Below are 54,730 nucleotides of genomic sequence, written 5' to 3'. Positions count from 1 at the left end.
ACCATACCTCCATCGGCGTGCCGATCTGCGCCGCGCGGCCCTCATGCATCACGACCAGCCGGTCGCCCAGCGTCATCGCCTCGACCTGGTCATGCGTGACGAACAGCGAGGTAACGGAGAGCCGCTTCTGCAGCCGGCGGATCTCGGCGCGCATCTGCACGCGGAGCTTGGCGTCCAGGTTGGACAGCGGCTCGTCGAACAGGAACAGCTTGGGGTGGCGCACGATGGCGCGGCCCATGGCGACGCGCTGGCGCTGGCCGCCGGAGAGCTGGCGCGGCTTGCGGTCGAGGAGTTGGCCGATGGAGAGCAGGTCGGCGGCTTCCTGGACGCGGCGGCGGATCTCATCCTTCGGCAGGCCGCGGATCTTCAGGCCATAGGCCATGTTGTCGAAGACCGACATGTGCGGATAGAGCGCATAGGTCTGGAAGACCATGGCGATGTCGCGGTCGGCCGGTTCCAGCGGCGTGACGTTGACGCCGTCGATCAGCACGGCGCCGCCGGTCGGGCTCTCGAGGCCGGCGACGATGCGCAGCAGCGTTGACTTGCCGCAGCCGGAGGCGCCGACGATCACCACCATCTCGCCGTCGCGGATGGCGAGGTCGATGCCATGCAGGACCTTGGTTGCGCCAAAGGACTTCGTCACGCCCTCGATGTCGAGACTGGCCACGCGCTATTTCTCCGTCTCGGTCAGGCCCTTGATGAACCAGCGCTGCATCAGCACCACCACGGCGACCGGCGGCAGCAGGGCGAAGACCGCCGTGGTCATGATCAGGTTCCACTCATTCTGCGTGTCGCCGATGCCGATCATCTTGGTCAGCCCGACGATGACGGTCTCGAGGTCCCGGTCCGAGACCATCAGCAGCGGCCAGAGATACTGATTCCAACCGTAGATGAACTGGATGACGAACAGCGCCGCCATGCTGGTGACCGACAGCGGCAGCACGACATCCTTGAAGAACCGCATGGGGCCGGCGCCGTCGACCTTGGCGGCTTCCACATACTCGTCCGGAATGGTCAGGAAGAATTGGCGGAACAGCAGAGTCGCGGTGGCCGACGCGATCAGCGGCAGGGTCAGGCCCGTCATCGTGTCGATCAGCGACAGATCGGTCATCACCTGGAAGGTGGGGATGATGCGCACCTCGACCGGCAGCATCAGGGTGATGAAGATCATCCAGAAGAAGAACATTCGCAGCGGGAAGGAGAAGAATACCACGGCGAAGGCCGACAGCAGGGAGATCGCGATCTTTCCGACGGCGATCACCAGCGCCATGATCAGGCTGTTCCACAACATGGTGGAGGCCGGCACGGCGAAGGTGTTGCGCCCGCCGCCGCCCTGCGCCCAGGCATGGGCGTAGTTGTTCAGTGCCTCGGTCCCCGGCAGCAGCGGCACGTCGCCGCGCCCGATCGTGTCGGTGTCGTGGGTGGACCCGACGAGGGTGATCCAGATCGGCAGGGCGAAGACGATCACGCCGAGGGTCAGGGCGAGATAGGTGAAGAAGCGGTCCCGTGCCTTGCGTCGGCGGGCCGCCGCGGCGAGGCGTTCGACATCGATGGCCGTACCCGACATCAGTAGTGCACCCGGCGTTCGATGAAGCGGAACTGGATGGCCGTCAGGCCGATCACGATGACCATCAGGATCACCGATTGCGCGGCGGAAGACCCGAAGTTCAGGTTCTGCACGCCGTCCACATAGACCTTGTAGATCAGCGTCTCCGTCGCGTTGCCGGGCCCGCCGCGCGTCAGTGCGTGGATCACGCCAAAGGTGTCGAAGAAGGCGTAGACCAGGTTCACCACCAGCAGGAAGAAGGCGGTGGGTGACAACAGCGGGAAGATCACCGTCCAGAAGCGGCGCATCGGCCGCGCGCCGTCGATCGCCGCGGCTTCCAGCACCGAGGTCGGGATCGACTGCAGCCCCGCCAGGAAGAAGATGAAGTTGTAGGACACCTGCTTCCACGCCGCCGCGATGATGACCATGGTCATCGCCTGCCCGCCATTCACCCGGTAGTCCCAGTTGATGCCGATGGCGGCGAAGCCCCGTCCCACCAGCCCGATCGACGGGTGGAAGATGAACAGCCAAAGCACGGCGGCAAGCGCGGGTGCCACGGCATAGGGCCAGATCAGCAGCGTCTTGTAGAGGCCCGCCGCGCGGATCTGCTTGTCCGCCTGCACCGCTAGGAACAGCGCCGCGCCGAGCGCAAGCGCGGCGACCGCGGTCGAGAAGACCGCCGTGTTCCACGCCGCGTTCAGGTAGATCGGGTCGCGGAACAGGTCGGTGAAATTCTCCAGCGCGACGAATTCGGAGCTGAGCCCGAAGGCGTCCTCGCGCTGGGTGGACTGCCAGACCGCCATCCCCGCCGGCCAGAAGAAGAAGACCGCGGTGATGAGAAGCTGCGGCAGCAGCAGCAGATAGGGCAGCGCGACGCCGCGGAAGATGACCTTCTTTCTCATGCCATCCCCCGCGGCGACGGATGCGTCATCAGCCGCGATTCGCGCGTTCGAAGTTGCGCAGCACCTGGTTGCCGCGCGTCGTGGCGTTGGCGAGTGCCTGCTGGGCCGTCTGCTGGCCCTGGAAGGCGCGCTCCATCTCCTCCTCCATGATGGTGCGGATCTCGACGAAGCCGCCCAGGCGGATGCCGCGGCTGTTGTCGGTCAGCGTGCCGCCGCCGCGCAGCAGCTGCTCGATCGGCACGTCGGCGCCGGGGTTGTCGCGGTAGAAGCCCTTCTCCCGCGCGATGGCGTAGGAGGCGCGGCGCACCGGGACATAGCCGGTGTCCATGTGCCACTGCGCATCGACCTCGGGGTTCGACAGGTACTTGAAGAACTCCGCCACGCCCTGGAACTCGTCGCGCGAGCGTCCGCCGCCGGCGGCGGGCCCCTTGTTCATCACCCAGAGGCTCGCACCGCCGATGATCGAGTTGATCGGCGCGCGCGGCGTGCCCTCGTAATAGGGCAGCATCGCCACGCCCCAGTTGAAGCGGGCCTCACGCTGCACGCGGGCGCGGAAGCCGGAGGAGGTGAACATGATCGCCGCCTCCCCGTTCGGGAAGGCGGGCTCGCCGGCGTTGTTGCGGCCGCCGTAACGGAACAGGCTGTCCTTCTGCCACTGGACCAGGTTCGCCATGTGGCGCTGCACCAGCGGGTTGTTGATCTGCAGCTCGGTGCCGAGGCCGCCGAAGCCGTTCGCCAGCGTGGCGAGCGGGATGTCGTGGATCGCCGAGAAGTTCTCGACATGCGCCCAGGTCAGCCAAGCGGTGCTCATCGGCACCTGCGTGCCGGCGGCGCCCTTCAGCTTCGGCAGCATCTCCGCGACCTGCTGCCAGTGCTCGGGGAACTTGTCGGGGTCGAGCCCGGCGGCGCGGAAGGCGTCCTTGTTGTACCAGACGATGGTGGTCGAGCTGTTGAACGGCATCGACATCATCCGACCGTCCGACAGGCTGTAGTAGCCGCGCACGCCGGGCAGGTAGTCGTCGAAGTCGATCTGCACGCCGGTTTCGGCCAGCAGCTCATGCACCGGCTTCACCGCGCGGCCGGCGTTCATCATCGTACCGGTGCCGACCTCGAACATCTGGACGATGTGCGGGGCATTGTTGGCGCGGAAGGCGGCGATCGCGGCGACCATCGTCTCCGGGTAGGAGCCGCGAAAGGTGGGCACGATCTTGAAGCGCTGCTGCGTCGCGTTGAAATCCGTGGCGCGCTTTTCCAGCATGCCGCCAAGCGGCTGGGCGAGGCCGTGCCAGAACTGGATCTCGGTCGGCTGGGTCTGGCCCAGCGCGGGCGCGGCGACACCCAGGGACATCGCCCCGGTCAGCAATGTACGGCGGTGCATAGCGTCGTCCTCTCCCAGTGGCGATGCGGCGGCTTAGCCGCGCCATTTTGCGGAGAGATTACAGATCGATGTCAATCCGATGAAGGGGCGTGACCGACAAGGCGCGCATAAACCTCGGGGTCGGTCGCGCCCTCGGTGCCGAACAGCACGATGCGGCTGTCGGATTCGAGGCCCAATGCTGCGCGTGCGAATGGTTCGCCGGCAGCAAGCAGCAGCCCGGCGAGACCGGCGACTGCACTCTCCCCCGCCACGACGACCGGCGTCCGGGCATCCAGTACCTTCATGCAGTCCACCGCGGACTCGTCCGGCACAGCCATGAAGGCGAAGGCGGCGCGTTCCAGTTCCTGCCAGGCGAGCAGCGAGGGCTCGCCGCAGGCGAGACCGGCCATCAGCGTGTCGAGGTCGCCGGGCACCGAGACGGGCTCCCCGGCCTCGGCGCTGGCGAGAAGGCATGCCGCCTTCTCGGGCTCGACGACGACGATGCGCACGCCGGTGCCGAAGCGCGCGCGCATCTGCGCCGAGACGGCGGCCGCGACGCCGCCGACGCCGCCCTGGATGAAGACATGCGTCGGCGCGGCGCCGAACTGCGTCGCCGCCTCCTCCGCCATGACGCGGTAGCCCTGCATCACGTCGCGCGGCACCTCGGTATAGCCCGGATAGGAGGTATCGGAGACGACGAACCACTTGTTCGCGTCGGCCTGCTTCTGCGCCTCACGCACCGCATCATCGTAGTTGCCGGGGACGACGCGAATCTCGGCGCCATACTTCGCGATGGCGTCGCGACGGCCCTGGCTGACATGTTCGTGCACGAAGATGACGCAGGCGGCGCCGAACAGCTTCGCGCCCCAGGCGACCGAGCGGCCGTGATTGCCGTCGGTCGCACAGCAGACGGTGATCGCCTTCGTCGCGTCCTTGTACTTGCCCTCCATCAGCTCGGCCGCGGTCGCGGCGTTCGCCACGCCGCGCTTCGCGAGCTCGGCCTGCAGCAGCCGCATCACGGCGTAGGCACCGCCGAGCGCCTTGAAGGACCCGAGACCGAAGCGCGTTGCCTCATGCTTGTAGGCCACGGCGCCGACCCTTGCCGCGACGGCGACATCGGGCAGTTCGACCAGCGGCGTCTGCGCATGGCCCGGCCAGGAGGCGATCTCCTCCTGCGCGCGGCGGAAGCCCGAATCGGGAAGCACCACGACGCCCGGCGTGCCGTGGCGACGGTTCATCATGAAGCGGAATGGACGGGTCGGGATCATACCCCGGCCATGCGCCCGCGCCGGGGGCGCGGTCAAGCCTTGGGCGGGGCTTGGCGCCTTGGCCGCGGCGGCGCAACGTGACCGGCTCAGGGACGGGAGCGACCATGCGCATCACCATTCTCGGCGGCGGCGGTTTCCTCGGGAAGAAGCTGGCCGCGCGGCTCGCCAGGGACGGCACGCTTGGCGGGAAGCCGATCACAGGGCTGACGCTGTTCGACCTGGCCGCGCCCGCCGCGATCGATGCGCCCTTCCCCGTCACTTGCCTTGGCGGCGATGTCGCCGATACGGCCGCCGTGGCCGCGGCGATCCCGGCCGGGACACAGGTGGTCTTCCACCTGGCCGCCGTGGTCAGCGCGGCGGCGGAGGCGGATTTCGATCTCGGGCTGAAGGTAAACCTGCACGGGACGCTGGCGGTGCTTGCCGCCTGCCGCGCGCTGGGCACGAAGCCGCGGGTGATCTTCACCTCCTCCGTCGCCTCCTTCGGGGGCGGGCAGGATGCGGTGGTGCCGGATGACGGGCGGCAGGTGCCGACGAATTCCTATGGCGCGCAGAAGGCGATCGGCGAATTGCTGCTGCAGGATGCGACGCGCAAGGGCTTCCTCGATGCCGTCAACATCCGCCTGCCGACGGTGATGGTGCGGCCCGGGCGGCCGAACAAGGCGGCATCGTCCTTCGTCTCGGCCGTGGTGCGTGAGCCGCTGCTGGGGCTGTCGACCGACTGCCCCGTCCCGCCGGAATTCGCCGTGTGGATCTGCTCGCCGCGCAGCGCGATGGAATGGTTCCTGCACGCGGCGACGATGGACACGGTGCCGCTCGGCGCCGATCGCGGCATCAACCCGCCAGGCCGCAGCGCGACGGTCGCGAAGATGCTGGAAGCGCTGGAGGCAGTGGCCGGCACGGAAGCACGGGAGAAGGTGGGTTTCGCCTTCGACCGGGAAGTCTACGACATCGTCGTCGGCTGGCCCGCGGCCTTCGACCCGGCTCGCGCCCGGCGCGTCGGCTTCGTCGAGCAGGAGTCGCTGGAGGATCTGGTGCAGGCGTTCATCGAGGACGACCTGGCCGCGACGAAGACGGAACGGGGGATCGGGTGATCAGGAGGGGCTCTGCCCCTCCCGAACCCTCCCCGCCAAAGGCCGAAGGGCCTTTGGAAACCTGGACTTGGCGCCGGGCACGACGGGGGCGCCTGGAAAAACGGTGGCGCCGTGCCCGTGAGCGGTACCGTTCGCGCAAAACCGCGCACTCCGACGGGCGTACAACGCCACCTCACCCTGTCCGATGAACTGACCTGCCCAACGCCGGATTGAGGTTTGCAAAGGCCCTTCGGCCTTTGCTGGGGAGAGGTCCGGAGAGGGGCAAAGCCCCTTTCCGGCCACCCGCCGCGCGGTCGGTCACCGCCCCTGGAATGCCGGCTTCCGCTTTTCCATGAACGCCTTGCGGCCTTCCTGGTAGTCCGCGCTGTCGAAGCACGCGGCCATCGCCGCGTTGATCGCTGCGATGTCGCGGTCCGCCCGGTCCTGCAGCACCGCCTGCACCGTGCGCTTGTTCGCGTAGAGCGACAGCGGCGCATTCACCGCGAGCGTCGCGGTCAGCTTCGCGATCTCGGCGGTCAGGGCATCGGCCGGCACCACCTTGTTGATCAGGCCGACGCGCTGGGCTTCCTCGGCCGGGAAGCGTTCGCCGGTCATCAGGATCATGTTGGCATGCGCCGGGCCGACGAGCGCGACCAGGTGCCGCACCATGTCGAAGCCGTAGGCGATGCCGAGCCTCGCGGCCGGGATGCCGAACTGGCTGCCCTCGGCGGCGATGCGGATGTCGCAGGACATGGCGATGCCAAGCCCGCCGCCCATGCAGAAGCCGCGGATCTCCGCGATGACCGGCTTGGGGAAGGTGGCGAGCTTAAGCCGCCCGCCCGCCGTCTGCCGGCTGTATTCGCGCTGCGCATCGGCATCCGAGCGCAGCTTGTCGAACTGGCTGATGTCGGCGCCGGAGACGAAGGCCTTGTCCCCGGCACCGGTCAGCACCACGCAGCGGACGGAAGCATCGGCCTCGAACAGGTCGAGCGCCTCGCCCATGCCGGCCCACATCGTGACCGACATGGCGTTGCGCTTCTCGGGCTGGTTGAAGGTGATGCGCCCGACGCCGTCCTTGATCTCGGCGAGGATCTTGCCGTCCGCGAACTCCATCGTGCTCAGGCCCCGCTGATCACGCCGAGGCCGCGCAGGCGGGCCACGTCGTCGTCGCTGTAGCCATGTTCCTTCAGGATCTCGGCCGAATGCTCGCCGAGCTTCGGCGGGATGCGCCGCACCTGGCTGTCATGGCCTTCGATGTTGATGGCGGTGGAGACGAGGTTCGTGTCGCCGCGGCCGGGGATGGTGATCGGCATCGCCATCTTCAGGTGCTGCACCTGCGGGTCGGCGAAGACCTGATCGACCTTGTTGATCGGGCCGCAAGGGATGCCGATGCGCTCCAGCAGGTCGATCCAGTGCTCGGACGGCTGCGTCTTGAAGACCGCGGTAATGGCGGCGTTGAGGTTGGCGCGGTCGTCGCTGCGGCCCTTGGCGGTCTTCCACTGCTCGACCTCGAGCCATTCCTTGTGGCCCACCGCCTCGGCGAACTGCGCCCACATCTTCGGCGAGGAGGCGGCGATGTTCACCGGCTTGTCGGCCGTGTCGAAGGCGCCCATCGGGATGTTCACCGGATGGTCGTTGCCGGCCTGGCCGGGCACCTCGCCATCCATCAGGTAGCGTGCCGCCTGCAGGTCGAGCATGAACACCATGGCTTCGAGCAGCGAGGTGTGCACCCAGCGGCCCTTGCCGGTCTTCTCACGCTCCCACAGCGCCATCATCACGGCGAGCGCAAGGAGGTTGCCCGCGGTGAGATCGACGAAGGGGATGCCCGCGCGCATCGGGCCGCGGCCCTTCTCGCCGGTGATGGTCATCATGCCGCCCATGCCCTGGGCGATCTGGTCGACGCCGGCGCGCTCGCTGTACGGACCGGTCTGGCCGAAGCCGGAGATCGAGGCGTAGACGAGGCGCGGATTCACCGCGTGCACCTGCTCGGGCGCGATGCCGAGGCGGTGCTTCACGCGCACGCGCATGTTCTCGACCAGCACGTCGGCGGTCTTCGCCAGCTCGAAGAAGGCCTTCTTGCCGTCCTCGGTCTTCAGGTCGAGCGCGATCGACCGCTTGTTGCGGTGCAGGTTCTGGAAGTCGTAGCCGTCGCGGGACCCGCCGAGGCCATCGTTGAAGGAGGGCGGCTCGACGCGGATCACCTCGGCGCCCCAGTCGGCCAGGTGGCGCACGCAGGTCGGGCCGGCGCGGGCCAGAGTAAGGTCCAGCACGCGGATGCCGGCGAGCGGCAGCGTGGCCTCCTGGGCGAGCTTGGTGTCGATATGGCTTTCCGGCATCGTCGGTCCTCCGTCCCTCGGCAGACTAGGGCGGAGCGTCGGAGGTGCCTAGAGCAGGCGGCGCTCGCTTGCGGCATCTGCTCAGCCAGCGCTCCTGCGACCACCGTCGCGAGCCCAGGGGATTCCATCCGAACGCGACGTGTTCGAGGGTGGCGGGAACGACTCTATCGCAGGGTCGCGAAGATCTCTTCCTCCGCCTCGATCTGCGCGCGCTCCAGCGCCCGGAAGTCGCTGCGCAGCACGAGGGCGACGACGCGGCCGCGCTCGATCACCGGCACGTGACGGAAGCCGCCATCATGCATCAGGTGCAGTGCATCAATCGCCCGGTCGCGCGGGCCCAGCGCCTCGACCTTCGCCGTCATCACCGTAGCGAGCGTCGTCACGGCGGAGTCGTGGCCCTCCGCCAGCATGCGGCAGATCGCGTCGCGCCCCGTGAAGATGCCGAGCAGGCGGCCGGCGTCATCTGTGACCAGCACGGCCGAGACGCCGGCCTCCCGCATCCGCGCGCAGGCTTGCTGCACGGTGGTGTCAGGTGGCAGGCACATCGTGTCGCGGTGCGGCGCGACGTCGATCAGGGGGCGATCCTTCATGGGCGACCTCCGGCAATACGGGTGGGCGCGGCACGCGGCGGTGCGCGTACCACTCGGGATTATAGCGCCTCGGCCGATCACGGGTTGCGGATTTCACCGGGCCGCCCCGCCAGCCGGGTCGCACGGGCGGCGCAAGGCGTGGCAGTCTCACCCGATCGGCATGGAGGAAGCGCCAGATGATGCCCGACCCTGGAATGACCCGGCGCGGAGCGTTGGCGGCAGGCGCGGCGGTGCTCGCCACGCCTTCCCTCGCCCAGTCGCGGCCGATCGTCGTCGCCAGCAAGATCGACACGGAAGGCGGCCTGTTGGGGCAAATGATCGCGCTGGTACTGGAAACCAACGGCATGCGGGTGGAGAATCGCGTGCCGCTCGGCCCGACCCGCATCGTGCGCACGGCGATCCTGGCTGGCGAGATAGACGTCTACCCCGAATACACCGGCAACGGCGCCTTCTTCTTCCAGATGGAGGCGGACCCCGCATGGAAGGATGCGCGCGCGGGCTACGAGAAGGTCCGGGATCTCGACGCGCAGCGCAACGACATCGCCTGGCTGCGGCCGGCGCCGGCGAACAACACCTGGGCCATCGCGGTACGCGCCGACCTCGCGCGCTCCGCCAATCTGCGCACGCTCGACAACCTCGCGCCGCATATCGCGGCAGGACGGCCATTCAAGCTCGCCGCGTCGGCGGAGTTCGTGGAAAGCCCCGCGGCGCTGCCGGCTTTTCAGCAGGCCTACGGCTTCACCCTGCCCCCCGACCGGCTGCTGGTGCTGCCCGGCGGCGACACGGCGGTGACGATGCGCGCTGCGGCGCAGCAATTGAACGGCGTGAACGCGGCGATGGTCTACGGAACCGATGGCGGCATCCCCGCGCTCGACCTCGCGGTGCTCGAGGACACCAAACACGTCCAGCCGGTCTACAATCCGGCGCCGACGATCCGGGGCGCCGTGCTGCGCGCCAATCCCCGGATCGAGGAACTGCTGGCCCCGGCCTTCGCCAGCCTGGAACTGACCGTGCTGCAACGGCTGAACGCCCGCATCGCCGTCGAAGGGCAACCGGCCCGGGAGGTGGCGCGCGCGCATCTCGCCTCCGCCGGGCTGCTCCGCTGACTCACGCGCGCCGCGCGGGGCCGATCGAGGCGGCGCTGCTGCTGGCCGCCGTCGCTGCCCCGCTGCTGCTGGGCCTCGCCGTCCTGGCGCCGAACCGGATCGTGCCGCCCCGGCTGATCGGGCCCGGCGAGGCGGAGGCACTGGCGTTTCTCATCCCCGCCGCGCTGGCCGCTCTCGCGGCGACAGCGCTGCCTGCCCGGCTCGCGGTGCTCGCCTGCGCCGGCGCCCTGTGCGCGCTGCTGGGCGCGCTCGGTGACGCCGCTGCCAGACTGGCCGGTTCGTCGGAAGCGGCCCGGCTTGGCCCGGCGGCCGGTGGCTGGATCGCGATCGGCGCGCTGCTCCTCGCCGCGCGCCTCGCGACGGGCCGCGCAGCGATGGGCGCGCGCGGCCGCGCGGTTGTTGCCATCGGCATCGCCGCGGCGCTGGGTGCCATGCTGGCTCTTGGCCTGCTCGACAACCTGGGCCTGGTGCGGGAGGCCGCCGCGCGCGGGCCCGAACTGCGCGTCGCCTTTGCCGGCCATCTGCAACTCGTGGCGGCGGCCCTGCTGCCGGCGCTCGCGGTGGGCGCGGCCTGCGGCGCCATCGCCTTCGCCGCGCCACGCGCCGGGACGAGCGTGATGGGACTGCTCGCCGCCCTGCAGGTCATCCCGGCCATGGCATTGTTCGCCCTGCTGATCGAACCGCTCGCCGCGCTCGGCCGCGCGGTACCACTGCTGCGCGAGGCCGGGCTGCGCGGCATCGGCGCGGCGCCCGCGGTCATCGGCGTGTTCCTCTACCTCCTGCTGCCGATCGCGGCGGCGATGCGCGCGGCGCTGGGCGCGGCGCCGGGGGCGGCCGTGGACGCCGCGCGCGGGCTCGGCTTCGCGCCGGCGCAGGTGCTCTGGCGCGTGCGGCTGCCGCTGGGTGCGCCGGTGTTGCTGGGCGGGCTGCGCGTAGCGGCGGTGCAGGCGGTCGGGCTCGTCACGCTCGGCGCGCTGGTCGGCGCGGGTGGGTTCGGCGTCCTGATGTTCCAGGGGCTCGGGCAATTCGCGCCCGATCTCATTTTGCTCGGCGCCCTGCCGGTCGCGGCCCTGGCCCTGATGCTGGATGCGGTGCTGCGCGGGCTGGAAGACGGCCTGTCGCCGACGCCGGAGGCCGCCCGGTGATCCGCTTCGAAGGCGTCAGCAAGGCCTTCGGCGCGACGCCCGCACTGGATGGTCTCGACCTCACGGTGCCCGAAGCCGCCTTCGCGGTGCTGCTGGGCGGCTCCGGTGCCGGCAAGTCCACCGCGCTGCGCACCATCAACCGGCTGGTCGAACCCGATGCGGGGCGCGTGCTGCTGCGCGAGCGCGACGTGGCGTCGGAACCCGCGCCCGCCCTGCGGCGGCGCATCGGTTACGTCATCCAGGGGATCGGGCTGTTCCCGCATTGGACGGTCGCTCGCAACATCGGCGCGGTGCCCCGCCTGCTCGGCTGGCCCGCGGCGCGCATCGCGGCGCGGGTGGATGAATTGCTCGCGCTGTTGCGGCTCGATCCCGACGCCTATCGTGACCGGCTGCCGGCGCAGCTCTCGGGCGGTCAGGCGCAGCGCGTCGGCGTGGCGCGGGCGCTCGCCGCCGATCCCGACATCCTGCTGATGGACGAGCCCTTCGGCGCGCTCGACGCCGTCACCCGCCAGGCCCTCCAGCAGGAAATGGCGCGGCTGCACGCGGCGACGGGCAAGACCATCCTGCTGGTGACGCATGACGTGGAGGAGGCCTTCGCCCTCGCCACGCGCATCGCGGTCATGGCGGATGGTCGGCTGTTGCAGGAAGGCCCGCCGCGCGAGCTGCTCGACGCCCCGGCCGATCCGCGCGTGCGCGACCTGCTGGACGGCGGTGCGATCGGGATGCGGCGGCTGGCACTGTCGCAGGCAGCAACGCTCGCCTCGCCCGGCGGCGAAGCGCCCCCGTCGCTGCCGCGCATCCCCCGCACCGCCACGGCGCGGGACGCCCTCGAGGCCATGCTTGCCGCACGGGCAGAGGCGGTGCTGCTGCTCGACGAATCCGGCGCGCCCGCAGGCGTCGTCGCCCTGCGCGACCTGTTGCGCGCATGAGGCTCGCGGCACTGCTGCCGGTGCTGCTCTTCGCCGCGGCGCTGGCCGTCCTGCCGCTGACGGCGCCGGTCTTCGCGGCGCTGTTCCCCGATGTCGCCGAGCCGCTCTATCGCCGCGAATCCTTCCTCAGCCTCACGCTCAGCCACGGCGGGCTGGTCCTGGTCTCGCTGCTGCCGGCGGCGGCGATCGGCATTGGCCTCGGCATCGCCGCGACACGCCCCGGCGCGCGGGAGGTCCGCGAGGTCGCCGACGGGCTGGTCGGCTTCGCCCAGGCCGTGCCGCCCGTCGCCGTCATTGCGATCGCGGTGCCCGCGGTCGGCTTCGGCGCCGCGCCGGCGCTGCTCGCCCTGGTCTGCTACGCGACGCTGCCGGTGCTGCGGGCAACGACGGCGGCGCTCGCCACCGTCCCGCCCGACGTGTTGGACGCCGCACGCGGCGCCGGGATGACGCCGCGCCAGGTGCTGGTGCAGGTGGAACTGCCGCTGGCCGCGCCGCCCATCCTCGCCGGGCTGCGTGTCGCCGCGGTGCTCGCCGTGGCGACGGCGGCAGTCGGGGCCGTGGCTGGCGCGACCTGCCTCGGCACGCCGATCATCGCCGGGCTGGTCAACGGCAATCCTGCCTGGGTGGTGCAGGGTGCGGTGCTGACCGGCCTCATGGCCTTCGCGGTGGACGGGCTGCTGGCGGCGCTGGCGCCGCGCGATCAGGCGGGGCCCGTCTCCATCGGCAGCGCGGCATCGCGGCCCCATTCGTCCAGGCTGCCGTCATAGACCGCGAGGTCACGCCAGCCCGCCCGCTTCAGATTGAAGACGAGGTTCGAGGCGGCGATGCCGCCGCCGCAATAGGCGATGACCCGGTCCTCCCTGCCGATGCCGGCCTGCGCGGCCAGCGCCGCGACAGCCTCCGGCGGCAGCGTGGCGTCGGCCAGCAGCGGTGCGGGCAGGTTTCGCGTTCCCGCGATCCGGCCCGGCCGATGATAAGTGAGCCCGCCGCGCCCCTCATGCTGCTCGGCCGAGAGTGCGTTGACCACCGCCACCCCTGGCACGCCGAGGGCGGCCAGCACCTCCTCCCGATCAGCAATGGCGGCGGCACGCAGGCGCGGTGCGAAGGGCTTCGCGGCCGGCACCGGCGCGGGCGCCGGCCCGCTTTCCACCGGCAGCCCGGCCGCCTTCCAGGCGGCAAGCCCGCCCTCCAGCACCCGCACATCGTCAAAGCCGAGCCAGTGCAGCGTCCAGAAGGTTCGCGCCGCCCAGTTGCCGCCGACGCGGTCATACAGAACGACGCGGCTGCCCTCCCCCACCCCATGGGCGGCGAATGCGGCCGCCGCGGCTTCCGGCGAGGGCAGCGCGAAGCGGAAGGGCCGCGAGCGGTCCCACAGCCAGTCGATCGCATCGAGATGTATCGAGCCCGGGATGCGCGACTTCTCGAAGGATGCGCGCGCCGTTTCCGACAGCATCGTCGCATTGTCGGGGGACGGGCGCTGGAAGACGCTGCCGTCCAGTACGAGGAGGCCTGGCGTGCCGAGTTCGGCCGCCAGCGCGGCGGGGGTGACGGTGAGCATCATTCGGGCTGGAAATTCGCGATACGCAGCAGCTCGGCATTGCGCGCCACGTCCTCGGCGATGAAGCGCTCCAGCTCGGGCACCGTCTCGGCCACCGGTTCGAAGCCGAGGCCGGTCAGGCGTTCCACCACCGCGGGTTCGCGCATCGCATCCACGATGGCCCGGTTCATCCGGTCTACGATCTCACGTGGCGTCGTACGGGCGGCCCAGACGCCGTACCAGGAATAGAATTCGAAGCCCGGCAGGCCGGATTCTGCCATGGTCGGCAGGTCGGGCGCGAGCGGCGTGCGCTGTGCCGTCGCGATGCCGAGGCCGCGCAGCTGCCCGCCGCGGATCATCGGCAGCGTCGCCAGCACCGGGTCGAACATCAGCTGCGCATTGCCCGCCGCGACATCCGTGAGCGCGGGGGCGGAGCCGCGATAGCCGACGATCTCGATGTTCGCGCCGGTCATGCGGTTGAACTCGATCGACCCGAGATGCCCCGCGGAGCCCAGCGAGGAGGTCGCGAAGGTCCATTTGGCCGGCTCGGCCTTCGCGGCTGCCACCACCTGCGGGATCGCCGCCGCCGGCAGGCGCGGGTTCATGACCAGCACCAGCGGCCCGCGCGCGGTGCGTGCCACCGGGATGAAATCCGTGACCGGATCATAGGGCGCGGCCTTCATCACATACCGCGCCATCGGGTGGATCGAGGCCGAGCCCATGATCGTGTAGCCGTCGGCCGGCGCCTGGAGCACCGCCTGGCTGCCGATCGCGCCATTGGCGCCCGGGCGGTTCTCGACCACCACGGTCACGCCGAGCTTTTCCTGCAGCTTCAGCGCGGCGAGCCGTGCCATCGCGTCCGTCGCCGCGCCGGGCGTATAGGGAACGATCATGCGGATGGGGCGGTTCGGCCAGCCCCCCTGCGCCAGGCCCGGGCGCGCCAGAATGAGGCCCGCGCCGGCGGCGAGCAGGGATCTCCGGAACATCGAGCAGTCTCCCCAGCGGGTCGGTTGTGTCATCGATATGACCGCGGCCGGGCGTGCGGCCAACGGTCTGCCGTGCGAAAATCAGCCATGGAGAAGGTCGATCTCGCCCTGTGCCTCGCCGTGGATGCCTCTTCCTCGGTGGACTATGACGAGTTCGCTCTCATGCTCGGGGGTTATGCGGCCGCGCTGCGCGACGACTCGGTGCAGGGGGCGATCGTGGCCGGGCCGCGCCGCGCCGTCGCGATCGGGCTGCTGATGTGGTCCGGACGCGGCGCCCAGGCGGCGGCGGTGCCCTGGACGCGGATCGACGGAGCCGAGGCGGCGGCGGCCCTCGCCGACGCGGTCGCGAATGCCCCGCGGCTCGTCCCCGCCGGCGCGACGGCGCTCGGGGAGGGCATGGCCGCCGGCCTCGCCTTGCTGGGGAGGCTGCCGACCGAGGCGACGCGGCTGGTGCTGGACGTCTCCGGCGACGGGCGCAACAACCAGGGCCGGCCGCCGGGGCCGGTGCGCGACATCGGCGTTGCGGCCGGCGTCACGATCAACGCGCTGGCCGTGCTGAACGAGGAACCTGACCTGCTCGACCACTACCGCGCGGAGGTGATCGGTGGGCCGGGGTCCTTCGCCATGCACACGCCCGACTATGCCGCCTTCACCGAGGCGATCCGGCAGAAGCTGCTGCGGGAGATCATCGGGCAGCAACTGGTCGCCTGAGTCGCTCGGCCGTCATCCCTCGGCCACCGCGCCGTCCCGCTCCGCCATCAGGCGCCGCATCGGGTCCGCGATCTCCGCCTTCAGCCCCGTGGCGTTGTCCACCACGACGCACAGCGCGCGCGCCGAGCACAGCACCCCATCGCGCCACATCGCGTACTGATGGACGAAGGAGGTACGGCGGAAGGAGACGGTGCGCGCGGTGAGCAGAACGCGGTCCTGGAACTTCCCCGGGCGGTGGTACTTCACCTCCAGCGAGCCCACCACCGGCCCTGGCGCGGTCGCCGAGAAGCCGCCACCCGCGCCGAGCCACCAGTCGATGCGCATGTCCTCGAACAGCGTCAGGTACGCGGCGTGGTTGACGTGGGCGTAGATGTCGCATTCCGCCCAGCGGATCGTGTGTTCCTTCGAGAGAGCCCAGTCGCCCTCCACGCCGAAGCGTTCGCGCAGCGCAGCATCCATGGTGTCGTCCCGTTTCCTTCACCGGCGATTGTGCGGCGGTCGGGGCCTCGCGGAAAGTCTCCCCTTGATTGCGCGATCCGGCGCGACGAGGCTGCGGGCAAAGACCAATGCAGGGAAACGCCATGATCGCTCGCCGTCACCTCCCGCTTGCCGCGCTGGGCCTGTCGCTGCCCATGATCCGCCCTGCCCGGGCGGCTTGGCCGGCCGACCGGCCGATCGAAGTCATCATCCCCTTCCCGCCCGGCGGCGGCGTGGATGCGGTGGGGCGTTTCGCGACGCACCAGATCACGTCCCGCCTGCCCGGCGTGCGCTTCGTCGCGACCAACCGGGCCGGTGCCTCGGGCCAGCTCGGCATGGAGCTGATCTTCAACGCCGCGCCGGATGGCTACACGATCGGCGCGATCGGCAGCCTCAACGTTTCGACCCTGCCGCTGGAACGGCCGGTGCGCTGGAAGGCGGAGGAATTCACCTATATCGCCAACATCGTGGACGATGCCTGCGGGTTGTGGGTGCTCGCGAATTCGCGGTTGCGCAGCCTGGGTGACCTTGTGGGCGCGCTGAAGGAGCGGCCGGAGAGCATGTCGGTCGGCTCGGCGGCCGGCGTCGGCTCCGATGACCACCTCGTGCTGCTCGGGCTGGAGGAGAAGGCGGATGTCCGCGCGCTGCACGCACCCTTCAACGGGACAGCGCAGGTGCAGCGGGACCTTCTGGGTGGCTCGGTCGACGTCGCGTCCTTCAACATGAGCGAAGGCATCGTGCTGATGCGGGAAGGCAAGATCCGCTGCCTCGGCCAGGCATCGCCGGCGCGCTGGTCCGCCGCGGCGGATGTGCCGACCTTCCGCGAGCAGGGGTACGACGTCGTCATCGGCTCGGCCCGCGGCATCGTCGCACCGCCGGGCTTCCCGGCTGAGGCCGCGCGCGCCATGGAAGCCGCCTTTGCCGCTGCCTTCGCCGACCCGAAATTCACCGAGGAAGCGAACCGTATTTCCCTGCCGCTGCGCCCGCTGGTCGGCACGGCCTATCGCGAGATGGTGCTTTCGGAAGGGGCGATGGTGCGGGCGATGTTCGAACGTCGGCCCTGGCGGCGCTGATTTCCTTGCGGCGGCAGTCAGCGAGCCCCTAGCCTCCTGCCCAATCAATCACGGGAGGAAGGTCCATGACCACACGACGCACCCTGCTCGCCGGGGCGGGAACGCTTGCGCTGCCGGCCCTCGCCCGCGCCCAGGCTGCCTGGCCGGGCGACAGGCCCGTGGAAGTCATCGTTCCCTTCCCCGCCGGCGGCGGTGTGGACGTGATGACGCGGCTGGTGATGCCGCTGGTCGCCGCGCAGATCCCGGGCTTCCGGCCGGTGGTCGTGAACCGCACGGGTGCTGCGGGCCAGATCGGGCTGGAAGCGACCTTCAACGCCGCCGGCGACGGCTACACCATCGGCGCCACGACCATCCCGGCGCACAACGCCATTCCGCTGGAACGGCAGGTGCGCTACCGCGCGATGGACTTCACCTTCCTGTGCAACATCGTCGAGGATGCGAACTGCTTCTACGTCCGCGCCGAGAGCCCGTTCCGCAGCGTGGCGGACGTGGTCGCCGCGGCGCGCGCACGTCCGGGGCAGATCACCTACGGCACCACCGGCATCGGCAGCGACGACCACCTGTTCATGCTCGCCTTCGAGGCCGCGGCGAACGTCCCACCGATGGTGCAGGTGCCCTTCGCCGGCGCGGCGCCGCTGATCCCGCAGCTGCTTGGCGGCAACATGGATCTCGCGGTGATCAACGTGAACGACGCGATCCAGCTGAAGCGCGACGGCAAGCTGCGCATCCTGGCGCAGGGTGCTGCACGCCGGCAGCCGGAAGCGGCGGACGTGCCGACGTTCCAGGAAGCCGGCGTCGACATCATCGGCGGCGCATCCCGCGGCATCATCGGGCCGCCGGGCATGCCGGCGGCTGTCGTCACGCGGCTGGAGGCCGCATTCCGCAACGCCGTGAACGACGAAGGATTCCGGCGCGAGGCCGAGCGCCAGTTCATGCCGCTACGGCCGCTGTTCGGCGCGGAGTACAAGGCGTTCGCGCAGGGGATCGACGACAATCTGCGGCGGTTGTGGGAGGTGCGGCCCTGGCGCGGGTGAATTTGCCGCGGGGGGAAGCGCTGATCCGGCATGACGCCTGCCGACACCGCGCGGCCGTGTCGTCGCGAAGCGCCAAGTACGGGTTCCAGGGGGTTTATACTCCGCTGTCGAGTTGGAGGGGCGTCGCCCCTCCAAACCACCCCAGCAAAGGCCGAAGGGCCTTTGCAAACCTCAACCTGGTGCCGTGCGCCACTGGCGGAAGTGCTGCCGGAAGCCGCTTTGCGCACGGAACACGCCTGAAACGGGCGGCAAAGCCCGCGACGCTTGGCACCAATAGATTGCGGTCCAGGGGGTCCAACCCCCTGGCGGGGTGGTTCGGAGGGGCGGCGCCCCTCCGATCTCCGATCGGGAAGGTAGGGCGGTCAGAAAGGCCCCTCCGCCCTTCATAGGGTAGGCTCCGCACGCCTTCCCGATGGCCTACAGCCCCGTCTGCTCCAGCCGCGCGATCGCCCGCGCCATCGCCTGCGCGCGCGGCACGAAGCTTTCGACGTCCAGATATTCCTCCGGACTGTGCGCCAGCCCGCCCACGGGCCCGACCGCGCACAGCGTCGGCGCGCCGAGGGCGGCAGTGAAGCCGGAATCGGCGCAGCCGCCGGTGAACTCGCCTTCCACCGTCAGCCCGCTATCGGCCGCGGCCGCCTGATACACGGCGAAGACGCGATCCGACGCCGGCGTCGGGTTCAGCGGCAGGAATTCCCCCTTGATCGTCAGCCTGGATTTCGTGCCGGGCACATAGGCGCGGGCCACGATGTCGTGGATCTTGCCCATGATCTCGTCACGGTCGGCGGGCTCGACGTAGCGCAGGTCGATCTGGAACTGGCAGTTCGGCGCGGTGGTGTTCACCGACTGGCCGCCCTGGATCAGCCCGACATTCAGCGTGATGCCGCGCTTGAGGTCCGTCAGGGCGTGGATGGCGACGATCTTGTTCGCCGCCTCCCCGATTGCGCTGATGCCGGCTTCGAAATTGCCGCCGGAATGCGCGGCCTTGCCTTCGAGGTCCACCACCGAGAAGACGCCGCCCTTGCGCGCCTTCACGACATTGCCGGAGGCGCGGCCGGGCTCGCTGTTGAAGACGACGCGGGCATTCTTCGCTTCGGCCTCGATGACCGGGCGGCCTTCGGGGCTGCCGATTTCTTCGTCGCCGGTGAACAGGCCTACGAGCGGGCCGGGCGCACCGCCGAACTTCCTGAAGGCGGCAAGGACGAACATGTTCATCACGATGCCCGCCTTCATGTCGGCCACGCCCGGGCCGTAGGCGCGGCCGTTCTCGATGCGGAAGGGCCGGCGTTCGGGCTCGCCCTTCGGGAACACCGTGTCGCGATGGCCCATCAGCACGATGTTGGCGCGCTGATTGCCGGTGCCGAGCGCATGACCGCCATCGACGATGCCGCGGATGCAATCGCCATGCTTCTGCTGCGGCAGGGTCTCGGTCGGGATGCCGTGAGAGTCCAGGAAGCGCCGCACCTGCGCGCCCGTGCGGTCGACGCCTTCCTTGTCGTAGGACCCGCCATCGGTGTTCACCATCTCGGCGAGTTCGGCGAGCATCGCCTCCTTCTGCGATGCCAGCCAGTCGGTGATCTGCGCTTCCGTGCTCATGCGGTGTCTCCTTGCCGGGCAGCAGGGTCGCACCGGCGCGACGCGACGCAAAGGGGCGGCGCGCTACTCGATCTTCCCGAGCGCCCGCACGACGCGCACCAGTCGCGCCGCATCCTCCGCGTAGAAGGTTGCGAAGGCATCACCGTCGCGGAAGTCCAGCGTATTCCCGCTCGCCGCCATCGCGCGCTGGAACTCCGCCTCCGCGGCGACGAGACGCGACGATTCGCGGATGCGCGCGATGACAGGCGCCGGCGTGCCAGCCGGCGCGAACAGGCCGACCCAGATGTAGAACTCGCAGTCGGGGAAGCCTTTCTCGATCAGCGTCGGAACGTCCTCGAACCCCGCGAGCCGGGTGCGGCCCCAGGTGGCGAGCGGGCGCAGCGCGCCGCTGCGCACATGCGGCGCGATGGGGCCGGGCCCGGAGGCGAGGCATTGCACCTGCCCGCCGAGCAGCGCGGTCAGCGCCGGCCCGCCACCCTGGAAGGGCACGTGCAGCATGTCGAGCCCGGCGGCCTGGCTGAGCTGCGCCATCGGCACATGCAGCGCCGAGTAGTTGCCGGCGGAGGAGTAGGAGACCTGCCCCGGCCGTGCCTTCGCATCGGCGATGAAATCCTCGATTGTCCGCACCGGGCTCGCGGTCGGCACGACCAGCACCGTCGGGTCGGCGGAGAACAGGGCGATCGGCGCCAGCATCTCGGGCGTGTAGGCTGGCTGGCGACCATTGACGCGCGCGGCCTCGGGCAGCAGCGTCATCGAGGACAGCGCCATCAGCAGCGTGTAGCCATCCGGTGCGGCGCGGGCGACGGCGGCGTTGCCGATCTCACCAGCGGCACCGGGCCGGTTCACGATGGGGACGGCAACACGCCAGATGCGTTCCAGCGCGGCGGCAACGGGGCGACCGACGACATCGGCCTGGCCACCGGGCGGGAAGGCGACGGTCATGGTGACAGGACGCGCCGGGAACCCTTCCTGGGCATGGGCAGCCGTGGCGACGGCTGCGGCGGTTCCGGCGAACAGGGCGCGTCGCAGCATGACGTTCTTTCCTCCTCGTTTGTGTTGATTCAGTGCACCGTACGATAGCCATCGAACCGCTTCATCGCGTCATCCATGGCGTCATCCGAGGTGCCGTAGATCCCGGCAGCCGGTGCCTGCTCATCCACCGCCCATGCCTGCGGTTCCGCTGCCTCGGCAAGGCCGCCCTGCAATTCCTCCTCGACGTAGGTGTACCGGCCATCCTCGCGCATCAGCAGGACGAGGCGGCGGCGCCCGTCCGGATGATCGACGATGCGAAGGCGGATGACATACATCTCAGGCCACCGGGTTCTCCAGCACGCCGATGCCGGGCACTTCGATACGGACGGTATCGCCCGGCCGCAGGAAGCGCGGCGGCGTGAAGCCGATGCCGACGCCGGCCGGCGTGCCGGTCGCGATGATATCGCCCGGTTCCAGCGTGATCGCCGCGCTGATCGTCGCGATCAGCGTGGGAATGCCGAAGATCAGATCGTCGATGGTGGCGCGCTGGCGCAGCTCGCCATTCACCCAGGTCGAGATCGCGAGTCGCGGCGGCGTGCCAGCCGCATCCGCCGTCACGATGGCCGGACCCATCGGGCAGAAGCCGTCGATGCCCTTGCCCAATATCCATTGCCGGTGCTTGTGCTGCAGCGTGCGCGCCGTCACGTCGTTGACGATGGTGTAGCCGAAGATGTGGTTGTAGGCGTCGGCCTCGCTGATGCCGCGCCCGCTCCGGCCGATGACGATGGCGATCTCGCCTTCGTAGTCGGTGCTGCCTGATGAATCGAGAAAGGACGGGATCGGCTCGTTCGGCCCGATCACGCTGGTCGGCGGCTTGCTGAACACAACGGGCGCCTCGGGCACGACTTCCTTCGCCGTGGCGTCGAAGCCGCTGGAGGCAAACTCCTTCGCGTGCTCATGGTAGTTCTTGCCGACGCAGAAGATGTTCTTCGCCGGGCGCGGGATGGGCGCGAGGATGATGGCGTCCTCGACGATCGGCGCGGTGGTTTCCGCCGCGCGCGCCAGGGCCAGCGTCGCCTCGCCACCTGCGATCAGACCAAGCATGTCGCGCGGCAGCACCGCATCCGCCGCCGCGAGGTCGAGCACCTTCCCCGCCTCGTCCAGCGCACCGATGCGCGTGCCCTTGCCGTCCCTGAAGGTGACCAGTCGCATGCGTTTCCCCTCCTATCGCTTGCGCACGAACTCGGTGCGCAGCACCAGCCCCTTGATGGTGTCGTGGCGGCAGTCGATCTCCTGGGGATCGTCGGTCAGGCGGATCGATCGGATGACCGTACCCTGCTTCAGCGTCTGGTTCGCGCCCTTGACCTTCAGATCCTTGATGAGCGTGACGGAATCCCCGTCGGCGAGTTCGTTGCCGGCGGCGTCGCGCACGACCACACGAGCCGCCGCCGCCGCCGCGGCCACCTCGGAGGCCGGGCGCCATTCGCCGGTGGCGTCATCATAGACATAATCGTCGTCGGACATCTCAGGTTCCAGGCGCAGTCGCGGCCGGGTCGGCCAGGGGAAGCGTCGCCGCGCGTTCGATCGCGCGGGCCCCACGGAACGCCAGGTCGTCGCGATAGAGCGCCGCCACCACCTGCACGCCACGCGGCATCCCCTCCCCGTCCAGCGCGACCGGCACGCTGATGGCGGGCTGGCGCGTCAGGTTGAAGGCGAAGGTCCAGGGGGCCCAGTCGCGCCACAGCGATAGTTCCGGCTGCACGGTTGGCTGGTCGGCCGCGAAGGCGGCGGTGGGCGTGCACGCCGTCAGCACCAGATCGTACTTCTGGTGGAAGCGCGCCATGGCGTGCGCGGCCTCGAGGCGCATCGCCTCGGCCGCCAGGTAGTCCACCGCGGTCATGGCGCCGTTCTTCCGCGCCACCTCGACGATGCCGGCATCGAGCTTGTCGTGCCGGTCTTCGGGAATGGTGGCGAGCACGCGCGACAGGGCGACGCCCCAGACACGGCCGAAGATGGCGCGGGTGTCGGGCAGGCCGGGATCCGCCTCCTCGACCAGCGCGCCCTGCTCGGCCAGCATCTGCGCGGCACCGGCCAGCACGGCTTCGCCATCCGCATCCAGCGGCGGTTCGAAGCCCATGCGGCGGACCACGGCGACGCGCAGGCCGGCGACCCCGTCCTCGATGCCGGCGCGCCAGTCGCGCGGATCGTCGGGGAGGCAATACGGGTCCCGGAGGTCGTAGCGCGCCATGGCGGAGAACATCAGCGCCGCATCGCGCACCGTGCGCGTCATCGGCCCTGCCACCGCGACATGCCCGAAGGCGCCGAGCGGCCATTGCGGGATGCGCCCGAAGCTGGGCTTCACCCCGACCAGCCCGCAGAAGGCCGCCGGGATGCGGATCGAGCCGCCGGCATCCGTGCCGATATGCAGCGGCCCGAAGCAGGCGGCCCCGGCCGCACCGGCGCCGGAGGAGGATCCGCCGACCGTGCGCTGCGGGTTCCACGGGTTGCGGGTGATGCCGTGTAGCGGGCAGTCGCCGGGCGACTTCCAGCCGAATTCCGTTGTCGTCGTCTTGCCGATGATGACGGCGCCGGCCTCCTTCAGGCCCATCACGGCAGGCGCGTCGTCGGTCGCCGGCGTCTTGTCGGTAGCGCGGCTGCCGCGGCGGGTGGGAAAGCCGGCGAGGTTCAGCAGGTCCTTCACCGTGGAGGGCACGCCGTCCAGCGGGCCGATCGGGCGGCCGGCGGCCCAGCGGGCCTCGCTTTCCCCCGCGGCCTGCAGCGCCCGGGGGTTCATCGCCGCGAAGGCGTTGACCCAGGGGTTGTAGCGGGCGACGCGCTCCAACACGGCCTTCAGCGCCTCGACAGGCGACAAGGCCCGGCGGGCATAGAGGCCGAGCAGCGTCTCGGCGGACATCAGGGCGGGATCGGTGTCGGACATGCCTCCCATCTAGCGCCCGCTTTGCCCGGGCCGGAAGCCCGGTATCGGGCGGCAGGGCGCGGCCGCCCGGTGGGCCGGATTGACCGTGGGGTGCCCGCCGCTACCGTTTCCGCCACGCATGACAGAAGGGGGCCGGGCCATGAGCGACAGCACACCGAAGCCATGGGAGTGGGACGAGCCGCAATGGCGCCGGATCGTCGGCCGGGCCCGCGCGGGCCGGTCGCTCGCACCGTCCGCCTGGCCTGGCGGCGCGCGCTGTGCCGTCGCCCTGTCCTTCGACGCGGATCACGAGACCATCCCCCTGCGCGATGCCGATGAGAGCCCGATGCGCATCAGCCAGGGGCAGTATGGCGCGCGGCAGGGCATGAAGCGCATCCGCGCGCTGCTCGACCGGCACGGGGTGCGGGCTACTTTCTTCTATCCGGCGGTCTCGGCTCTGCTGCATCCGGACGAGGTGCGCGCCGTCGCCGATGAAGGCCACGAGATCGGCATTCATTCCTGGATCCACGAGGCCAACACGGCGCTGCCGCCCGGCGTGGAACGCGATCTGACGCTGCGCGCCGCCGATGCGCTGGAGGCGCTGTCGGGCCGCCGCCCCGTCGGCATTCGCACGGCGTCTTGGGACTTCTCCACCGACACGCTCGACATCGTTCGGGAGATGGGGCTGCTCTACGATTCGTCGCTGATGGCGGATGACGATCCGTATGAGCTGGAGGAGCAGGGCGAGCCGACCGGCATCGTCGAACTGCCGCCCGAATGGATCCGCGACGATGCGGTGTACTTCAACATGCAGCGCTTCTCGGCGCTACGACCCTACACGCCGCCCTCGGCGGTGGAGGAGATCTTCCGCGCGGAGTTTGAGGGCGCGGTCGCGGAGGGCGGGCTGTTCCTGCTGACGATGCACCCGCATGTCATCGGGCATCGCAGCCGGATCGCGATGCTGGACCGGCTCGTCACGCTGATGCGCGGCACGCCCGGCGTGTGGTTCGGCACGCACGAAGACGTGGCGCGCTGGTGCGCCCAGCAGGCGGGGCTGAGGGGCGCGTCCACCTAGTGCCATTCCCGATCGTCCCGGCTCGCGGCGGGGGGTTCGCAGCCGTGTTTGAGCGGGCATCTTCGTCCCATCGGATGATTCCACCCGATGGGGATCTGCCCTAACCGGCGTCTGGCCGCAGCCGACTGAACAGGAAGCGATCCATTTCCGGCACATAGCGACGCTGCCTGAAGCCCGCCTTTTCGAGCACCCGCCTGGATCCCGCATTTTCGGGATGCGCGAAGGCGCTGATCTCGGGGAGCTTCAGCGCACCGTCGGCTTCGACCAGGCAGGCGGCAAGCAGTTCGGAAGCATAGCCGCGCCCCCAGGTCTCAGGGTGAAAGAAGTAGCCGACCTCGACACCCCAACCAGGATCGAAGGGGTCGTCATCGAGTCCGCCCCAGCCAATAATCCGCCCGTCGCACTTCGTGACGACGGTCCAGGGTGCATAGCCATCCCTCCGGCGGCGCCGCTCATGCACCGCGACGCGCTTGCGGCAGGCGGGCAGCGAGGCATCCACATGCGTATGGGACATCGCCGCCGCATCGCCCAGGAAGGCGAAGAGCGCCGGCACATCCGCCAGGAGAGGACGGCGCAGGATCAGCCTTGCGGTCTCGATATCCATGATTGGTCGATGCCGCGGCGCCGGAGGGGCGCAGCATTCCCCCTCCGGCGCCGCACGATCACGTCACGACGATGTTGAACTGCCGGGCCACGGCGGTCCAATCGCCGATCTGCTGGTTGATGATGGCGGTGAAATCCGCTCCCATCGGGGGTGGATTGCGCGGTAGGGTCTGCAGTTCCTCGAAGCGCACCATGAGTTCCGGCCGCGCCACCAGTTGCGGGATCAGCGCGTTCAGCCGTTCGACGATCGGCGCCGGCAGGTTCTTCGGCCCCGACAGGCCGAGCCACTGCGCCGAGGTCAGCTTCGGGAAGCCGAGTTCGGCGAAGGTCGGCACGTCAGGGAAGGCCGGGAGGCGCTCCGGCGTCGAGATGGCGAGCGCCCGCAGCACGCCGTCCTTCATCAGCTGGACGTTGGTGGTGATCGGATCGATGAAGGATTCGATCTGGTTCGCCATCAGGTCCTGCATCGCGGGTGCCGAGCCGCGATAGGGCACATGATCGAGGTTGATCGCCCCGCTCTCACCCGTCAGCATCGCGCCGAGCAGATGCGGCGCCGAGCCGATGCCCGATGAACCGTAGCGCACCGGCCGCGTCCGTGCCGCCGTAAGGTACTGATCAAGCGTCCGGTAAGGCGATTCCGCCTTCACCAGCAGCACGTTCGATGCCTCGACCAGCATGCCCAGATGGGTGAAGTCGGTGACCGGATGGAATGGCAGCGTCGGCATGGTCGCCGCCGAGAAGACGTGCACCGATGCATGGCTGACGAGGAGCGTGTAGCCATCGGCGGGCTGCTTCGCCACGAAGTCAGTGCCGATGACGCCGCCGGCGCCGGCACGGTTCTCGACCACGACGGTCTGGCCCAGCGACTGGGACAGGATCGGCGCCGTCAGCCGCGCGATGGTGTCCACCAGCCCGCCCGGCGGGAACTGGGCGACGAGGCGGATGGAACCGCGGGACGGCCAAGCGCCAGCCTGAGCGACCGCCAGGCGCGGCGCCGAAAGCGCACCCGCCGCGGCCAGAAGAACGGAACGACGATTCATGACGATGCTCCCTGCTGAAGCACGTCGGCACCGTCATGCCCAAGCGATAGGCGGAACTTTTCGGCGAGGGCCTGCAATGCCACGTGGCGAAGCAATACGGGCAAAGGTCGTGCCAGCTTCGAGACGAGACGGCAGGGAGGGTGGGAGTGAAGATCGGAGATCGGAGGGGCGCCGCCCCTCCGAGCCACCCCGCCAGGGGGTTGGACCCCCTGGACCGCAATCTGTTGGCGCCGGGAACGCCGGACCATCAACACGTGCTTCGTGCGCACGATCGGGCTCCGGCGTCGTTCCTGCCCTTGTTGCCCGACGCCAGCTGGAGGTTTGCAAAGGCCCTTCGGCCTTTGCTGGGGTGGCTTGGAGGGGCAAAGCCCCTCCAATGACCACGCGCAGAGTATCAGGGCAGCCAGGACCGCCCCTTCAGCCGTCATGCGTCGAGAGGGGGACGCTACTCCCGGCTCAGTCCCACAGTCGCGGACTCACCAATTCCGCCGCGATCCGTTCCGCCGCCGCCTCCAGCAGCGCCTCGCCTTTCTCTGCCGAAGCCGACCGCGCATCGCCGATCACGCCCGATGGGGTGATGTCCTTGAAGGACCGCCGGCGGATCATCGCTGCCGGCTGGCCTTCCGGCCGGGTGGAATGCGGGCCGTGCGCCTCGGGCAGCCGGTCGGTGCGCACCGCTTCGGGCAGCAGTGTCATGACCATCGAGGTCTCGGCCTCGCAGGCATGCAGCACGTTCGACTGGCGTTCGAGGATCGGGGCGAAGGTGTCGCCGGCGAGGTGCCAGTAGGTGCCGGCCGCGACCGCGATGCCGAAGTCCTTCTGGCATTCGCCGCCGACGACGGCGACCGCCTCGGCATTGCCGCCGTGGCCGTTGAGCAGCATGACACGCTTGAAGCCGGCCCGGGCGGCGGAGCCCACCACCCCCTTCAGCACGGCCGAGAAGGTGGCGAAATCGAGCGTGACGGTGCCCCCGAACGGGACGTGATGTTCGGCGAGCCCGGTCCAGACGCAGGGCGTGACGACCACGGGCTGGCCCATGGTGGTGAGCCGGCGGGCGATGCGCTGCGCGACGCCGCTGGCGCAGATGATGTCCACGCCGGTCGCAAGGTGCGGCCCGTGCTGTTCCAGCGAGGCGACCGGCACGATGACGAGCGCGCCTTCGGCCGCGCGGGCATTCAACTCGGCGAAGGTGAGCTTCATCCATTCGATCTCGGGCGCCATCTCGGTCCTCCTCCGCGTCGGTGCGGCGAGGATGGAGCCGGCGCCGCGAGGCGTCGAGGCCGTTCAGCCCGGCGCGTAGACGATCTCGTTGCCGTCCTCGCGCGCGGAAAGGCCGACCCAGCGGCCATTCGCATCGAAGGCGACCTGCGCCTCGACATCCCCCATGCAGGTGAACTCGGGCCCACCGGCGGCGGCGCGCCCGGCCTGCCAGCGGAGCGTGAAGGCGCGGCCGGTGGTCGTTCCGAACAGCGGCCGGTGGCCGCCGAGGCGCCGCATCTCCCACCAGGAGAGCGGCGCCGCGTCCGGCGGAAGCCGCGCCGGGCCGGCCGTGCCGTCCAGCAGCACGGCATCGGCGGTGGCGTGCCCGCGCACTTCCATGATGCGGCCGTTGCGGTTCAGGCGGGACGTGACGCTGACGAAGCGGCCCGCCTCGGTCACTTCCTCATAGATGTGCTCGTAACGATAGACGACGATGCCCATCACCGCGGGCCGGATCAGCAGTTCGGACGTCGCGACGCGCTGGATGCCGCGCGTGGCGAATCGCACCTGATGGGTGCCGATTGCATCGCCGCGGCGCAACACGCGGAAGGCATAGTCGCCCTCGGCCGCGGCGGCGGGCCGGGCGGCGGCCAGCGCCGGCAGCAGCAGCGCGGCGCGGCGCCGGATCAAGGGCCACGGGCGGGGCGCGGCGGCCGCGTCGGTCATGCGAAATCTCCCCTTCCGGCGCCATCGATCCGGCGCGGCCGAGCATCGTCCGCGAAGCGGCCGGCAGCGGCAACCGGCTGGCATGCGAGGGCTGGCGAGATCGTTGACGACTCGAATCTTCACGGCAATCCGGCGAAAAACCCCCGCCAAACGGCCGGATTGGCGGCTAGGGTCACCGCGGCGAGCGCGACAGGGGCAGCCGGCCATGGCAGACTGCCGCGGATGCGTCAGCTCCTTCTCCTGCGCCACGCCAAGTCCTCCTGGGACGATCCGCTGCTTGCCGATCATGCCCGGCCCCTCAATGCGCGCGGCCGGCGCGCGGCGACCGCGATGGCCGCGGCGATGCGCGACCTCGGCCTGTCGCCGGACGTCGTGCTCGTCTCCTCCGCCCGGCGCACGCTGCAGACGCTGGAAGCCGTCTCGCCCTTTGCCGACAGCCCGCTGATCGAACCGATGGACGACCTTTACCTCGCCCCCTGGCCACGCCTGCTGGAGCTGCTGCGCAAGGCGCCCGAAACGGCGCGGAGCGTCCTGATGATCGGCCATAACCCGGGGCTGCACGATCTGGCGCTGGCGCTGGCCGGGCCCGCGGCGATGGCGGGGCCGGCCGCCATGGCGGCGCGCCGTATGGCCGAAGCCTTCCCGACCTGCGCGCTCGCTGAATTCGCTGTCGCCACGCCTTGGGGCGGCCTGGCCGAGGGCGGCGGCCGGCTCGTACGTTTCATGATACCGGCCGACCTGCCGGAAGCGGTCCTGTGAGCGAGGCGATGAGCGCGTCGAGCCGCCCGCCCGTGGCCGAGACGGAGGCCCAGGCGGCCGAACCTCCGCCAGCGCCCCTGCCGGAAGCGCCCGGCCCGCAGCCGGTGACGCTGGAATTCGAGATGCCGGCCGAGGCCGCGGCGCGGCTGGGTCGCGTGCCCGCCGTCGTCGCGCTGCGCAGCGGCCGGTCGCGCGGCACGGCGGTCTCGATCATGTGGTACGACACCGCGGATGGCCGGCTCGCCGCCGCCGGCCAGGTGGTGGAAGCCCCGGCGCGCGGGCCGCGCCTGTTGCTTCAGACCATTCCGGAACCCGCGGCCGTCTGGCACCCGGCGCAGCCGCCCGCCCTGCTCCGCCGGCTGGCCGCCGGGGAGCTGCCGGAGGAAGCCGGCGGCGATGCGCTCGCCGCGATCGCCGCCTTTGCCGGCCGCCAGCAGAGCTTCACTCTGGAGACGTCGCAAGGCGCGGTGCAGGTTGTGCTGCGCGACGGCATGCTGCGCAGCCTGGCCAGCGAGCGCGCGGCTGCGCGGCTCTCCCTGACCGGCGCACTGCCCGCAGTGCTGGAGGCGGCGCGCGCCATCACCCTGGAGCTGCCGCTGCTGCCGCCGCTGACGGCACTGGCCGAGGAGGGGCGCGCCCTCGCCATGGGGCTGATGCCCCGGCCTCATCGTCTTGGTGCGCCGGACACCTCGGCCGCGACGACCGCCGAGGAGGCCTTCCTGACGGCGGCGGGCCACCTGCTCGAGGTGGTGCGCCAGCAATCCGCCCGCATCCAACAGGATTCGCCGCCGGAGCCCGTGCACCAGACGCGCGTCGCGCTGCGCCGGCTGCGCTCGGTGTTCCGTGTCTTCCGGGGTTCGACCGACTGTGCCGTGCTACGGGCGATCGACGCCCGGCTGCGCGAGGTGCTGTCCGTGCTCGGCCCCGCGCGCGACTGGGACGTCTTCCTGGGCGGCATCGTGCGCGAGGTCGAGGCCGCCTTCCCCGAGGAGAAGCGCGTCGCCGGGCTGCGCCGCGCCGCCGAGGCGCAACGGCGCGAAGCCTACGGCGCCGTGATCGGGATGCTGTCCGGCGCGCCCTGGCGCCTGCTGCTGGTCGACGCCGTCGGCGTGCTGCTGGGCCGGCCCTGGCGGGACGGCGCCGAGCCGCCGCAGCTCGCCACGCTGGACATGCCGGTCGCGTCATTCGGCCGGTCCGTGATGGATCGCCGCTGGCACCGCCTGCGCCGCGCCGGCCGCGACTTCAGGGAATTGTCGGCTGAGGCGCTGCATGAGCTGCGGCTGGACGGCAAGCGCCTGCGCTACGCCGCCGAGGTCTTCGCGCCGGTCTTCGGCGTGAAGGACGGCAAGCGCTTCCTGCGCCGCGTGGCGGACCTGCAGGAAGGCCTCGGGCTGGCAAACGACGCCGCGGTGGCGCGGGGGCTCGCTGCGAAGCTTGCCAAGCCCGGCGACGGCGGGCGGGCCTGGGCCGTCGGCGTGGTGGAGGGCTGGAGCGAGGCGCGCGTCGCGGCGAATCGCGGCGATGCGCATGAGGCCTGGCAGCGGCTTCACGGCAAGGATCGTTTCTGGTCAGAGGACTAGCCGGCGCTTCTCACGAAGCGTGAGTGGCGGATGGCGGCCGTTGCGAAAATTTGCGGCGGGAGCCCCGTTGCGGCGCCCCGCCGGGTCGGTTTAACGATCCATGGTGCTTGAACGACGGCGTATCTTTAAGGGGCGGAGAACGCGGCCACGCATGCGTGGCGCGGCCCTGCTGATTTCGGCGGCAGTGGCAGTGCCGCTGCTGGTCGCGCTCGGCTTGCCGGCCAATCTGTTCGGCTCCGGCCCGGCGGACTGGCATTGGCAGGCCGAAGCCTCCGATATCCGGGTGGTCGATGGGGAAACGCTGGCGCTGGGCGATCGCGTGGTCCGGCTGGCCGGCATCGCCGCGCCGATGCGCGGGGAAGCCTGCCGGCGCGCCGATGGCGAACGCTTCGACTGCGGTGGTGCCTCGGCGGCCGCGCTGATGCGCCTCGTCGATGGGCGCCCCGTCTCCTGCCGCATCACGGGCCGCGACGCCTTCGGCCGCGGTGTCGGGCAGTGTGAGTCGAACGGCACCGACCTGTCCCGCATGCTGGTCGGCAACGGCTTTGCGGTCGCGACCGGCAGCGCCATGCGCAGTGCCGAGGCGACCGCGCGCCAGGGCGACCGGGGGCTGTGGGCAAGCCGTACCGGCGCGCCGATGGACTGGCACGGGCGGGAATGATCCGCCCCGGCACGCAACGCGGGCCGGATTTGCCATTCCCGACGACAGGCTTATCTTGCGCTGCATCATAACCGGTGCGTGCCTTCCCACGCGCCGCCGAACGGGTTGAGGAAGTTCCTGCATGACCAGCAAGGCCACCGGCTCCATCACCGTCACGGTGGAGGGCTCGAACAAGAGCACCACCCTGCCCCTGCTCGGCGGAACGCTCGGGCCGCAGGTGGCCGACATCCGCAAGCTGTACGGCGACCTCGGCATCTTCACCTACGATCCCGGCTATGGCGCGACGGCGTCCTGCGAAAGCACCATCACCTACATCGACGGCGATGAGGGCGTGCTGCTGTATCGCGGCTACCCGATCGAGCAGCTCGCCGAGAACTCGGACTTCCTCGAAGTCTGCTACCTGCTGCTGAACGGTGAGCTGCCGACGAACGGCGAGTACAAGGCCTTCCACAAGGGCGTCACCTACCACACGATGCTGCACGAGCAGCTTCGGCGCTTCTATGACGGCTTCCGCCGGGACGCGCACCCGATGGCCATCATGTGTGGTGTCGTCGGCGCGATGGCTGCGTTCTATCACGACAACCTCGACATCAACGACGCGGAGCAGCGCCGCATCGCGGCCTTCCGCCTGATCGCCAAGGTGCCGACCATCGCGGCCTGGGCCTACAAATACTCGATCGGCCAGCCCTTCCTGTATCCGCGCAACGACCTCGGCTACGCCGAGAACTTCCTCTACATGCTGAATGGCGTGCCCGCCGAGGAGTATGTGAACAACCCGATCCTGTCGCGCGCGATGGATCGCATCCTGATCCTGCACGCGGATCACGAGCAGAACGCCTCGACCTCGACGGTGCGCCTGGCCGGTTCGACGGGTGCGAACCCCTTCGCCTGCATCGCCGCCGGCATCGCCGCCCTGTGGGGCCCGGCGCATGGCGGCGCGAACGAGGCGGTGCTGAAGATGCTCGCCGAGATCGGATCGCCGGAGAACATCCCGCAGTTCATCAGCGAGGTGAAGGACAAGAACTCCCACACCAAGCTCATGGGCTTCGGCCACCGGGTCTACAAGAACTTCGACCCGCGCGCGAAGATCATGAAGGAGACCTGCCACGAGGTCCTCGCCGAGCTCGGCATCAAGGATGAGCCGCTGCTCGACATGGCGATGGAGATGGAGCGGATCGCGCTGTCCGACGACTACTTCATCCAGCGCAAGCTGTACCCGAACGTGGACTTCTATTCGGGCATCATCCTGAAGGCGATGGGCATCCCGACCAGCATGTTCACCGTGCTGTTCGCGGTGGCGCGCACCGTCGGCTGGGTGAGCCAGTGGAAGGAACTGATCGAGGACCCGTCCCAGCGCATCGGCCGCCCGCGGCAGATCTACACCGGCGCGGCGGCGCGGGACTTCGTGCCGGTCGACAAGCGCGGCTGAACCGGCCGCCATCGACGGAAGCGACCGAACCGGCCGGGGACGACCCCGGCCGGTTTTTCGTTGGGTTTCAGTCGGCGTAGGCGCCGGCAGCCTCGATGATCGGGCGCCAGCGCGCCACTTCCTCGGCCAGGAAGCGGCGGTGGAAGGCGACGGTCGCGCGCTCCTCCGTCGCCGGGTCGGTCAGCAACTCCGCAAAGCGCTGGCGCAGCCGGTCATCCTTCAGCGCAGCGCGGAGCGCGGCGGAAATCTGGAGCTGGATCTCCTCCGGCGTGCCGGCCGGTGCGTACATGCCGTGCCAGGTGCTCATCGCGATGCCCGGAAAGCCGGCCTCGGCAGCAGTCGGCACGTTCGGCAGGCCCTGCAGGCGCCTCTCCCCCGTCACCCCCCAGACGCGGATGCGGTTCTCGCGGATATAGGGAATCGTGTTGGTGGCCTGGTCGCAGAAGATGTCGATGCGGCCGGCCATCAGCTCGGTGATCGCGGGCGCCGAGCCGCGGAACCCGATCACCGTCGCCTTGGCTTCCGCGGCGTGCTGCACCAGCAGGCCGCACAGGTTCGACGCGGAGCTGAGCCCCGACCCCGCTAGGTTGATCCGGTCACCTTGCTGCCGCAGGACATTGACCAAGTCGGCCAAATCCGCGGCGGGGAAGTCGGGACGGCTGATCACCGTCATTGCCGCGTCCGAGACGATGCCGATCGGCGCAAAGCTCGTCAGCACGTCATAAGGCAGGCGGCGGAACAGCGTGGCGCTCGCCGCCATGCCGATATTGTTGACCAGCAGCGTGTACCCGTCCGGCCGCGCATTCGCGACGCGCAGCGGCGCGACGGTCGAACCGCTGATGCTCTCGACCACCAGCGGCTGGCTCAGATGCGGCCCCATCGCCTCCGCCACGATGCGCGTGATCGTATCGGTCGGCCCACCCGCCGCGCCCGAGGCCACGATGGTGATCGGCCGCGTCGGGAAGCCCTGCGCCCGCGCGAGCCCCGGCAAGGCAAGCCCGGCGGCCAGGCCCGTCAGCAGGTGGCGGCGTGATGTCATGACGTTTCCCTTCTTCCCTTGCCGCGCTGAAGTCCGATCCCGGCGCGGGCATCGCGATCCTGCCGCGCCCGGAGCAACATGCAACCCAGGCCGGTACATAGGATGCTCGACAGCACGAAGCCGGTCGTCGGATAACCGCTGCATGGACGATCAGGTCTTCGACATCGTCGTCGTCGGCGGCGGCATCAACGGCGCGGGCATCGCGCGCGATGCCGCGGGGCGCGGCTTCAGCGTCTGCCTGCTCGAACGCTCGGACCTGGCCAGCGCGACGTCATCGGCCTCGACCAAGCTGATTCATGGCGGGCTGAGATACCTGGAACAGTACGAGTTCCGGCTGGTGCGGGAAGCGCTGGCGGAGCGCGAGGTGATGCTGCGCATTGCGCCGCACATCGTTTGGCCGATGCGCTTCGTGCTGCCGCATCGGCCGGAGATGCGGCCGCGCTGGATGATCCGCGCCGGGCTGTTCCTGTACGACCGGCTGGCGCGGCGCATCAGCTTGCCGGCGCATGAGGCGGTCGATTGCCGCACCCACCCCTATGGCGCGCCGCTCGACCCGCACATCACCAATGCCTTCGCGTATTCCGACTGCTGGGTGCAGGATGCGCGGCTGGTGCTGCTGAATGCGCGCGACGCCGCCGCGCACGGCGCCGAGATCCTGACCCGCACCGCCATGGTCGCGACGACACGGCACGCCGACCACTGGGAGGTTTCGGCGCGATCGGAGGACGGCACGCATCGGCGGCTGCGCGCGCGCCTGCTGGTCAACGCCGCGGGGCCCTGGGTGATGGAAGCCTTCGGCATGGCCGGGCAGACGCCGCGCGGCCAGGTGCGGCTGATCAAGGGCAGCCACATCGTCGTGCCTGCGCTGCATGACGGCGCGCAGGCCTATCTGCTGCAGAACGACGATCGGCGCGTGGTGTTCGTGATCCCCTATGAGGAACGCTTCTCGCTGATCGGGACGACCGACGTGTTCTACGAGGGCGACCCGCGCCAGGTGCACGCGTCGGAAGCGGAGATCGCGTATCTTTGCGCCGCGGTGGGCAAGCAATTCAAGAAGGCACCGGAACCGGCCGATGTGGTCTGGACCTATGCGGGTGTACGGCCGCTCTATGATGACGGGTCCGCCGATGCGTCGACCGTCACCCGCGACTACGTGCTCGAGATGGATGCCGGACAGGGTGCGCCGCTGCTGTCGGTGCTGGGGGGCAAGATCACCACCTATCGCCGGCTGGCGGAGGAAGCGGTCGGACACATCGCGAAAGCGACGAGGCATGCCGCCGGGACGCCCTGGACAGCGACGGCTGTGTTGCCGGGGGGCGATCTCGGCCCGGGCGGGCTTGCGGCCTTCGAGGCCGATGCCAGCCGGCGCCACGACTGGCTGCCGCCGGCGATGCTGCGACGACTGGTGCGGAGCTATGGGTCGGAACTCGACCTGATGCTGGATGGCGCGACATCGCTGGCCGGGCTCGGCGCCGCGCTGGGGGGCGGGCTGACCGAGAAGGAACTCGCCTGGATGCTGCGGCACGAATGGGCGCGCACGGCCGAGGATGTGATGTGGCGACGGTCGAAGCTCGGGCTGCATATGACGGCGGGGGAGCGGGAGGCGTTGGTGGCGCGGGTTGGGTGAGGTGGATTGGAGAGGGGCGCCGCCCCTCTCCAAGCCTCTCCCCGCCAGGGGGTTGGACCCCCTGGACCGCAATCGCCTGGTGCCTGGCGCAGCGGTTGGAAGAACTGAAGCGGGGGTCCGTCGTCCAGGATCGATTCACGGCGCCGGACGCAACGCAACGGAACGCCTGAATTGCCCGGCGCCAATCGAGGTTTCCAAAGGCCTTTCGGCCTTTGGTGGGGAGAGGTCCGGAGAGGGGCAAAGCCCTTCTCCGGTCAGTCCGTCGGCGGGCGGTGCAGACTGACCGCAATCCCTTCCAGCCCCTGGACGGCCGGATACCGCCGCATCACCTCGGGATCATGGCCCGGCACGATATGCGCCGGTGACGGCGCCAGTGCCCGCAGCCTGTCGAACCCGTCCAGCATGCCACCGAGGTGGAACAGCGTCGTGAAGCCCCGCCCGGTCTCCATGTTCTCGTAGAAATGCGTGACGTCGGAGGCGAGGACGACCGGGCCGCGATCGGTCTCTACGCGCACGCATTGCAGGCCGGCGGAATGGCCGCCGATGGCGTGGAGGGTGATGCCAGGGAACAGCTCGGCGTCCCCATCGTGAAACACCACGCGGTCGGCGTAGGTCATGCGGATGATGCCGGTCACGTCCTCGACCTCGAAGGAATGGCGCAGCTTGTGGTGCTTCATGTAGTGGCCGCAGGCGTAGTACATCTCGGCTTCCTGGAGGTGGAAGCGCGCCTTCGCGAATTTCTGGAACGTGCCGACGTGGTCGTAGTGGAGGTGGGAGATCACCACGTCCTCCACGCTTCCGGGATCGATGCCGAGCAGTGAGAGGCTATCCACCGGGCAGCGCAGCCATTGCCGCTTGCGCTTCTTCGCGACGGGCTCGGTGAAGCCGGTGTCGAGGATGACGGTGCGTTCGTCGCTGACCATCGCCCAGACGAAGTAATCCATCGGCATCGGTGCGTCATGCGGGTCGCCGCCGATGAAGTGCTCGTGACGGCGCGCGTCGCGAAAGGCGTAGCGGAGGGCGTAGACCTTGTAGGTCATGGCTCCCCGTCGATCACCGCCTGCACGGCCTTGGGGTCGCAGGCGACGGTGACGCCGGCGCGTTCCAGCTGCAGCTTCATGGGCACGCGGCTGTCGAGATGGTCCCAGCCGCGCATGCGCGCCTCGTTCATCTCCTCGAGCGTCAGGTTGCACAGGCGCATCGGCACGCCGAGTTCGCGGCCCATGGTGACGGCGAGCGTGACGTCCTTGTGCGCGAGCTTCAAGGAGAAGGCCGGCGGATCGTATTTGTCGATGAGAAACTGATCGGCCAGGCGTTCGAAGGTGCGACGACGACCGGAGGCGCCCTGGCGGACGGCGGACCACAGGTCGAGCGGATCCATGCCGGCCTTCACGCCCATGGAGAAGACCTCGGCCATCACCGTCTGCATGGCGTAGCCGGTCATGTTGTGCACCAGCTTCGCGACGGTGGCGGAGCCGATCGGGCCGATGTAGCGCGCCTGGTCGCCAAAGGCGTCGAGCACGGCTTTGCAGCGGTCGAACACCGCGCGGTCGCCGCCGACCCAGATGGCAAGCTTGCCGGTCTCGGCCCCCTTCGGCCCGCCGCTGACCGGCGCGTCGAAACCGAAAGCGCCCTTCTCGGCCAGTGCTTCGGCGAAGCGCCGGACCAGCGCCTGGGAATTGGTCGAGAGATCGAAATACGCGACACCCGGCTTTACCCCGGCGAGGATGCCGTCGGGTCCGAAGACGACGGCCTCCACCTCGGGCGGGCCGGGCAGCGAGGTGAAGATCACGTCGCTCTGCTCCGCGACCGCCTTCGGGCTGTCAGCCCAGACGGCGCCGGCGGCGAGGCGGTTCGCCCCCGCCTCCCGCCGTACGTCATGGATGACGAGATCGTAGCCGGCCTTCTGGATGTTGGCCGCCATGAAGGCGCCCATGGTGCCGAGGCCGATGAAGCCGACTTTCATGGTGTCAGCCCTTCGCCTTGTCCTGTTCCTCGAAGACCGTCGTCGCGACATGCGCGGCGGTCATCGCGGAGGGCCAGCCGGAATAGAGGGCGAGATGGGTGATGATCTCGCTCACCTCCTCCCGCGACAGCCCGTTCGCGAGGCCGCGGCCGATATGGCCTTCGAGCTGATCGCGGAAGCCGAGCGCGGTCAGCGCGGCGATGGTGACTATGCTGCGGTCGCGCTTCGACAGTTCCGGCCGTTCCCATACGTCGGCGTAGACGTAGTCGCGGGTCATCTCGACCAGCTTCGGGAAGTGCGGGTTGATGCGGTCGCGGCGGGCCTGAGAGGAATAGGACAAGGCGCTTCTCCTGCTGCTGGTATCGGTCGTCATGAATGCGCCGAACCATGCGCGGCGCGTCGCGGCCGGCGCGCTGGGCGCCGGCCGGGCAGCCCCGTCAGTCGCGGAAGCCGGGATCGGTGCGGTCGAGCATGCGCAGCAGCCCTGGCCATTCCAGCAGCCCGTAGCTGCGCGACTTGCCGGGCGCGTACATGGAGCAGGATTTCTCCACGACTTCCGGGCTCGGCATTTCGAGTTCGGTGTTGCAGGCCATGGCGGCGAGCTGCGCCTGGCAGGCGCGCTCCATGCCCCACATCGCGATGAAGGCTTCCGGCACGCTCGGCCCGAGCGTCAGCAGCCCGTGGTTGCGCAGGATGCAGTAGTTCAGCGGGCCGATCGAATGCGCCAGCAGGTCGCGCTCGGACGGGTCGCGCTCCGGGCCGCGGAAATCGTGATAGGCGATGCGGCCATAGAAGCGCGTCGCCGTCTGCGTCAGCGGCAGCAGCCCGCATTTGAGCGCGGAGACCGCCATGCCGGCGATGGTGTGGGTGTGCATCGCCGCCATCGCATCGGGCCGCGCGCGATAGATCGCCGAATGGATGGTGAAGCCCGCGGGATGTAGGCCGTAAGGCAGGTCGGGGCGATACAGCACCTCGCCCTCCCCGTTCACCTTCAGCAGGGAGGATGCGGTGATCTCGCTGAACAGCATGCCGTTCGGATTGATCAGGAACTGCCCCGGCGCATCTGGCACGCGGGCCGTGATGTGGGTGTAGATCATGTCCGACATGCCGTAGCGGTCACACAGCCGGTAGCAGGCGGCGAGATCGACGCGCGCCTGCCATTCGGCCGCGCTGACCGAGGCCTGGATGGGCGCGATGCTGAGCGCGGATGTCTCGTTCATGGCGTTGATCCTTCCGCCGAGGGCTCCGGTTGCAGAGGGGCGAGGTCGAAGCGGGTCATCTCGTCGAGGGTCGCACCGAACCAGCCGCGGATGGCGGCCTGGTGCTTGCCGATGGCACGCGGCACGCCGTTCTCGACGACGAGCGGCAGGTCGTGGCCGGGGATCAGCAGACAACCCGGGCGTTCGCGGCAGATGCCCCACACCATCTCGATCGTCGCGCGGCTGACGGCCGGGTCGTAGGTCATATCGGTGGCGTGGGTGCTGAGCTCGACGCGATTCTTCACCGCGTCCTGCAGCAGCACGCAATCCTGGCCGCTACCAGCGATGACGAAGATCAGGTGGCCCGGCGTGTGACCCGGGGCGAGATGCGCGGTGATGCCCGGCAGCACCTCCTGCCCGTCATCCATCAGTTGCAGCGTCGGCCATTGCGACAGGGCGGCAATGGCGTGCTCGGGCACCGCCGTCTCGCCCCAGGGCACGCCGAGCGCCCAGGCCAGTTCCTTGCGGCCGATATGGATGCGGGCCTCGCGGAACATCGGCCAATTCACCGAATGGTCGTGATGCGCGTGGGACAGCAGCAGGTCCGTCACGTCGCCGAGGGCGACGCCGCGGTCCTTCAGCATGCCGCCCAGCACCTTGCGCAGCCCATAGCCGCCGCCGTCGAGCACGACGACGCGGCCATGGCCGCGCAGCAGCACCACCGTGGACCAGCCGAGGCCGCCATGCGGCACCGCCTTGCCGGGATAACCGTTCACCAGGACCTCGAGATCCCAGCCGCCGCCTTGCCATTTCATCGGGACGTCCTTCCTTGGCACGAAGCCTAGGACGGGATAGCGGCGGGGACCAGCCGGCCCGGCGTCGTCGTGAGAAGGCCGCCTGCCCTGGCCGCCGGGGCGCGCCGTGGATAGGCTGTCCTGCCCCGCTGCCGGAGATGCCATGCGGCTGCTGCTCGTCAACCCGAACACCAACGCGCGAACGACGGCGCTCATGGTCGAGATCGCGCGGCGTGCCGCGCCCGCCGGCGTCGGGATCGAGGGTGCGACGGCGAGGCATGGCGCGCCGCTGATCACCGACCCCGCGGCCCTGGCGACGGCGGCCGAGGCGGTGCGGGACCTGTTACAGGCGAGCGACCTCGCACCCTTCGCCGGCATCATCGTCGCGGCCTTCGGCGATCCCGGGCTCGACGCCGCCCGGGCCGCCGCGCCGTCGACCGGCATCGCCGAGGCGGCGATGGCGGAGGCGGCCCACCATGGGCGCTTCGCCGTCGTCACCACAACGCCGCTCCTCGCCGACGCCATCGCGGAACGTGCCGCGGCCTACGGCCATGGCGGCGCCTTCGCCGGGACCTGGCTGACCGAAGGCGACGCGGCCACGCTGACCGCCGATCCGGCGCGGCTCGAAGCCGCGCTGGAGGTGGCGGCCCGCCGCGCCCTGGCCGAGGCGGGACCGGATGCCGTGATCATCGGGGGTGGGCCGCTTGCCGCGGCGGCCGCGGCGCTGCGGCCGCGCCTGCCCGTGCCGGTCATCGAGCCGGTGCCGGCTGCCGTGGCCCTGGCGGTGCGGCGCGCGCACGAATCCGGATAGACTTCGCCCATGGTGCGACGGGCAGGACAGGCTACAACCGCAGCCATGACGCTCGCCGCCCCGACCGCGGATTCCGCCATGGCCGGCGCCATGGAGGCCTGGCGCACGCCCGCGCGGCTGTGCGAATGCGGGAGCTGCGGGCAGTTCCAGACCCTGCCCTCCCTGCTGCCGGGCCAGACGGCGCGCTGCATCCGCTGCGATTCGGGGCTGCGCCGGGCCCGGGTCGATCCGCTGGGGCGGGCGCTGGCGCTGAACCTCGCGGCGCTATCCATCTTCGCCGTCGCCTGCCTGATGACGCTGATGACGGTCAGCACCGCCGGCATGGTGCGCCATGCGAGCCTGTTCAGCGGCCCGGTCGACATGGGGCGGAGCGGGCTGTGGGAGCTGACCATCGTCGTGCTGTTCACGACGGTCATCGCGCCGGTCGCGAAGCTGGCGGCCATGGCCTATGTCCTGATCGGGCTGCGGCTGCCGCGCCCGCCGCGCCATGTGCGCCGCGTCTATGCCTGGGTCGAGCACCTCCGGCCCTGGTCGATGGTCGAGGTGTTCCTGCTCGGCGTGCTCGTCGCCTACACCAAGCTGATCGACCTCGTGCATATCGAGCTCGGCGTCGCGCTCTACGCCATGGCATTGCTGATGCTGACGATGATCGCCGCGGAGGCGGTGCTCGACCGCCAGGCGGTGTGGGACGAGATGGAACGCCGCGGCGTGCCGCATGGCGACATCGACCATGTGGCGACGGCGCTCCGCGCGCCGACCGGGGGTGCGGTGTCCTGCCACACCTGCGGGCTGGTCAGCCTGCCGCATGGCCACGACCACCAATGCCCGCGCTGCGGCAGCACGCTGCATGCGCGCAAGCCACAGGCAGTGGCCCGCGCCTGGGCGCTGCTGATCGCGGCGGCGATCCTGTACGTGCCGGCCAATGTCTACCCCGTGCTGCAGTTCATCCAGCTCGGCTCGGGCCAGCCCAGCACCATCCTGGGCGGCGTGGTCGAGCTGCTGGACAGCGGGATGTGGCCACTCGCCGCGCTGGTGTTCTTCGCCTCCGTCGCCGTGCCGATGCTCAAGATCTTCGGCCTCGTAGTGCTGCTGGTTTCCTGCCAGCGCGGCTGGGGGCAGCGCCTGCGCGACCGGACGCGGCTATACTTCGTCGTCAATGCCGTCGGACGATGGTCGATGATCGACATCTTCATGGAGACGATCCTGGTGGCGCTGGTCCGCTTCGGCTCGATCGTCAGCATCGAGCCCGGCGTGGGCGCCATCGCCTTCTGCGGCGTGGTCATCCTGACCATGCTAGCCGCCGAGGGCTTCGACCCGCGGCTGATGTGGGACACCGCCGGGCGGAACGGCCGCGCGGCGGCGGAGGCACGCTGATGGCGCCGGATCATCCCCAGGCGAAGATCACCACCGCCCGCGTCGGACGCAGCCGCTGGCTGTCGCCGATCTGGTCCATCCCGATCGTCACGGCGCTGATCGCGGGCTATCTCGTCTGGCACAGCTATGCCGAGCGCGGGCCCACCATCACGATCACCTTCCGCGGGGCGGAGGGGCTGACGGCCGGGCAGTCCCAGCTCCGCTACCGGGACGTGGTGATGGGCACGGTGCAGGACATCGCGCTGTCGCCGGACCTCGAGCATGTTACGATGACCGTGCGCACCACGCGCGCCGCCACGCCGCTGCTGACCGAAAATGCCCGATTCTGGGTGGTGAAGCCGCGGCTGTTCGCGGGGTCCATCTCCGGGCTCGATACTCTGCTCTCCGGCTCCTACATCCAGGTCGCGCCGGCGCCGACTGCGAGCGGCCAGCCGGCGCGCCATTTCACGGGGCTCGAGGACCCGCCCCTGCTGACCGCGCAGGAACCGGGGCGCACCTTCCTGCTGCAGGCGGACCGGATCGGCTCCATCAGCCTCGGCTCGCCGGTCTTCTACCGCGACATCGACGTCGGCCAGGTCATGGGCTGGGACTTCGCCGACATGGCGCAGAGCGTGACCATCCACGTCTTCATCCGCGCGCCCTTCGACCAGTATGTGCGCGAGGGGTCGCGCTTCTGGAACGCCTCGGGCGTCAGCCTGCGGATGGGCGCGGACGGCATCCATCTGCAACTGGAATCGCTGCGGGCGCTGCTGCTCGGCGGCATCGCCTTCGAGACGCCGGAGGCCGCGCGCACCGGGCGCCCGGTGGCGGCACGCGACACCTTCCGCCTGTATGCGACCCAGGAGGCAGCGAACAACGCGGCGATCACGCGGCGCATCCCGGTGATCTCCTATTTCACCGATTCCATCACCGGCCTGTCGCCCGGCGCCGCCGTCACCTTCCAGGGCGTGCGCATCGGGGAGGTGCTGGGCTACGACCTGACCTACGACGCCACGACCAACAGCCTTCGCGTCCCCGTGCGCTATGAGATCGAGCCCGACCGTATCGCCGGTTCGTTCCAGGTGCAGCAGCGCGGCGCGCTCGAGAATGCGCGCACGCTGGTGCGGCAGGGCATGCGCGCACGGCTGGTCAGCGCGAATCTCATCACCGGCCAGCAGCAGATCGCGCTAGAGATGATCGAGAATGCGACGCCCGCCGAGATCACCATGGAGAACGGCGTGATCGTGATGCCGTCCGTGCCGGGGCAGTTCGCCTCGATCATGGAAGGGGTGAATCGCGTGCTCACCGCGATCGAGGGGATGCCCTGGGCCGATATCGGCCGGAATGTGGACAACACGGTCGCCGGCGTGAACGCGCTGGTGCGCGGGCCCGAACTGCGCGCCTCGCTCACCGCGCTGCAGGGGACGCTGACGGCGGCGGAGGAGACGATGCGGCGGCTCGACGCCTCGTTGCAGCCGGCGCTGCGCAGCCTGCCGCAGATCATGACGAACCTGAACAACACGGTCGCCCAGGCGAACCAGCTGATTCTGTCGACCAATCGCGGCTATGGCAGTGAATCGCAGTTCCAGCGTGACCTGGAACGCATGCTCGAACAGATCACCGTCGCCGCGCGATCGCTGCGCAGCCTGATGGACCAGCTCAACCGCAACCCGGAATCGCTGATCCGGGGGCGCTCCACGCAAGGGCCCTGACCGCATGACGCTTTTCCGCCGCCAGGCCGCGCCGCTCGCCGCGCTGACCATGCTCGCAGCCTGCCGGTCGGAGGAGCCCCGGCTCTACACGCTGCTGCCGGCGCCCGGCACGCCGCGCCGCCGCGGGCCGGCGAATGTCGCGGTGCGGGAGGTCTCGCTGGCGCGGTATCTCGACCGCGTGCAGATCGTCCGCTCGGTGGATGAGTTCCGCCTCGCCGTCTCGGGCAATGACTGGTGGGCGGAGAACCTCGACACCATGATGACGCGGCTGCTGGTGGAGAACCTCGCGCAGCGCCTGCCGCGGTCGAATGTGTTCGCGTCCGGCGGCGCCATCTCGGTGACGCCCGAGGCGATCGTCGAGGTGAACCTCCAGCGCCTGGTGCAGAGCGGGCCGCAGACGCTGGCGATGACGGCGCAGGTCGCGGTCACGCTGCGCGAGCCGCGCCGGCGCGAGATCACGCGCACCGAGACGCTGTCGTCGCCGATCGTCGGCGAGGGCATGTCCGCCTTCGTGGCGGCGGCGAGCGACGCGGCGGGCCAGCTCGCCGATGCCGTGGCGGCCGTCCTGGCACCGTAGCCGCATCGCAGCACGCCGGCATATTGGAACGCCTTGTCCAGCCGCGGGACGCGCGGAGGCTCCTCGGGCCGCGGCACGGCGTCTAGCGTGTCCGGCTGCCGCGGCTCCTGCTCCGTTGCGGCAATCCGCGCAGCCTTGTGCCAGTATCGGGCCGAGGGCGGACACGGGAACGGACAAGACGCGCCATGCACGACCGCCTGCACACCGACGAGGCCTTCGGGCCATCCATCGTCTCGACGGGCCATCTGCCGCCCAATCCGCGGGTCGACGAGCTTGTCGAGGAAGCCTGGCAGCGATACCGCGGCGTCGGCGACGGCACTGTCGCCGACTACATCCCCGCGCTCGCGAAGGCGTCGGCCGACTGGTTCGGTATCTGCATTGCCGGGGTGGACGGGGTAGTCCACGCGATTGGCGATGCCGAACGTGCCTTCTCGATTCAGTCCATCTCGAAGCCCTTTGTCTTCGCGCTGGTTTGCCAGGCGCTCGGCGGCGGACGGGCGCGGCAGAGCATCGGCGTGAACGCGACCGGACTGCCCTTCAATTCCGTGATGGCGATCGAACTGAACGCCGACCGCACGATGAACCCCATGGTGAATGCGGGGGCGATCGCGACGACATCGCTGGCGCCCGGCGCCAATGCGGAGGAGCGCTGGCGCTTCATCCGCGACGGCCTGTCCCACTTCGCCGGGCGCGAGCTGACGATGGACCAGGAGGTTTATGAGTCCGAGGCCGCCACCAACCAGCGCAACCAGGGCATCGCCCGGCTGCTGCTCGCCTACGACCGTATGTATTCCGACCCCGAGGAAGCGACGGACATCTACACCCGCCAGTGCGCCCTGAACGTCACGGCGCGCGACCTCGCGGTGATGGGGGCGACGCTGGCCGATGGTGGCGTGAATCCGGTCACGAAGGAACGGGTGGTCGATGAGGATCGCTGCCGGCGCGTGCTGGCGGTGATGGCGACCGCCGGGCTCTACGAGCAGTCCGGCGACTGGCTGTACGAGGTCGGGTTGCCGGGCAAGAGTGGCGTCGCCGGCGGCCTTGTTACGACCGCGCCGGGCAAGGGCGGGCTCGGCGTCTTCTCGCCGCCGCTCGATGCCGCCGGCAATAGCGTGCGCGGGCAGCTCGTCACGCGCTTCCTGTCGGAGCGCCTGGGCCTCAACCTGTTCGCATCGCAGCCGGCCTGAGACCGGCAGGGGGAACGCCGTCATGAACACGGATGCTGTCGAAGTTCGGGAATCCTGGGTGCCGATGATCGCCATCGCGCTCGGGCAAATGCTGATGTCCTTCAACGTCGCCGCCCTGCCGGTGTCACTGGCGGGGATGGTCGCGAGCTTCGGCGTACCGCCGACGACGGTCGCGACGGGCATCGTGATGTATTCGCTCTCCGTGGCCGGCTTCGTCATGCTGGGCGCAAAGCTGGTGCAGCGCTTCGGCTCGACCGCGGTGTTCCGGGCGGTGATCGGCGTCTTCGCCGTCGCGCAGATGCTGATGGTGGTGTCCTGGGCGGCGCCGGTGATGCTGGGGGCGCAGTTGCTGGCGGGCCTCGCCGCCTCGGTCATCGTGCCGGCGCTGGTGGCGCTGATCGCCCATCACTATCGCGGCGCGCAGCAGGCGACGGCGGTGGGCGCGCTGGGGTCCGCGCGCGCCGCGGCGGGTGTCGCCGCCTTCCTGATCGGCGGCATGCTCGGCACCTTCATCGGCTGGCGGCCGGTCTTCGGGATCCTGGTCGTCGCCGCGGCCGTCGTGTTCTGGCTGTCCTTCCGGCTGAAGCCCGAAGATGCACGGCCCGAGGTGAAGATCGACCTGATCGGCGTCGCGCTCGCCGCCGCGGCGATCATCATGATCGTCTTCGGCTTCAACAACTTGAACCGCTGGGGGCTCGGTGTCGCGCGCCCCGGGGCGCCGTTCAACGTGTTCGGGCTGTCGCCGGCGCCGATCATGATCGTCGTCGGTGCTATCCTGCTGCAGTCCTTCATCGCCTGGTGCAAGCGCGTGACCGCGCGCGGCGGCACGCCGCTGCTCGACCTTTCCGTCATCAGCAGCAGCCGCGAGCGGGCCGCGGTCTATGCGATGTTCACCGTGGTCGGGCTCGAGGCCATGCTGAACTTCACCGTGCCCCTCTACATCCAGATCGTGCAGGGGCGCACGCCGATCGAAACCGCGATCGCGATGATGCCCTTCAACCTGACCGTCTTCTTCACCGCCATGCTGGTGGTGAAGCTGTACGACAGGGTGGCGCCGCGGCGCATCGCGCAGGGCGGGTTCGTGCTGTGCGTGATCGGCCTGCTCTGGCTCGCCTGGGTGGTGCGCAACGACTGGTCGGCCATCCCGGTCATGCTGGGGCTGATCACCTTCGGCATCGGACAGGGTGCGCTGGTGACGCTGGTGTTCAACGTGCTGGTCACCGCCGCGCCGAAGTCGCTGGCCGGCGACGTGGGCTCGCTGCGCGGCACCACACAGAACCTCGCTGCCGGCGTCGGCACGGCGGTCGCCGGCGCGCTGCTGGTCGGGCTGCTGTCCGCCGGCATCATGGTCCGCATCGCGGACAATCCGCAGCTGCCGCCGGCGGTGGTCTCCCAGATCGACCTCGACAGCATCAACTTCGTGAGCAACGACCGCCTTCTCGGCATCATGGAGGCGACCGGCGCGGGTCCCGCGGAGGCCGCCGAGGCGGTGCGCGTGAACGCCGAGGCGCGGCTCCAGGCGCTCAAGATCGGCCTGTTGCTGATGGCGTTGCTCGCGGCGCTCGCGATCATCCCCGCCGGCCGCCTGCCCGCCTACCGCCCCGGGGAAATCCCCGACGGCATCACCCCGCGCGGCGCGAAGGCATGACGCGACCGCGCCTGCTGCTGCTCTCGCTCGGCGGCACCATCACCATGGTGCCTTCGGCCGCGGGCGGTATCGCGCCGAAGCTCGGCGCGGCGGAACTGGTGGCTTCGGTGCCGGACCTCGCGGCGGTCGCGGACATCGAGGCCGACAGCCCTGCCCGGCTGCCGAGCCCGTCCCTCACGCCGGCCCATCTCCTCGATGTGGCACAGCGCATCGAGGCAGCCTTCGCGGACGGTGCGGACGGCGCCGTCGTCATCCAGGGCACGGATACGATCGAGGAATCCGTCTTCCTGCTCGACCTGCTGATCCCGGGCGACAAGCCGGTGGTCGTCACCGGGGCGATGCGCGGCGCGGCGACGCCGGGGGCGGACGGGCCGGCGAACCTGCTCGCCGCGGCGCGGGTCGCGGCCTCGGACGCGGCGCGCGGGCTGGGGGCGCTCGCCGTGCTGAACGACGAGATCCACGCGGCGCGCTTCGTGCAGAAATCGCACACCGCGCTGACCTCCTCCTTCGCCTCGCCGATGGCGGGTCCGCTCGGGATGGTCGCCGAGGATCGGGTTCGCATCCTGGCTCGCGTCGCCAGGCTGCCCATCCTGCCTGTGGGCCTCGGCCCACCGGCGCCGGTCGCGCTGATCAGTTGGGCGATGGGCGATGACGGGCGGCTCCTGTCCGCCCTGCCCGATCTCGGCTACGCCGGCGCGGTGATCGAGGCGATGGGCGCCGGCCATGTACCCGCCGACGCGGTCGAGGCGGTGGGCGCGCTCGCGGCGCGGATGCCGGTGGTGCTCGCCTCCCGCTGCGGCACCGGGCCGGTCTTCACCGGCACCTATGGCTATGCGGGTGGCGAGATCGACCTGATCCGCCGCGGGCTGATCCCGGCGGGGACGCTATCGGCGCTGAAGGCCCGGTTGCTGCTGGGACTCACCCTGCGTGGAGACCATGCGGAAACCGGGGCGGCCTTTGCCGCGTATCAGTGATCGCCAGAAGGACCGCGTGACCATGGTCATCCTCCATCCGAAGCATGCCGCAGCGGCCCTCGCCGGGCTCCTGCTCGCCGCGCCCGCCGTCGCCCAGCAGGCGGTGCCCGGGCCGGAGCCTCGCTTCGGCACCTTCACCCTGACCTACGAGAACGACACCTTCGCCGGCACCGACCGCTACTATACGAGCGGCTTCCAGCTCGCGTGGCGCTCGGCGCCCTATGAGCCGCCATCCTGGATCGCCAACGGGCCCGGCATCGTGCTGCCGGCGGGCGGGACGCTGCGCTGGGGGCTGGCCTTCGGGCAGAGCATCTTCACGCCCGAGGACACCGCGCTCCGCAACCCGGACCCGAATGACCGACCCTATGCCGGCTGGCTCTACGGCGCGATCAGCCTGTCCTCCACCACGCCCAGCTCCTATGGCAGCATCGAGCTGCAGCTCGGCATGGTCGGGCGGAGCGCGCTGGGCGAGCAGGTGCAGAACGGCGTGCACGACCTGCTGAACATCGACCGCGCCTATGGCTGGGACTACCAGCTCAAGGACGAGCCGGGCATCAACCTGGTGCTCACGCGGCAGTGGCGCTTCAACAGCGAGCCGATCGTCGACGACGTCTCGGTCGGCTTCGTGCCCAGTCTGACGGCGAGCCTCGGCAACGTGCAGACCTATGCCTCCGCCGGGCTCATGGTCAGGGTGGGCAATGAGCTGAGGTCGGATTTCGGCCCGCCGCGCATGCGGCCCTCGATCTCCGGTTCGTCCTTCTATGTCCCGGAGCGGCCCTGGGGCTGGTATGTCTTCGGCGGCTTCGACGTGCGCGGCGTGGCGTACGACATCTTCCTCGACGGCAACGCCTGGCAGGACAGCCGCCACGTGGACAAGGAATACTTCATCGGCGAGGTCAGTGCCGGCGTCGCCGTGTTCACGCCGCTCGGGCGTCTGACGTTCTCCTACGCCGCCCGCACGCGGGAATTCCAGACGCAGCGGGAGACGGCGCAGTTCGGCTCGGTCAGCCTGTCCGTGCAGTTCTGAGCACGGCGAAGACGCGGGCCGGGGTCGCGTTCTCCCGCACGAAATCGACCCTCGTGCCATCCCAGTGGTAGTCGAGGTGCCGGCCCTGCCGGACATTGGCCGCGAGGTCGGGGTGGAACAGCGCGACGCACTCGCCGGCCGGATCGCGAACGCTCGGATACACGACCCCGTCGGCCCCGGCGGCCCGCAGCCCGGCGGCCAGGACCTGCGGCGCGGCGTAGTCGTCCGCCGCCAGGAAGGGCGCGAAGGCGGGATCCGCACCGCGGATGTCATGAAGCTCGGCCGCGACGTCGAGGACCAATTCCCTGAACTGGGAGGTCCAGCCCGGCGCCTCCTTCGTCGCCACCATGAAGCGCTGGTGATGGTGGATCGTCTCGGCGAGCGCCGTCTCGTACCGGCTGGCGATGTAGAGCACACCGTACTGACCGCGGCTGAAGCGGCTCGGCCGGTCGAGGCTGACATGGGTGAACGGCGCCATCAGATAGCTGGCGCCGGGGCCGGATACGCGGCGCGCGGGCGGGACGAGGTCGAGATTGCCGATGGTCTCGGCGAGGCGCGGGTTGGTCTTGGTCTCGGCGGCGATCAGCAGCGGCCAGTCGGCCGGGTCGGCGATGTCCTCGAACAGGTCGATCGGCGGGTAGAGGCTGCGGATGATGCGCCGTGCACCGTCCCCGCGGACCGGCGCGATGGGCGCCGTCACCACGCGCCGCGCTCGGCATCCAGGTAGCGGCGCACGCGCATCAGGTCCGTCAGTTCGCCACCCACCATGACATCGAGCGCCGACCGGCCACCAAAGGCGTCGTTCGGCGCCTTCACCCAGCGATAGCCGCGTACCGGTTCCTTGAAGATCAGGCGCAATGCCTTGTGAATGCCCATGAGGTTCGACAGCCGCGCCTTGTCGTCGCGGCCCATCCGGCCCGGGCGCCGGTCCGCCTTCCAGCGGGCGTAGGTGCGGGGCGGCACGTCGAGCAGCAGGCTGGCCTGCTCGTCACTGACACCCCATTTCTCGAACAGATTCAGCGCGGCGCGGAACATCGCCGCGGCTTCGGCGTCGGTGATGGCGGCCCCGCTGGGCGGAAGAGTTGCGATCGCGACTTCCGAGAAAGCGACCATGGTCGCATCCTTTGCCATTTGGCTTTATATTATTACTTAGACGCCAAATGGCAATAGGCGCAGCGTGCATTCTAACTGACGCACCTCGGAGAACCGCGCTTTTTCCCTCATGCGCGCCAGCGCTTCGCCCCGCTGAAAGGGCCAACTGTCTTGTGGAAGGGTTATGCGTCCCGCAGTCCGGGGCTTCTGCTCCGCGTCGAGCCCAGGACCCGCGGCCGCCGCCCTGACCGCTCGTCGCGCACGACACCGGATCGAGGTTTCCAAAGGCCCTTCGGCCTTTGGCGGGGAGGGTCCGGGAGGGGCGGCGCCCCGCCCGGTTCCTGTCCTTCGGCCGGTCAGGCAACTCCCTGCGGCGTCATTTCTCCCACCACGGCAGCACTGGCTTCATCATGTCCCGGCCTTCGCTCACCGCGCGTTCCGCGTCGCCACGGTGGATTCCGATGTCGCGCAGCATGCGGTCGTCCATTTGCCCGATCATCGTCAGGGCGCGTCGACGCTCCATCGCGACGGCCGCTGCGAACCAGAGGCGTGCAAACGGCCCCGGCGTCGTGGCCGAGACCCGGCGCCCTGCGGTCCGGAGGGGGTTGGCGATGCGTTCGACGGACATTGGTCTGCTCCTGCGGCGCCGGGTTGCGGGTGGCGCCGTGCCGGGAAGCTTTGCGCGCATGGCATGGCTCGCGGAAGCGCCTCGCATTCACGGGGGATGTGAGGAATACTCACGCTCATGCGCCCGACCCGCCTGCCCAGCATGGAGCAGCTTCGCGCGCTCGATGCCGCGTTGCGCGCCGGCAGCTTCGGGCGGGGCGGCGCTGCGCTGGGCCTGACCCATGGCGCCGTCAGCCGCCATGTCGCGGCGCTGGAGGCCATGCTCGGCGCGCCGCTGTTCCGCCGCGGGCCCCGCGGCGCGGAGCCGACCGCCCTGGCCATCCGCTACCATGCCGAGATCGCGCCGCTGCTCGCCGGCATCGAGGATGCGACGCGACGGGCAGCGGCCCGCGGGCGCCGGCGCGCGCAGGACGGCGGAGCGGAGGTCCGCGTCGGCGTGGTGCCGACCTTCGCGGCGCGCTGGCTGCTGCCGCGCCTGCCGACCTTCGCCAAGGCGCATCCTGCAATCCGCGTCGAGGTCGTCGCGACGACCGAGCTGCAGGATGCGCGGCGCGACGGGCTCGACTTCCTGGTGCGCCACGGTGCGCCGCCCTGGCCGGGGCTCGAGGCGGAGCTGCTGATGCCCGAGACGCTGCGCCCCGTCTGTTCGCCGCAGTTCAAGCTGCGGGGCACGCCGTCGATCAAGGCCCTCGCCGAACGCCTGCCGCTGATCTTCGACGTCAACCGCGACCATTGGGCGGGGTGGCTGGCAGCGGCCGGCTGGAAGGGCGGGCTGCCGGCCAACGGCGTGGTGTTCAGCGATTTCGGCCTGACCCTGGAAGCCGCTGCCGCCGGGCTCGGCATCGCCCTCACGCGCGGGGATCTGGCGGAGCGGGAGATTGCCTCGGGGCGGCTGGTCTATGCGCATCCCTTCGCTGCGCCTGGGCCACGCGCGTTCCACCTGGCGCGGCCCGCGGGGCCGCTGCGCCGGCCGGCACAGGTCCTGTGGGATTGGATGCGTGCGGAGACAGCGGCATCGCCTTGACGGGCGGCCCCGCGCGGGGGCACAGGAGCCCGCGTCAGACGGCCGGACGGCCGCTGGTTCGCGAGCGATCGCGGGCTGGAGGAAAGTCCGGGCTCCACGGGACTACGGTGCCGGCCAATGGCCGGCGGGGGCGACCCCAGGGAAAGTGCCACAGAGAACAGACCGCCGCGGCATGCCGCGGCAAGGGTGAAACGGTGGGGTAAGAGCCCACCGCGCTTCCGGCAACGGCGGCGGCACGGCAAACCCCACCGGGAGCAAGGCCGAATAGGGGCGGACGGCGAGGCGCGGCAACGCGTTGTCGCAGGGGCGGTCCCGCCCTTCCGCCCGGGTTGGCCGCGCGAAGCCCGCAGCGATGCGGGTTCCAGAGGAATGGCCGTCCATGCCCGGCAACGGGCATGACAGAACCCGGCTTACAGGCCGTCTGACGCTTTTCGCCGCCGGCAGGCGGCGAAAAGCTGAGTCTTTGATCGATCCCTCGGACGGCGGGCGCCGGCCATCCGGCCGGCTTGCCTTCGCGCCACGCACTGGCGCATTGGCGGCGGCTGGTAATCTGGGCGCGGTCGCGCCGTGCGCTCCCGGATCGCGGCTTGGCCGCGATCCGTTCATGTCCATCGCTCTGGCGACGGGCGCCGCGCATCCGCGCGGCTTGGCCGCGATCCGCTGTTCCGGTGATCATGGGCGCGCCCTCGGCCGATCGCTCTATGATCGCGGCATGGACGCCGGCGGCCCTATCATTCTGTTCGACACCGACTGCGTGCTGTGCAGCAGCATGGTGGCCTTCGTCCTGGCGCGGGAAAGCGCGCCGGTGCTGCGCTTTGCCGGTGCCTGGTCGGAAGAAGGCCTGGCCCTCGCCGCGCGCCACGGGCTGGCGCGGCAGGATCTGAACGACACCTTCGCCGTCATCGACGGTTCGGTTGCCCTGCTGCGGTCCGATGCCGGGATGATAGTGCTGCGGCACTTGCGCGCACCCTGGCGCTGGCTCGCCGTGCTCCGCCTCGTTCCCCGGCCGCTGCGCGACGCCGTCTATGGCTTCGTCGCCAGGCGGCGCTATCGCTGGTTCGGCCAGCGCTCCGACTGCACCGTAGTGCCGGCGGACCAAAGGCATCGCTTCATCGGCGTTCGCGGCCGGCCAGCGACGTCCTGAGCCCGCCGAAAGGCAGCACCGCTCCCGAAACGGCGACGATGATTGCCGTGGCATGAGGTTTTCGCCGCTCGGCCCGATAAACCTCTCGCCATAGCTCGCCCAATGATTCAGGCTGTCGCTTTAAGCGCAAGTAATCGTGGTGTTTTTTGCGCAACACACCGGTATCGTAAGATTCTTTCTCCCTTGCTGTCCCAGAATTTCCCGTGTTATCCCATGTCATCCCGTGAGGATCCCACAAACGCTCGGGGGGGCGAGAGGGTTCCGGAGCGGGATGGTCGGGCGAGCCGGCGAGGTCGGGGGGCCTCGCCGGCCGCTGATCCGGAACAAAACAGGCTTCATCAACGGCATCGCGGGGCCGTCAGCGGGGGGCGATGACCCAGTTCCTGGGCACGCACAAGGGCAAGTTGGACAAGAAGGGCCGCATCTCGGTTCCCGCCTCGTTCCGCGCCGTCCTCGAAGCCCTGGGAACCACCGACATCGTGCTTTTTCCGTCTTTCCGCCATCCCTGCATCGAGGCCTGGCCGGCACCCGCCTTCGCCGCCCTGTCGGCCGGCCACAGCAGCCTCGACATCTTTTCCGACGCCTCGGAAAATCTCGCCGGCGCGCTGTTCGCCTCGGCGCATCAGGCCCGCCCCGATGGCGAAGGCCGCCTGGTCCTGCCCGAGGACCATATCGCCGAGGCCGGCCTGACCGAGACCATCTCCTTCCTCGGCGCCAACCAATGCTTCCAGATCTGGGACAGCGAGCGCGCCGTGGCCTACATGCGCGACGCCCGCGCCCGGGCGCGCGACTTCCGCCTGACGCTGCCCTCCCCCGCCGCCCCGCCGCGCCCGGAGGGAGGTGCGGCATGAGCGGCCACCTCCCCGTGATGCTCAACGAGGTCCTCGCGACCCTCTCGCCTCACGGCGACGCGAGATATCTTGATTGCACCTTCGGCGGCGGCGGCTACGCCACGGCTATCCTCGACTCCGCGCCGGGTTGCACGTTGTTCGCCATGGATCGCGACCCGGATGCCATCGCCCGCGGTGCCGCGCTCGCCGCGCGCTTCGCGCCGCGGCTGCGTCTCATCGAAGGTCGCTTCGGCGACATGCTCGACCACCTCACCGCGCAGGGCGTCACCGCTCTCGACGGCGTGGTGATGGATCTCGGCGTCTCCTCCTTCCAGCTCGACCAAGCGGAACGCGGCTTCTCCTTTCGCGCCGACGGCCCGCTCGACATGCGCATGGAGAAGGACGGCCCCTCCGCCGCCGATCTCGTGAACACGCTCCCCGAGGGCGAGCTCGCCGACATTCTCTACCGCCTCGGCGAGGAGCGCTTCTCCCGTCGCATCGCGCGCGCCATCGTCGAGCGCCGCAGGGAGCAGCGCTTCGAGACGACCGGCGACCTCGCGGCGCTCGTCCGGTCTAAGGTGCCGCGCGACCCGTCCGGCATCGACGGCGCGACGCGCTCCTTCCAGGCGCTGCGCCTCGCGGTGAATGACGAGCTCGGCGAAGTCGAGCGCGGCCTCGCCGCCGCGGCGAAGCTGCTCGCCCCGGGCGGGCGGCTCGTCGTCGTCGCCTTCCATTCGCTCGAGGACCGCATCGCCAAGCGCTTCATGGCGGATGCGGCCGGCCGCGCAGGCGGTGCCTCGCGCCACGATCCTGCCGCGCTCACGTCCCGCAGCGCGCCACGGTTCCGTCTCATCACATCCCGCGCGCTCCGCCCCACCGAGGCGGAGACGTCGACCAATCCCCGCGCCCGCTCGGCCCGCCTTCGGGCGTTGGAACGACTGGAGGAGGCCGCATGATCCGCCCCCTGACCCTCGTCACCCTCTGCGCCGCCGCCGGTGCGGGGCTGTACCTCTACCAGGTCAAGCACTCGGTCGCGCAGCTCGACCGGCAGCTTCGCGAGGTGAACCGACAGACCGAGCAGGCGCGCGAACGCACCCAGGTGCTGCGCGCCGAGTGGGCGTTGCTGAACGAGCCCGACCGGCTCCGGCGGGTAGCGCAGCGGCATCTCTCGCTGGAGGCGATGACGCCGACGCAGTTCGTACGGCAGAGCGACCTCGACCGCCGGCTGCCGGGTCCGCGGCAGTTCGCCGGCGCGCCGTCCCTATTCGCGCCGACCGAGCCGCCGGGTGACGGCAGCGCGGCGCCGATGGCGATCGCAACGGCGGCACCGCGGGACCTGCCGGCGGTCACGCTCGCCGCGGCTGCGGTTGCTGTGCCGGAACCGGCGGTGCCCGACCCGGCTGCGGTGGTCGCGGCGGCTGCCGCGCCGGTGATTGCTGCGGTGCGTCCGGCCCCGGCGCCCGCGCCGGTTGTC

At 70.1% G+C, this 54,730-nt stretch carries 57 protein-coding genes and 1 other RNA gene (1 of these 58 cut by a window edge); 28 read left to right on the top strand and 30 right to left on the bottom strand.

Annotated features, from left to right (window positions below):
- From GXW78_RS18595 to GXW78_RS18575, 5 genes are all read right to left on the bottom strand, one after another.
- A protein-coding gene (locus GXW78_RS18595) for an ABC transporter ATP-binding protein (RefSeq protein WP_211870347.1) crosses the window boundary here: on the bottom strand, nt 1-667 show its 5' portion. Its footprint begins 398 nt before the window's first position; only the first 667 of its 1,065 coding nucleotides appear in the window; the start codon lies at nt 665-667; the stop codon falls past the left edge of the window.
- 3 nt (nt 668-670) lie between these two features.
- A complete protein-coding gene (ugpE, locus tag GXW78_RS18590; RefSeq protein WP_211870346.1) occupies nt 671-1,567 on the bottom strand; it encodes a sn-glycerol-3-phosphate ABC transporter permease UgpE in 897 nt (298 codons plus the stop codon).
- Complete coding sequence (gene ugpA / locus GXW78_RS18585; protein WP_211870345.1) at nt 1,567-2,448, bottom strand: sn-glycerol-3-phosphate ABC transporter permease UgpA; 882 nt, start codon at nt 2,446-2,448, stop codon at nt 1,567-1,569. Before ugpA ends, ugpE begins: the two co-directional genes overlap by 1 nt.
- A gap of 28 nt (nt 2,449-2,476) precedes the next feature.
- The gene (ugpB, locus tag GXW78_RS18580) at nt 2,477-3,826 is read right to left on the bottom strand and encodes a sn-glycerol-3-phosphate ABC transporter substrate-binding protein UgpB (protein WP_211870344.1); all 1,350 of its coding nucleotides are present in this window, start codon (nt 3,824-3,826) and stop codon (nt 2,477-2,479) included.
- Nucleotides 3,827-3,897: 71 nt separating this feature from the next.
- Nucleotides 3,898-5,046, bottom strand: coding sequence for a diaminopropionate ammonia-lyase (locus GXW78_RS18575; protein WP_246522371.1), 1,149 nt, complete (start codon nt 5,044-5,046; stop codon nt 3,898-3,900).
- 131 nt (nt 5,047-5,177) lie between these two features.
- Here GXW78_RS18575 and denD point away from each other — a divergent pair, with 131 nt between their 5' ends.
- Entirely contained in the window at nt 5,178-6,164 is a 987-nt protein-coding gene (gene denD, locus GXW78_RS18570; protein ID WP_211870342.1) for a D-erythronate dehydrogenase, read from the top strand.
- 297 nt (nt 6,165-6,461) lie between these two features.
- On the opposite strand, the gene GXW78_RS18565 is transcribed toward denD, so the two are convergent.
- The 3 genes from GXW78_RS18565 to GXW78_RS18555 form a co-directional block, all read right to left on the bottom strand.
- Entirely contained in the window at nt 6,462-7,256 is a 795-nt protein-coding gene (locus GXW78_RS18565; protein WP_211870341.1) for an enoyl-CoA hydratase, read from the bottom strand.
- A 5-nt stretch (nt 7,257-7,261) separates the two neighbouring features.
- Nucleotides 7,262-8,479, bottom strand: a complete 1,218-nt coding sequence (locus tag GXW78_RS18560) for a CaiB/BaiF CoA transferase family protein (protein ID WP_211870340.1) — start codon at nt 8,477-8,479, stop codon at nt 7,262-7,264.
- 164 nt (nt 8,480-8,643) lie between these two features.
- Entirely contained in the window at nt 8,644-9,069 is a 426-nt protein-coding gene (locus GXW78_RS18555) for a CBS domain-containing protein (protein ID WP_211870339.1), read from the bottom strand.
- Between the two features lie 176 nt (nt 9,070-9,245).
- On the opposite strand from GXW78_RS18555, the gene osmF reads away from it, so the two are divergent.
- From osmF to GXW78_RS18535, 4 genes are all read left to right on the top strand, one after another.
- A complete protein-coding gene (osmF, locus tag GXW78_RS18550) occupies nt 9,246-10,175 on the top strand; it encodes a glycine betaine ABC transporter substrate-binding protein OsmF (RefSeq protein ID WP_211870338.1) in 930 nt (309 codons plus the stop codon).
- Nucleotides 10,176-10,276: 101 nt separating this feature from the next.
- On the top strand, nt 10,277-11,320 hold the full coding sequence (locus GXW78_RS18545) for an ABC transporter permease (protein WP_338147783.1): 1,044 nt from the start codon (nt 10,277-10,279) through the stop codon (nt 11,318-11,320).
- Nucleotides 11,317-12,249, top strand: a complete 933-nt coding sequence (locus GXW78_RS18540; RefSeq protein WP_211870337.1) for an ABC transporter ATP-binding protein — start codon at nt 11,317-11,319, stop codon at nt 12,247-12,249. Before GXW78_RS18545 ends, GXW78_RS18540 begins: the two co-directional genes overlap by 4 nt.
- Nucleotides 12,246-13,016 (top strand): ABC transporter permease, encoded by a 771-nt coding sequence (locus tag GXW78_RS18535; protein WP_211870336.1) that lies wholly within the window; start codon nt 12,246-12,248, stop codon nt 13,014-13,016. Before GXW78_RS18540 ends, GXW78_RS18535 begins: the two co-directional genes overlap by 4 nt.
- On the opposite strand, the gene GXW78_RS18530 is transcribed toward GXW78_RS18535, so the two are convergent.
- Together GXW78_RS18530 and GXW78_RS18525 are read right to left on the bottom strand one after the other, a co-directional pair.
- Nucleotides 12,950-13,810, bottom strand: a complete 861-nt coding sequence (locus GXW78_RS18530; RefSeq protein ID WP_211870335.1) for a sulfurtransferase — start codon at nt 13,808-13,810, stop codon at nt 12,950-12,952. The genes GXW78_RS18535 and GXW78_RS18530 overlap by 67 nt on opposite strands.
- A complete protein-coding gene (locus GXW78_RS18525) occupies nt 13,807-14,772 on the bottom strand; it encodes a Bug family tripartite tricarboxylate transporter substrate binding protein (protein WP_211870334.1) in 966 nt (321 codons plus the stop codon). The genes GXW78_RS18530 and GXW78_RS18525 overlap by 4 nt, the downstream gene beginning before the upstream one ends.
- Before the next feature lie 87 nt (nt 14,773-14,859).
- Here GXW78_RS18525 and GXW78_RS18520 point away from each other — a divergent pair, with 87 nt between their 5' ends.
- Entirely contained in the window at nt 14,860-15,483 is a 624-nt protein-coding gene (locus tag GXW78_RS18520) for a DUF1194 domain-containing protein (RefSeq protein ID WP_211870333.1), read from the top strand.
- Between the two features lie 12 nt (nt 15,484-15,495).
- On the opposite strand, the gene GXW78_RS18515 is transcribed toward GXW78_RS18520, so the two are convergent.
- On the bottom strand, nt 15,496-15,942 hold the full coding sequence (locus GXW78_RS18515; RefSeq protein WP_211870332.1) for an acyl-CoA thioesterase: 447 nt from the start codon (nt 15,940-15,942) through the stop codon (nt 15,496-15,498).
- Between the two features lie 122 nt (nt 15,943-16,064).
- On the opposite strand from GXW78_RS18515, the gene GXW78_RS18510 reads away from it, so the two are divergent.
- Nucleotides 16,065-17,033, top strand: coding sequence for a Bug family tripartite tricarboxylate transporter substrate binding protein (locus GXW78_RS18510; protein WP_211870331.1), 969 nt, complete (start codon nt 16,065-16,067; stop codon nt 17,031-17,033).
- A 65-nt stretch (nt 17,034-17,098) separates the two neighbouring features.
- Complete coding sequence (locus GXW78_RS18505) at nt 17,099-18,067, top strand: Bug family tripartite tricarboxylate transporter substrate binding protein (RefSeq protein WP_211870330.1); 969 nt, start codon at nt 17,099-17,101, stop codon at nt 18,065-18,067.
- Between the two features lie 417 nt (nt 18,068-18,484).
- Here GXW78_RS18505 and GXW78_RS18500 read toward each other — a convergent pair whose 3' ends face one another.
- From GXW78_RS18500 to GXW78_RS18475, 6 genes are all read right to left on the bottom strand, one after another.
- On the bottom strand, nt 18,485-19,663 hold the full coding sequence (locus GXW78_RS18500; protein ID WP_211870329.1) for a M20 family metallopeptidase: 1,179 nt from the start codon (nt 19,661-19,663) through the stop codon (nt 18,485-18,487).
- 63 nt (nt 19,664-19,726) lie between these two features.
- Nucleotides 19,727-20,695 carry a tripartite tricarboxylate transporter substrate binding protein gene (locus tag GXW78_RS18495; RefSeq protein WP_211870328.1) on the bottom strand — a complete coding sequence of 323 codons (969 nt, stop codon included), beginning with the start codon at nt 20,693-20,695 and terminating at the stop codon, nt 19,727-19,729.
- Between the two features lie 29 nt (nt 20,696-20,724).
- Nucleotides 20,725-20,970 (bottom strand): hypothetical protein, encoded by a 246-nt coding sequence (locus GXW78_RS18490; RefSeq protein ID WP_211870327.1) that lies wholly within the window; start codon nt 20,968-20,970, stop codon nt 20,725-20,727.
- Between the two features lies 1 nt (nt 20,971).
- On the bottom strand, nt 20,972-21,847 hold the full coding sequence (locus GXW78_RS18485; RefSeq protein ID WP_211870326.1) for a fumarylacetoacetate hydrolase family protein: 876 nt from the start codon (nt 21,845-21,847) through the stop codon (nt 20,972-20,974).
- A 12-nt stretch (nt 21,848-21,859) separates the two neighbouring features.
- Nucleotides 21,860-22,159 (bottom strand): alkylphosphonate utilization protein, encoded by a 300-nt coding sequence (locus tag GXW78_RS18480; protein ID WP_211870325.1) that lies wholly within the window; start codon nt 22,157-22,159, stop codon nt 21,860-21,862.
- Nucleotide 22,160: 1 nt separating this feature from the next.
- A complete protein-coding gene (locus GXW78_RS18475; RefSeq protein ID WP_211870324.1) occupies nt 22,161-23,573 on the bottom strand; it encodes an amidase in 1,413 nt (470 codons plus the stop codon).
- Nucleotides 23,574-23,712: 139 nt separating this feature from the next.
- On the opposite strand from GXW78_RS18475, the gene GXW78_RS18470 reads away from it, so the two are divergent.
- Nucleotides 23,713-24,627: a polysaccharide deacetylase family protein gene (locus GXW78_RS18470; protein WP_211870323.1), complete on the top strand. Its 915-nt coding sequence runs from the start codon at nt 23,713-23,715 to the stop codon at nt 24,625-24,627.
- Between the two features lie 100 nt (nt 24,628-24,727).
- On the opposite strand, the gene GXW78_RS18465 is transcribed toward GXW78_RS18470, so the two are convergent.
- The 4 genes from GXW78_RS18465 to GXW78_RS18450 form a co-directional block, all read right to left on the bottom strand.
- On the bottom strand, nt 24,728-25,231 hold the full coding sequence (locus tag GXW78_RS18465) for a GNAT family N-acetyltransferase (RefSeq protein ID WP_211870322.1): 504 nt from the start codon (nt 25,229-25,231) through the stop codon (nt 24,728-24,730).
- A gap of 58 nt (nt 25,232-25,289) precedes the next feature.
- Nucleotides 25,290-26,270, bottom strand: a complete 981-nt coding sequence (locus tag GXW78_RS18460; protein ID WP_211870321.1) for a Bug family tripartite tricarboxylate transporter substrate binding protein — start codon at nt 26,268-26,270, stop codon at nt 25,290-25,292.
- A 456-nt stretch (nt 26,271-26,726) separates the two neighbouring features.
- Nucleotides 26,727-27,491: a creatininase family protein gene (locus GXW78_RS18455; RefSeq protein WP_211870320.1), complete on the bottom strand. Its 765-nt coding sequence runs from the start codon at nt 27,489-27,491 to the stop codon at nt 26,727-26,729.
- Between the two features lie 63 nt (nt 27,492-27,554).
- Nucleotides 27,555-28,196, bottom strand: a complete 642-nt coding sequence (locus GXW78_RS18450; protein WP_211870319.1) for a DUF6134 family protein — start codon at nt 28,194-28,196, stop codon at nt 27,555-27,557.
- 222 nt (nt 28,197-28,418) lie between these two features.
- Here GXW78_RS18450 and GXW78_RS18445 point away from each other — a divergent pair, with 222 nt between their 5' ends.
- The 4 genes from GXW78_RS18445 (at nt 28,419) to gltA (ending at nt 32,625) form a co-directional block, all read left to right on the top strand.
- Nucleotides 28,419-28,955 (top strand): SixA phosphatase family protein, encoded by a 537-nt coding sequence (locus GXW78_RS18445; RefSeq protein WP_211870318.1) that lies wholly within the window; start codon nt 28,419-28,421, stop codon nt 28,953-28,955.
- Nucleotides 28,952-30,535: a CYTH and CHAD domain-containing protein gene (locus tag GXW78_RS28505; protein ID WP_211870317.1), complete on the top strand. Its 1,584-nt coding sequence runs from the start codon at nt 28,952-28,954 to the stop codon at nt 30,533-30,535. Before GXW78_RS18445 ends, GXW78_RS28505 begins: the two co-directional genes overlap by 4 nt.
- A gap of 151 nt (nt 30,536-30,686) precedes the next feature.
- The gene (locus tag GXW78_RS18435) at nt 30,687-31,196 is read left to right on the top strand and encodes a thermonuclease family protein (RefSeq protein WP_211870316.1); all 510 of its coding nucleotides are present in this window, start codon (nt 30,687-30,689) and stop codon (nt 31,194-31,196) included.
- Nucleotides 31,197-31,317: 121 nt separating this feature from the next.
- A complete protein-coding gene (gltA, locus tag GXW78_RS18430) occupies nt 31,318-32,625 on the top strand; it encodes a citrate synthase (RefSeq protein ID WP_211870315.1) in 1,308 nt (435 codons plus the stop codon).
- A 67-nt stretch (nt 32,626-32,692) separates the two neighbouring features.
- Here gltA and GXW78_RS18425 read toward each other — a convergent pair whose 3' ends face one another.
- Entirely contained in the window at nt 32,693-33,664 is a 972-nt protein-coding gene (locus GXW78_RS18425) for a tripartite tricarboxylate transporter substrate-binding protein (RefSeq protein ID WP_211870314.1), read from the bottom strand.
- Between the two features lie 142 nt (nt 33,665-33,806).
- Here GXW78_RS18425 and glpD point away from each other — a divergent pair, with 142 nt between their 5' ends.
- Nucleotides 33,807-35,291, top strand: coding sequence for a glycerol-3-phosphate dehydrogenase (glpD, locus tag GXW78_RS18420; RefSeq protein ID WP_211870313.1), 1,485 nt, complete (start codon nt 33,807-33,809; stop codon nt 35,289-35,291).
- 254 nt (nt 35,292-35,545) lie between these two features.
- Here glpD and GXW78_RS18415 read toward each other — a convergent pair whose 3' ends face one another.
- From GXW78_RS18415 to GXW78_RS18395, 5 genes are all read right to left on the bottom strand, one after another.
- The gene (locus tag GXW78_RS18415; RefSeq protein WP_211870312.1) at nt 35,546-36,331 is read right to left on the bottom strand and encodes an N-acyl homoserine lactonase family protein; all 786 of its coding nucleotides are present in this window, start codon (nt 36,329-36,331) and stop codon (nt 35,546-35,548) included.
- Nucleotides 36,328-37,257: an NAD(P)-dependent oxidoreductase gene (locus GXW78_RS18410; protein WP_246522369.1), complete on the bottom strand. Its 930-nt coding sequence runs from the start codon at nt 37,255-37,257 to the stop codon at nt 36,328-36,330. Before GXW78_RS18410 ends, GXW78_RS18415 begins: the two co-directional genes overlap by 4 nt.
- A 4-nt stretch (nt 37,258-37,261) precedes the next feature.
- Nucleotides 37,262-37,597, bottom strand: a complete 336-nt coding sequence (locus GXW78_RS18405) for a carboxymuconolactone decarboxylase family protein (RefSeq protein ID WP_246522368.1) — start codon at nt 37,595-37,597, stop codon at nt 37,262-37,264.
- Nucleotides 37,598-37,694: 97 nt separating this feature from the next.
- Nucleotides 37,695-38,477, bottom strand: a complete 783-nt coding sequence (locus GXW78_RS18400) for a class II aldolase/adducin family protein (RefSeq protein WP_211870309.1) — start codon at nt 38,475-38,477, stop codon at nt 37,695-37,697.
- On the bottom strand, nt 38,474-39,271 hold the full coding sequence (locus GXW78_RS18395) for an MBL fold metallo-hydrolase (RefSeq protein WP_211870308.1): 798 nt from the start codon (nt 39,269-39,271) through the stop codon (nt 38,474-38,476). Before GXW78_RS18395 ends, GXW78_RS18400 begins: the two co-directional genes overlap by 4 nt.
- Nucleotides 39,272-39,413: 142 nt before the next feature.
- Here GXW78_RS18395 and GXW78_RS18390 point away from each other — a divergent pair, with 142 nt between their 5' ends.
- The 8 genes from GXW78_RS18390 (at nt 39,414) to GXW78_RS18355 (ending at nt 48,539) form a co-directional block, all read left to right on the top strand.
- Nucleotides 39,414-40,061 carry an aspartate/glutamate racemase family protein gene (locus GXW78_RS18390; protein WP_211870307.1) on the top strand — a complete coding sequence of 216 codons (648 nt, stop codon included), beginning with the start codon at nt 39,414-39,416 and terminating at the stop codon, nt 40,059-40,061.
- A gap of 45 nt (nt 40,062-40,106) precedes the next feature.
- Nucleotides 40,107-41,435 carry a paraquat-inducible protein A gene (locus GXW78_RS18385; protein ID WP_211870306.1) on the top strand — a complete coding sequence of 443 codons (1,329 nt, stop codon included), beginning with the start codon at nt 40,107-40,109 and terminating at the stop codon, nt 41,433-41,435.
- A complete protein-coding gene (locus GXW78_RS18380; RefSeq protein WP_211870305.1) occupies nt 41,435-43,126 on the top strand; it encodes a PqiB family protein in 1,692 nt (563 codons plus the stop codon). The genes GXW78_RS18385 and GXW78_RS18380 overlap by 1 nt, the downstream gene beginning before the upstream one ends.
- A gap of 4 nt (nt 43,127-43,130) precedes the next feature.
- The gene (locus GXW78_RS18375; protein ID WP_211870304.1) at nt 43,131-43,703 is read left to right on the top strand and encodes a PqiC family protein; all 573 of its coding nucleotides are present in this window, start codon (nt 43,131-43,133) and stop codon (nt 43,701-43,703) included.
- A gap of 185 nt (nt 43,704-43,888) precedes the next feature.
- A complete protein-coding gene (gene glsA, locus GXW78_RS18370; protein ID WP_211870303.1) occupies nt 43,889-44,890 on the top strand; it encodes a glutaminase A in 1,002 nt (333 codons plus the stop codon).
- Nucleotides 44,891-44,912: 22 nt separating this feature from the next.
- Nucleotides 44,913-46,538: an MFS transporter gene (locus GXW78_RS18365; protein ID WP_246522366.1), complete on the top strand. Its 1,626-nt coding sequence runs from the start codon at nt 44,913-44,915 to the stop codon at nt 46,536-46,538.
- Entirely contained in the window at nt 46,535-47,512 is a 978-nt protein-coding gene (locus GXW78_RS18360; RefSeq protein WP_211870302.1) for an asparaginase, read from the top strand. The genes GXW78_RS18365 and GXW78_RS18360 overlap by 4 nt, the downstream gene beginning before the upstream one ends.
- Nucleotides 47,513-47,534: 22 nt before the next feature.
- Entirely contained in the window at nt 47,535-48,539 is a 1,005-nt protein-coding gene (locus GXW78_RS18355; protein ID WP_211870452.1) for a lipid A deacylase LpxR family protein, read from the top strand.
- On the opposite strand, the gene GXW78_RS18350 is transcribed toward GXW78_RS18355, so the two are convergent.
- The 3 genes from GXW78_RS18350 to GXW78_RS18340 all read right to left on the bottom strand — a co-directional run bounded on the left by GXW78_RS18350 (nt 48,517) and on the right by GXW78_RS18340 (nt 50,259).
- Nucleotides 48,517-49,239 (bottom strand): RES family NAD+ phosphorylase, encoded by a 723-nt coding sequence (locus GXW78_RS18350; RefSeq protein ID WP_338147781.1) that lies wholly within the window; start codon nt 49,237-49,239, stop codon nt 48,517-48,519. The genes GXW78_RS18355 and GXW78_RS18350 overlap by 23 nt on opposite strands.
- Complete coding sequence (locus GXW78_RS18345) at nt 49,236-49,652, bottom strand: MbcA/ParS/Xre antitoxin family protein (protein WP_211870300.1); 417 nt, start codon at nt 49,650-49,652, stop codon at nt 49,236-49,238. The genes GXW78_RS18350 and GXW78_RS18345 overlap by 4 nt, the downstream gene beginning before the upstream one ends.
- 355 nt (nt 49,653-50,007) lie before the next feature.
- Nucleotides 50,008-50,259: a DUF1127 domain-containing protein gene (locus GXW78_RS18340; protein WP_211870299.1), complete on the bottom strand. Its 252-nt coding sequence runs from the start codon at nt 50,257-50,259 to the stop codon at nt 50,008-50,010.
- Nucleotides 50,260-50,376: 117 nt separating this feature from the next.
- Here GXW78_RS18340 and GXW78_RS18335 point away from each other — a divergent pair, with 117 nt between their 5' ends.
- The 6 genes from GXW78_RS18335 to ftsL all read left to right on the top strand — a co-directional run.
- Nucleotides 50,377-51,282: a LysR substrate-binding domain-containing protein gene (locus GXW78_RS18335; protein WP_211870298.1), complete on the top strand. Its 906-nt coding sequence runs from the start codon at nt 50,377-50,379 to the stop codon at nt 51,280-51,282.
- A gap of 34 nt (nt 51,283-51,316) precedes the next feature.
- Nucleotides 51,317-51,711, top strand: an RNA gene (gene rnpB / locus GXW78_RS18330) — RNase P RNA component class A.
- Between the two features lie 175 nt (nt 51,712-51,886).
- Nucleotides 51,887-52,426, top strand: a complete 540-nt coding sequence (locus tag GXW78_RS18325) for a thiol-disulfide oxidoreductase DCC family protein (RefSeq protein ID WP_211870297.1) — start codon at nt 51,887-51,889, stop codon at nt 52,424-52,426.
- A 371-nt stretch (nt 52,427-52,797) separates the two neighbouring features.
- On the top strand, nt 52,798-53,277 hold the full coding sequence (locus GXW78_RS18320) for a division/cell wall cluster transcriptional repressor MraZ (RefSeq protein ID WP_211870296.1): 480 nt from the start codon (nt 52,798-52,800) through the stop codon (nt 53,275-53,277).
- Entirely contained in the window at nt 53,274-54,212 is a 939-nt protein-coding gene (gene rsmH / locus GXW78_RS18315; protein ID WP_211870295.1) for a 16S rRNA (cytosine(1402)-N(4))-methyltransferase RsmH, read from the top strand. The genes GXW78_RS18320 and rsmH overlap by 4 nt, the downstream gene beginning before the upstream one ends.
- Nucleotides 54,209-54,730 (top strand): cell division protein FtsL (gene ftsL, locus GXW78_RS18310; RefSeq protein WP_456307087.1); only part of this gene is annotated, 522 nt, incomplete at its 3' end. The genes rsmH and ftsL, both read left to right, overlap by 4 nt.

Source organism: Neoroseomonas terrae (assembly GCF_018129025.1).
Taxonomy (GTDB): domain Bacteria; phylum Pseudomonadota; class Alphaproteobacteria; order Acetobacterales; family Acetobacteraceae; genus Neoroseomonas; species Neoroseomonas terrae.
Note: the sequence above shows the minus strand (reverse complement) of the source record. Positions and strands in the feature narration are given on the sequence as shown.

Bases quoted from the DNA above. Each gene is read 5' to 3' on its own strand.
- ugpE (WP_211870346.1), bottom strand. From the start codon at position 1,567: ATGTCGGGTACGGCCATCGATGTCGAACGCCTCGCCGCGGCGGCCCGC.
- ugpA (WP_211870345.1), bottom strand. From the start codon at position 2,448: ATGAGAAAGAAGGTCATCTTCCGCGGCGTCGCGCTGCCCTATCTGCTG.
- ugpB (WP_211870344.1), bottom strand. From the start codon at position 3,826: ATGCACCGCCGTACATTGCTGACCGGGGCGATGTCCCTGGGTGTCGCC.
- GXW78_RS18575 (WP_246522371.1), bottom strand. From the start codon at position 5,046: ATGATGAACCGTCGCCACGGCACGCCGGGCGTCGTGGTGCTTCCCGAT.
- denD (WP_211870342.1), top strand. From the start codon at position 5,178: ATGCGCATCACCATTCTCGGCGGCGGCGGTTTCCTCGGGAAGAAGCTG.
- GXW78_RS18565 (WP_211870341.1), bottom strand. From the start codon at position 7,256: ATGGAGTTCGCGGACGGCAAGATCCTCGCCGAGATCAAGGACGGCGTC.
- GXW78_RS18560 (WP_211870340.1), bottom strand. From the start codon at position 8,479: ATGCCGGAAAGCCATATCGACACCAAGCTCGCCCAGGAGGCCACGCTG.
- GXW78_RS18555 (WP_211870339.1), bottom strand. From the start codon at position 9,069: ATGAAGGATCGCCCCCTGATCGACGTCGCGCCGCACCGCGACACGATG.
- osmF (WP_211870338.1), top strand. From the start codon at position 9,246: ATGATGCCCGACCCTGGAATGACCCGGCGCGGAGCGTTGGCGGCAGGC.
- GXW78_RS18535 (WP_211870336.1), top strand. From the start codon at position 12,246: ATGAGGCTCGCGGCACTGCTGCCGGTGCTGCTCTTCGCCGCGGCGCTG.
- GXW78_RS18530 (WP_211870335.1), bottom strand. From the start codon at position 13,810: ATGATGCTCACCGTCACCCCCGCCGCGCTGGCGGCCGAACTCGGCACG.
- GXW78_RS18525 (WP_211870334.1), bottom strand. From the start codon at position 14,772: ATGTTCCGGAGATCCCTGCTCGCCGCCGGCGCGGGCCTCATTCTGGCG.
- GXW78_RS18520 (WP_211870333.1), top strand. From the start codon at position 14,860: ATGGAGAAGGTCGATCTCGCCCTGTGCCTCGCCGTGGATGCCTCTTCC.
- GXW78_RS18515 (WP_211870332.1), bottom strand. From the start codon at position 15,942: ATGGATGCTGCGCTGCGCGAACGCTTCGGCGTGGAGGGCGACTGGGCT.
- GXW78_RS18510 (WP_211870331.1), top strand. From the start codon at position 16,065: ATGATCGCTCGCCGTCACCTCCCGCTTGCCGCGCTGGGCCTGTCGCTG.
- GXW78_RS18505 (WP_211870330.1), top strand. From the start codon at position 17,099: ATGACCACACGACGCACCCTGCTCGCCGGGGCGGGAACGCTTGCGCTG.
- GXW78_RS18500 (WP_211870329.1), bottom strand. From the start codon at position 19,663: ATGAGCACGGAAGCGCAGATCACCGACTGGCTGGCATCGCAGAAGGAG.
- GXW78_RS18495 (WP_211870328.1), bottom strand. From the start codon at position 20,695: ATGCTGCGACGCGCCCTGTTCGCCGGAACCGCCGCAGCCGTCGCCACG.
- GXW78_RS18490 (WP_211870327.1), bottom strand. From the start codon at position 20,970: ATGTATGTCATCCGCCTTCGCATCGTCGATCATCCGGACGGGCGCCGC.
- GXW78_RS18485 (WP_211870326.1), bottom strand. From the start codon at position 21,847: ATGCGACTGGTCACCTTCAGGGACGGCAAGGGCACGCGCATCGGTGCG.
- GXW78_RS18480 (WP_211870325.1), bottom strand. From the start codon at position 22,159: ATGTCCGACGACGATTATGTCTATGATGACGCCACCGGCGAATGGCGC.
- GXW78_RS18475 (WP_211870324.1), bottom strand. From the start codon at position 23,573: ATGTCCGACACCGATCCCGCCCTGATGTCCGCCGAGACGCTGCTCGGC.
- GXW78_RS18470 (WP_211870323.1), top strand. From the start codon at position 23,713: ATGAGCGACAGCACACCGAAGCCATGGGAGTGGGACGAGCCGCAATGG.
- GXW78_RS18465 (WP_211870322.1), bottom strand. From the start codon at position 25,231: ATGGATATCGAGACCGCAAGGCTGATCCTGCGCCGTCCTCTCCTGGCG.
- GXW78_RS18460 (WP_211870321.1), bottom strand. From the start codon at position 26,270: ATGAATCGTCGTTCCGTTCTTCTGGCCGCGGCGGGTGCGCTTTCGGCG.
- GXW78_RS18455 (WP_211870320.1), bottom strand. From the start codon at position 27,491: ATGGCGCCCGAGATCGAATGGATGAAGCTCACCTTCGCCGAGTTGAAT.
- GXW78_RS18450 (WP_211870319.1), bottom strand. From the start codon at position 28,196: ATGACCGACGCGGCCGCCGCGCCCCGCCCGTGGCCCTTGATCCGGCGC.
- GXW78_RS18445 (WP_211870318.1), top strand. From the start codon at position 28,419: ATGCGTCAGCTCCTTCTCCTGCGCCACGCCAAGTCCTCCTGGGACGAT.
- GXW78_RS18435 (WP_211870316.1), top strand. From the start codon at position 30,687: ATGCGTGGCGCGGCCCTGCTGATTTCGGCGGCAGTGGCAGTGCCGCTG.
- gltA (WP_211870315.1), top strand. From the start codon at position 31,318: ATGACCAGCAAGGCCACCGGCTCCATCACCGTCACGGTGGAGGGCTCG.
- GXW78_RS18425 (WP_211870314.1), bottom strand. From the start codon at position 33,664: ATGACATCACGCCGCCACCTGCTGACGGGCCTGGCCGCCGGGCTTGCC.
- glpD (WP_211870313.1), top strand. From the start codon at position 33,807: ATGGACGATCAGGTCTTCGACATCGTCGTCGTCGGCGGCGGCATCAAC.
- GXW78_RS18415 (WP_211870312.1), bottom strand. From the start codon at position 36,331: ATGACCTACAAGGTCTACGCCCTCCGCTACGCCTTTCGCGACGCGCGC.
- GXW78_RS18410 (WP_246522369.1), bottom strand. From the start codon at position 37,257: ATGAAAGTCGGCTTCATCGGCCTCGGCACCATGGGCGCCTTCATGGCG.
- GXW78_RS18400 (WP_211870309.1), bottom strand. From the start codon at position 38,477: ATGAACGAGACATCCGCGCTCAGCATCGCGCCCATCCAGGCCTCGGTC.
- GXW78_RS18395 (WP_211870308.1), bottom strand. From the start codon at position 39,271: ATGAAATGGCAAGGCGGCGGCTGGGATCTCGAGGTCCTGGTGAACGGT.
- GXW78_RS18390 (WP_211870307.1), top strand. From the start codon at position 39,414: ATGCGGCTGCTGCTCGTCAACCCGAACACCAACGCGCGAACGACGGCG.
- GXW78_RS18385 (WP_211870306.1), top strand. From the start codon at position 40,107: ATGACGCTCGCCGCCCCGACCGCGGATTCCGCCATGGCCGGCGCCATG.
- GXW78_RS18380 (WP_211870305.1), top strand. From the start codon at position 41,435: ATGGCGCCGGATCATCCCCAGGCGAAGATCACCACCGCCCGCGTCGGA.
- GXW78_RS18375 (WP_211870304.1), top strand. From the start codon at position 43,131: ATGACGCTTTTCCGCCGCCAGGCCGCGCCGCTCGCCGCGCTGACCATG.
- glsA (WP_211870303.1), top strand. From the start codon at position 43,889: ATGCACGACCGCCTGCACACCGACGAGGCCTTCGGGCCATCCATCGTC.
- GXW78_RS18365 (WP_246522366.1), top strand. From the start codon at position 44,913: ATGAACACGGATGCTGTCGAAGTTCGGGAATCCTGGGTGCCGATGATC.
- GXW78_RS18360 (WP_211870302.1), top strand. From the start codon at position 46,535: ATGACGCGACCGCGCCTGCTGCTGCTCTCGCTCGGCGGCACCATCACC.
- GXW78_RS18355 (WP_211870452.1), top strand. From the start codon at position 47,535: ATGGTCATCCTCCATCCGAAGCATGCCGCAGCGGCCCTCGCCGGGCTC.
- GXW78_RS18345 (WP_211870300.1), bottom strand. From the start codon at position 49,652: ATGGTCGCTTTCTCGGAAGTCGCGATCGCAACTCTTCCGCCCAGCGGG.
- GXW78_RS18340 (WP_211870299.1), bottom strand. From the start codon at position 50,259: ATGTCCGTCGAACGCATCGCCAACCCCCTCCGGACCGCAGGGCGCCGG.
- GXW78_RS18335 (WP_211870298.1), top strand. From the start codon at position 50,377: ATGCGCCCGACCCGCCTGCCCAGCATGGAGCAGCTTCGCGCGCTCGAT.
- GXW78_RS18325 (WP_211870297.1), top strand. From the start codon at position 51,887: ATGTCCATCGCTCTGGCGACGGGCGCCGCGCATCCGCGCGGCTTGGCC.
- GXW78_RS18320 (WP_211870296.1), top strand. From the start codon at position 52,798: ATGACCCAGTTCCTGGGCACGCACAAGGGCAAGTTGGACAAGAAGGGC.
- rsmH (WP_211870295.1), top strand. From the start codon at position 53,274: ATGAGCGGCCACCTCCCCGTGATGCTCAACGAGGTCCTCGCGACCCTC.